Source organism: Micromonospora sp. A200 (genome assembly GCF_029893845.1).
In the GTDB taxonomy this organism is placed as follows: domain Bacteria; phylum Actinomycetota; class Actinomycetes; order Mycobacteriales; family Micromonosporaceae; genus Micromonospora; species Micromonospora purpureochromogenes.
Genome location: NZ_JARXXY010000007.1, coordinates 1 through 57,671 on the forward strand (window position 1 = coordinate 1; position 57,671 = coordinate 57,671).

Here is a 57,671-nt window from a genome sequence, read left to right on the forward strand (position 1 = left end):
TCAAGACCGCCACCCGCTACGACCAGACAACCGCCTGGTCACACCGAACCCAACCCGCCGCTGCTTGACATCCAAGCTCCTGGGATGTCTGACCCACCCCACCCCCCACCCCGCCGCCGCCCCGCCCACCCGGCCGACGCCGGGCGCTCTTTCCGAGAAAGAGTGCATATCGGGGCGGGAATAGCCACGCTTCTCTGAATCTGCGACGCGCGAAAGGCCGGGGGGCGAGGGGGCGGGGCGAGGGGGGCGTGTACCCGGTTGGCGGGCGGGGGTGCGGGGCGGGCACGATGGAGCGGCTATGACGCTCACTGCCGCGCTGCCTCGAAGCGCCGACCCCGACACCCTCTACGACGCGTTCGCCGGCTGGGCGAAGGAGCGCGGCCTCGACCTCTACCCCCACCAGGAGGAGGCGGTCATCGAGATCGTCTCCGGCGCGAACGTGATCATGAACACGCCGACCGGCTCCGGCAAGAGCCTGGTCGCGATCGCGGCGCACTTCGCCGCCCTGGCCGACAACCGGACCACCTTCTACACCGCGCCGATCAAGGCGCTGGTGTCGGAGAAGTTCTTCGCCCTCTGCGAGGTCTTCGGCGCGGAGAACGTCGGCATGCTCACCGGCGACGCCAGCGTCAACGCCGACGCCCCGATCATCTGCTGCACCGCCGAGATCCTGGCCAACCTCGCGCTGCGCGAGGGGTCCCGGGCGGACGTCGGCCAGGTGGTCATGGACGAGTTCCACTTCTACGCCGAGCCCGACCGGGGCTGGGCATGGCAGGTGCCGCTGATCGAGCTGCCGCAGGCGCAGTTCGTGCTGATGTCGGCCACGCTCGGCGACACCAGCCGGTTCGTCGACGACCTGACCCGGCGCACCGGGCGGTCCACCGCCGTCGTCCGCTCGGCCGAGCGACCGGTCCCGCTGCTCTTCTCGTACGCGATGACCCCGATGCACGAGACCCTGGAGGAGCTGCTGGAGACCAAGCAGGCCCCGGTCTACGTCGTGCACTTCACCCAGGCCGCCGCGCTGGAACGCGCCCAGGCGCTGATGAGCGTCAACGTCTGCACCCGGGCCGAGAAGGACATGATCGCCACCGCGATCGGCAACTTCCGGTTCACCTCCGGCTTCGGCAAGACCCTGTCCCGGCTGGTCCGGCACGGCATCGGCGTGCACCACGCCGGCATGCTGCCCAAGTACCGGCGGCTGGTGGAGACGCTGGCCCAGGCCGGACTGCTCAAGGTCATCTGCGGCACCGACACCCTGGGCGTCGGCATCAACGTGCCGATCCGCACCGTGCTCTTCACCGGCCTGTCGAAGTACGACGGGGTGCGTACCCGGCTGCTCAAGGCCCGCGAGTTCCACCAGATCGCCGGGCGGGCCGGGCGGGCCGGCTTCGACACCCTCGGCCGGGTGGTGGTGCAGGCCCCCGAGCACGTCATCGAGAACGAGAAGGCGCTGGCCAAGGCCGGCGACGACCCGAAGAAGCGGCGCAAGGTGGTCAAGAAGAAGCCGCCGGAGGGCTCGGTCGGCTGGGGGCAGCCCACCTTCGAGCGCCTGGTCGAGGCCGAGCCGGAGCCGCTGACCTCCAGCTTCCAGGTCAGCCACTCGATGCTGCTCAACGTCATCGGCCGGCCCGGCGACGCGTTCGCCTCGATGCGGCACCTGCTCACCGACAACCACGAGGACCGGGCCGCCCAGCGCCGGCACATCCGCCGGGCCATCGCCATCTACCGGGCGCTGCGCGCCGGCGGGGTGGTCGAACAGCTCGACGAGCCCGACGAGGCCGGCCGGCGGGTCCGCCTCACCGTCGACCTCCAGCTCGACTTCGCGCTCAACCAGCCGCTGTCGCCGCTCGCGCTCGCCGCGATCGAGCTGCTCGACGTCGAGTCCCCCTCGTACGCCCTCGACGTGCTCTCGGTCGTCGAGTCGATCCTCGACGACCCCCGGCAGGTGCTCTCCGCGCAACAGTTCAAGGCCCGCGGCGAGGCGGTGGCCGCGATGAAGGCCGAGGGCATCGAGTACGAGGCCCGCCTCGAACTGCTCGACGAGGTGACCTGGCCCAAGCCGCTCGCCGAGCTGCTGGAGGCCGCGTACGAGATGTACCGGCAGGGCCACCCCTGGGTCGCCGACCACCAGCTCTCCCCCAAGTCCATCGTCCGCGACATGTACGAACGGGCGATGACCTTCACCGAGTACGTGCAGTTCTACGGGCTGACCCGCTCGGAGGGCCTGGTGCTGCGCTACCTCGCCGACGCGTACAAGACGCTGCGGCAGACCGTGCCCGAGGACGCCAAGACCGAGGAGCTGGTCGACCTCATCGAGTGGCTGGGCGAGCTGGTCCGCCAGGTCGACTCCAGCCTGATCGACGAGTGGGAGCGGCTGCGCAACCCGTCCGACGTGGCGGAGCTGGCCTCGTCGCTGGCGGACAAGCCGCCGGCGGTCACCCGCAACGCCCGCGCCTTCCGGGTGCTGGTGCGCAACGCGCTGTTCCGCCGGGTCGAGCTGGCCGCGCTGCGCCGCTGGTACGACCTGGGCGAGCTGGACTCCGCATCGGGCTGGGACGCCGACGCGTGGGCCGAGGCGCTGGAGCCGTACTTCGAGTCGTACGACGCGATCGGGGTCGGCCCCGACGCGCGCGGGCCGGCACTGCTGATGATCGAGCAGGGCCGGGAGCGCTGGACGGTGCGGCAGATCTTCGACGACCCCGAGGGCGACCACGACTGGGGCATCAGCGCCGAGGTGGACCTCGCCGCCTCCGACGAGGCGGGCGCCGCGGTCGTCCGGATCACCGACGTCGGGCAGCTGTAGAAAAGAGTTTCGCGGGGCCGTCCGGAGTGTCCGGGCGGCCCCTTTCGTTCCCTGGGCGATGTCACCCCCGTCGATTAGAATGTATGTACTAATCGAGTTCCTGACCTGGGAGGACGCTCGTGACCGCGCCCACCTCCGCCGCCCCGCTCACCCCCTACGCCACGCTCCTCGGCTTCACCCGGTACGTCGACCGCACCGGGCCGACCAAGGCCACCTTCGTCGGTGGGCTGCGCAAGCAGCGGGCCAGCCGGCACGGGTTCAACCCGCACGGCCAGTTCGTCAAGGCCCTCAAGGCCGACATCGCCTTCCACACCGGCGGCACCCACCTCGCCGGCGTGGCCGACCTGGTCAAGCCCCGGTGGCGCCCGCTCTACCAGGCGCTCGTCCCCGGGGCGACGGCCTGGCTCGAGTCCCTCGGCGAGCCGGCCGGCATCGACCTGGCCCAGACCCGCGACGCGCTCGCCATGCTGGGCGACCTGCCCGTCAAGATCAACCCGCACTTCGGCGTCCGGTACGCCGACGGCCACGCCGAGGCCGTCCGGCTGCACTTCGACGAGGCCCCGCCGAGCGAGGAGGCGACCCTCGCCACGCTGCACCTGATGGCCCGGCACATGGACGCGGTGCTGCCGCACGCCGAGCCGGTCCTGGTCGACGTGCGGCGGGGCGAGGCCCACCGGATGCCCGACACGATCAAGCCCGAGCAGGTCGAGCAGTGGCTGGCCGGCGAGGCAGCAGCCTTCCGCGCCATCTGGTCCACCGCCGCCTGACCCGACCTCCCCGTCCGGGCCGATCACCGGTCCGGACGGGCGGTCGCCGTTATGGGGCCGCCACCCCGGGATCCGTGACGGGCGCGGGGATCAGCGAATGCGGTCGGCCCGGCGCAGCAGCCCCGCGGTGACGAGGCCGCCGACGAGAACCGCGACGGCGCCCACCGTCTGGCCGGTCTCCAGCGCCGCGCGGAACGCGTCGGAGACGACCTGCCGTTCGGTCTCCGACCGGGCGGCGGCCACGGCGGCGGGGAGCGATCCCGCGCCGGCCAGGGCGGGTGGCAGCAGCGCGGCGAACCGGGCGTTCAGCACGGCCCCCAGCACGGCGATGCCCAGGCTGCCGCCGACCTCGGTCATGGTGCCGTCCACGCCCGCGCCGACGCCGGCCTTGCGCGCCGGCACGGCGCTCATCACCGCCTCGACGATGGCCGGGTTGGCCAGCGCGCAGCCGGTGCCCATCAGCAGCAGCCCGCCGAGCAGCACGGGGTAGCCGTCCCCCGGTGCGTGCGTGACGACCGTGAGTCCGCCGGCCAGCAGCGCCATCCCGACGGCGATCGCCGCCGGCGACCCGAGCCGGCGGATGACCCGGGCGGCGACACCGGCGAGGTTGAGCACGACGATCGAGAGCGCGAAGGGCACCATCCGCAGTCCCGCCTCCCACGCCGAATAGCCGCGCACGAACTGGAGATGCTGGGTCAGCAGGAACAGTGCGCCGGTGGCGCCGAAGGTGATCAGGACGACCCCGCAGACCGCGCCGACGAACCGGCGTTCGGAGAACAGGCTCATGTCCAGCATCGGGGCCGGGATCCGCCGCTCCCACGCCACGAAGAGCACCAGCAGGAGCACGCCGGCACCGGCCGCGCCGAGCACCGCCGGCGCCGTCCACCCGTGCTCCGGCCCGGAGATGATCGCCCAGACCACCCCGGTCAGGCCGGCCGTGGAGAGCAGCACGCCGAGCAGGTCGAGGCGGCCGTCCACCGGATCACGGGACTCCGGCACCAGCGCCCCGGCGGCCAGCAGGCAGACCAGCACGATCGGGACGTTGACCAGGAAGATCGCGTTCCACGGCAGGTGGGCGAGGATGGCGCCACCGATCGGCGGCCCGGCCGCGAAGCCCAGCGCGCTGGTGGCCGCCCAGAGACCGATCGCCCGGGTCCGCTCGGCCCCGTCGAAGATCTGCATGGCGACTGCGAGGGTGGCGGTGACCAGGAGGGCGCCGCCGATTCCCATGCCGGCCCGGGCGGCGATGAGCTGACCGCTGGTTCCGGCGAGCCCGGCGGCCAGCGAGCCGGCGCCGAACAGGACCAGGCCGGCGAGCAGCATCCGCCGCCGCCCGTACCGGTCGGCGGCGCTGCCGGCGGTGAGCAGCAGGCCGCACTGCACCAGCGCGTACGCGTTGATCATCCATTGGACGTCGGCGGTGGTGGCGTCCAGTTCGCCGGTGAGCACCGGGATCGCCACGGTCAGCACGGTGTTGTCGAGGACCACGGTGACCTGGGCCAGGCAGAGCACGGCCAGGATCAGCCAGCGGTGCCGGACCGAGCCGGCCGGCCGGGTCCCCGCCGCCGGGATGCCGTCGCGTACCGCGCCGCGGGCGCTCATCGCGGCGAGGCGAAGCGGGCGAGCGGGTTGGCCAGGGTGCCGACGAACTGCAACGCGGCCGACGGGTCGGCGAGGTCGACCATCTGCCGGTTGTTGCGCAGTTGCAGCCGGTTCAGGCAGGACAGCGGGAACTCGGCGGTGAAGAGGTCGTGCCGGCGCAGCCGGTCGGCCAGGTGCGGGACGCTGCGCTGGTAGTCGGCGGCGCACTCGGCCACCGTGCGCCAGAACTCGTCCTCGGTCAGGACGCCCTCGGTGACCAGGATGGCGTTGAGGTGACGTAGGAAGCAGTCGAACACGTCGGTGAAGATCGACAGGATCTTCTCCTCGTCGGGGACCGCGACCCGGATGCGCCGCACCGCCGGTGGCAGGTCGGCCTCGGGGTCCATCACCGCGATCTCCTCGGCGATGTCCTTGAAGATCACCCGCTCCACCGCCCCGTCGTGCAGCACCAGGATCACGTTCTCCCCGTGTGGCATGAAGACCAGGTCGTGGGCGTAGAGGCTGTGCAGCAGGGGGACCAGGTAGGCGTCGAGGTAACGGCGCAGCCAGACCGTCGGCGCCAGCCCCGACTCCGCGACCAGCGCGCCGGCGACCGAGCGGCCGCCCCGGTCGACGTGCAGCAGGGACGCCATGGTCGCCAGCCGGCGGCCCGGCTCCAGCCCGGCCACCGGGCTCTCCCGCCAGAGCGCGGCCAGCATCTTCCGGTACGGGGAGTACCGGTCGGTCGCCGCCTCGTACTGCCGGTGGCGGTAGCCGATCGCGGCGCGCTCCCGGATGATCGTCAGCCGGCTGCGCCGGAACACGGGATCGGTGGCGACGAGGTCGGCCAGCCAGTCGTTGATCGCCGGAGTGTGCTCCATGTACGCGGCGGACAGCCCGCGCATGAAGCCCATGTTGAGCACCGACAGGGCGGTCTTGACGTAGTGCTTCTCCGGGTGGGTGACGTTGAAGAAGGTGCGGATGGACTGCTGGGCGAGGTACTCGTCGGGGCCCTCGCCGAGGCAGACCAGCTGCCGCCGGGCCACCTCGCCGGCGAAGGAGACGGAGAGCTTGTTCCACCACTGCCACGGATGCACCGGGAGGAGCAGGTAGTCGGCCGGGTCCAGGCCCAGCCCGGTGAGGGTACGGGCGAAGCCGGCGAGCGTGTCGTCGCCGAGTTCGGCGCGGACCAGGGTGTCGTAGTCCAGGTCGGTGGCGCAGCTGAAGGTGGTGTGGTCGCGGTGGGCGGCCAGCCAGATCAGCCGGACCGGCCGGGCGGCCTCCGGGGCGTACCGGTGGTACTCGTGCACCCCGAAACCGATCCGGCCGTTGTTGGCCACGAAGCAGGGGTGCCCCTCGGTCATCTGCGTCTCGACGTCCTGGAAGCCCGCCCGGGCCAGCTTGGTGGCATCCATCGCCGGCTTGCCGAGCTTGTACGCGGTGCCGGCCAGCGTCGAGGTGATCTCCTCAAGGTAGACCGGCAGGATCTCGTCGGTGAGGCCGAGCGCCCCGCGCAGGTCGAGGCAGAGGTCGACGGCGTCCACCGGCAGCTCGCGGTCACCGGAGTGCCGGCTGATGCTGGCCGCGTCGACCTGCCAGTGCCGCAGGGCGAGCAGCCGGGCGGTGAACCGGTACTCGACGGTGCCGTCGTCGCCGCGTACCCGGTAGCGGTCCGCGCCCAGCGGCTCGGGGGTGATCAGTCGTTCGTGGGCGAACTCCGCGAGGGCCTTGCGGACCAGCAGCCGGTTGGCCTCGGCCCAGTGCCCCGGGGTCAGGTGGTCCACGGATGCGAGCGGGTTCACGCGGGCAGGTCTCCTCGGGCGGCGGCCAGGAACTTCTCACGGGTGCAGACGCTGAGCAGGGCGTCCTTCTCGGGCTTGCGGATCGGGCCGACGACGGTGAAGCCCACGGCGGCGTTGAGCGCGTGCACGGCGTGGTTGCGCACGTCCGGTTCGACGACGACGCGGCGGACGGCCGGGTCGGCGAAGAGCCACGTCATGACCGTGGTGATCACGGCGCGGGTGAAGCCGTGCACGGGGGTGTCGGCGGGCGCGCAGAGGAAGTGCATGCCGACGTCGCCGTCGGCGGCGTCGTGCAGGCCGACGAGTTCGACGTGGGCCGGGTCGTACCGCTCGGCGAGGAACGCCGGCCGGCCGCGCCACGAGCCGAGGTACGCGTCGTGGTGCGGGTGCGCGGCGATCCGCCGGTACTCCTGCGCCACCCGGACCACGTCGGCGTCCTGCATCAGCCAGAACGCGGCCCTGGGGTGGGTGACCCAGCCGTGCAGCAGCGCGGCGTCGCCATCCGGATCGAGGGTACGCAGGGCGAACTCGCCGAGCCGTTCGTCGACCCGGCGGAACACCGTCATGCGGTCACCGCCACCGGCGCGCCGAACTCCTGGAAGGCGATGCGCTGCTCGATCGGGTAGTGCTCGCGCCCGGTCAGTTCCCGGATGATCCAGGAGTTGCGGTACGCGCCCATGCCGAGATCCGGCGAGGTGATGCTGTGCGCCTGGGTGCCGGCGTTCTGGAGGAAGACGCCCCGGCCGGTGTGGTCGACGGAGTAGTTGCGGGCGACGTCGAAGCGGCCGTGCGAGTCCCAGCGGAGCCGGTCGCGGATCGGCTCCAGGAAGTCGGGCACCCGGTAGTGGTAGCCGGTGGCCAGCACCAGCCCCTCGGTGGTGAGGGTGAAGTCGCGGCCCTGCTCGACGTTGCGCAGGCCGAGTGTGTACGTCCCGCTCGCCGGGTCGTGGGTGGCGGTGCTCAGCGCGGTGTTGGTCATCAGCCGGGTGGGCACCGGGCCGGCCACGCTGCGGGCGTAGAGCAGGTCGAAGATGTCGTTGACCAGGTCGGCGTTGATGCCCTTGAACAGGCCCTTCTGCTCGGCCTCCAGCCGGTACCGGGTCGCCTCGGGCAGGGCGTGGAAGTAGTCCACGTAGTCCGGCGAGGTCATCTCCAGGGTGAGCTTGGTGTACTCCAGCGGGAAGAACCGCGGCGAGCGGGTGACCCAGTTGAGCTGGTAGCCGTGGGCGCCGATGTCGGAGAGCAGGTCGTGGTAGATCTCGGCCGCGCTCTGCCCGCTGCCGACCACGGTGACGCTGCGCTTGGCCCGCAGCGCCGCCCGGTTCTCCAGGTACCGCGAGTTGTGGATCACGTCGCCGCCGAGGTCCCGGCAGGGGTCGGGTACGTGGGGCGGGGTGCCGGTGCCCAGCACCAGGTGCCGGGCCCGGTGGGTGACCCGCTCACCGGCCACCGTGGCGTGCACGACGTACCGCTTGTCGGCCGGGTCGTACTCGATCGAGGTGACCTCGTGGCCGAACCGGACGGTGGACAGCTTCGCCGCGGCCCACCGGCAGTAGTCGTTGTACTCGCTGCGCAGCGGGAAGAAGCTCTCCCGGATGTAGAACGGGTACAGCCGCCCGGACTCCTTCAGGTAGTTCAGGAACGAGTAGGGCGAGGTGGGGTCGGCCAGGGTGACCAGGTCGGCGAGAAACGGCGTCTGTAGGCGGGTGGACTCCAGCAGCATGCCGGGATGCCAGTTGAAGTCGTCGCGGGCCTCGAGGAAGAGGCCGTCGAGGTCGCCGATCGGCGCGGTCAGGCAGGCCAGGCCCAGGTTGTACGGGCCCAGCCCGACGGCGATGAAGTCGTGGGTCGACATGGGGTTCTCCAGGGCGGGACGGCCGGTCAGCGGATGGGGCAGGACAGCTCACCGGCCGTACGGGTACGCACGTACCAGCCGGCGTGTTCGGCGATCAGGTCGAGAACGTGGGCGATGTCGTCCACGCTGGTCTCGGGGTTGAGCAGGGTGAACTTCAGGTGGTGCGCGCCGTCCACGGTGGTGCCCGCGACGAGGGCGGCGCCGGACGCGGCCAGCGCCTCGCGGGCGTACAGGTTGGCCTCGTCGACGAGTGCCCGGCCGGGACCGTTCGGCAGGTAGCGGAAGACCACGGTGCTGAGCTGGGACCGGGTCACCACCTCGAAGCGGGGGTCCTCGGTGAGCAGTTGCCAGGCGGCGGCGGCCCGGTCGATCACCTCGTCGAAGAGCGCCCCGACCGCGTCCGGGCCCATGATGCGCAGGGTGAGCCAGAGCTTCAGGGCGTCGAAGCGGCGGGTGGTCTGGATGCTCTTGTCGACCTGGTTGGGGATGCGCTGCTCGACCGCCCGGGCGGGGTTGAGGTAGTCGGCGTGCCAGGTGGCGTGCCGCAGCACCCGGCGGTCGCGCACCAGCAGGGCGCTGGAGCTGACCGGCTGGAAGAAGGACTTGTGGTAGTCCACGGTCACCGAGTCGGCCCGCTCGATGCCGTCGAGCAGGTGCCGCCGGGTCGGCGAGACCAGCAGCCCGCAGCCGTACGCGGCGTCGACGTGCAGCAACACGCCGGCCGCCGCGCAGATGTCGGCGATCTGCGGCAGCGGGTCGATGGTGCCGAAGTCGGTGGTGCCGGCGGTCGCCACCACGGCCATCACCCGCAGCCCCTCCCCACGGCACCGGTCGATCTCCCGGGCCAGTTCGTCGGTGCGCATCCGGCGCTCGGCGTCGGTGCCGACCGTGACCACCGCGTCGACGCCGAGGCCGAGCAGCTTCGCCGCCTTCTGGACGCTGAAGTGGCCGGCCGCCGAGGTGAGGATCCGCAGCCGGGACAGCGACTCCGGGCGGGACGGCCGGGTGCCGCCCGAGGTTGCCACCCAGCCGACCGCCTCCTCCCGGGCCAGCAGCATCGCCTGGAGGTTCGACTGGGTCCCGCCGCTGGTGAAGACCCCGTCCGCAGCCGGGCCGAGCCCGACCCGGTCGACCGTCCAGTCGATCAGGCGGCGCTCGATCAGGGTGCCGCCGGCGCTCTGGTCCCAGGTGTCCAGCGAGGAGTTGACGGCGCTCAGCACCGCTTCGCCGAGCAGCGCCGGGATCACCACCGGGCAGTTCAGGTGCGCCAGGTAGCGCGGGTGGTGGAAGTACACCGCGTCGCGCAGGTAGACGTCCTGGAGTTCGTCGAGCGCCGCCCCGGTGTCGCCGAGCGGCCGGTCCAGGTCGATGCCGGCGATCCGGGGCGCGAGGTCCTGCGGGGTGACGCCGGTGAAGGGCCGGTCGGCGGCGGCGACCCGGTCGGCCACCCGGCCGATGCCGTCGGCCAGCACCCGCCGGTAGTCCGCGACGGTGCCGGCGGTGAACAGGTGGGCCCGGTCGGCGGCCACCGGGCCGGGGACGGCTCCGGTCGGGAGGGCCTGAACAGTTGCTCCGGGCAGACTCATGGCAGTCCTCAATGGTCGAAAGTGGACACGGCGGGCGGGCGGGCGACGGCGCGGCGTCCGCCAGCGGTCCCGAGTTGATCGAGTGAAGTTAGGTTACCCTAACCTAAGTTCGAGTCAACGCCGCACCGGCTCGGCGCGCCGCGGCTCGGCGATCGGCGGCCCATCCCCGGCGTCGGACGTGGACGCGGGCGCGAACCGGCGCTGGTGGGCGACGCCCACCGCGACTCCGAGCACCACCAGGACCACGCAGGCCCCCGCGACGGCGGGATAGCCCGCCCGGTCGGCGGCGGCCAACCCGACCGAGGCCGCCACGAACGAGCAGACCAGCCCGAACGAGGACAGGACGGTGAAGTCGGTGCCGCCGGTGCCAGGCCGGGAGTAGTCCATGTTGACCGTGTAGAGCACCACGTTGGCCACGGTGTACGCGGCCATGAAGCAGCACAGCGCGGCCACCGTCCCGCCCACCGGCGCCCGCCCGGTCAGCAGCGGCAGCAGCAGCGCCGTGGAGACCGCGAGGGACACCCCCGCGACGACGAGGACCGCCCCGCGGCCGAACCGGCCCACGCCGGCCCCGGCGAGCAGCCCGGCCACGACGGCGGGAGCGCTGGTCACCACGCCGGTCACCACCCCGATCCGCCCCAGGGACCAGCCGGCGTCCACCAGCGCCGGCGTGACCAGCGCGTACGCCGCGCCGGCGCCGGTGTAGACCAACGGCACGACCCCGAACGTCCACCACCGACACCCGGGCTGGGCGAACACCGACAGCAGCGCCCGGTACGCCTGCGCGGCGGAGCCCACCCGGTCGGCCCGGTCCGGTTCCCGGAACCGCCACACCACCAGCAGCCCCAGCGCGGTCAGCCCGGCCAGCAGCAGGATCGCCGGCCGCCAGCCGAACCGGTCGTAGACGACCACGCAGGCGCCGCCGCCGAGCAGGTTGCCGAGATAGCTGGCGGCGACCTGGACGCCGTTGCCAGCCCCCCGGGCGGGCGCCGACAACAGCCGGACGGCGACGGCGTCGACGGCGATGTCCTGGGTCGCGGAGAGGAACACGTACGCGGCGCAGATCGCCACGATCGGGCCGAGCTGCCCGGCGGGACGGTCGAACGGCAGCAGGGCGAGCAGGGACAGCACCAGGCCGGCCTGGAGCACCAGCAGCCAGGAGCGGTAGTGGCCCCGCCGGCGTGATCCGTACCGGTCGAGGATCGGCGCCCAGAGGAACTTGAGCGGCCAGACCAGGCCGACGAACTGCAGCAGCGCCAACGTGTCCAGCGAGGTGCCGCCGTCGCGCAGGATGGCGGTCAAGCCGACGGTGATGAAGCCGACTCCGAGGTACTGGGTGACGTAGAGCGAGGTCAGGGTGCCGAGGCGGCCGTTCACCGGGCGGTCCAGTAGCCGAGCGAGGTCACCTGGTGCCGGCCGGCGCCGAGGGTGCGCCGGACGTGCCGGGTGATGCTGCGCGTACTGGCCGCCTCGCAGGCGACCCAGTAGTGGGCGTCGGCGGCGGCGGGCAAGGCCGCGCAGACCGTCTCGACCAGGTGCCGCCCCTCGTCCCGGCGGGGCACCCAGGTGACCTCGTGTCCCGCCCGGGCGCGCGGCGTCAGGGCCTGCTCGCCCTCGTGCGCGTACTCCAGCCAGACCGTCGCCGGGATGTCGGCGGCGGTGTCGAGCAGGCTGTTCACCGCCGGCAGCGAGGCGGCGTCGCCGACCAGGTAGAGGTGCGCGGGCGCGGGGTCGGGCAGGTGGAAGGCGCTGCCCTGGACGGTGGCGTCGATGGTGTCGCCGACCTCGGCCGTGGTGGCCCAACGCGCGGCACACCCGTCGTGCAGGGCGAACTCCAGGTGGAAGCGCCCGGTGGCCGGGTCCGGGTCGACCAGCGTGTACGCGCGCTGGTGCGGTCGGCCGCCGTCGTCGAACCAGAGCCGGATCCACATGGTGGGGTGCACCCCGCACGACTCCAGCAGGCCCCCGCCGTCCATCAGCAGCCGCTGGTAGTGGCCGCCGACCGCCTCGGTGTCGAGCACCGTCAGCCGGAAGTCCCGGCCGCCCATGGCCTTGAGGACCAGGGCCTCCCAGTTGCGTTTCACGTGTCGCCCTCCAGTAAGGTTCGCCTTAGTTAGGGGAGGGTAACCTAAGTTGATATTCGATGAGCGGGCGGCTCGCCCCGATTCCGGAGCGGGCCGCGCGGTGACCGGCGTCTATCGCGACGCCCGCGGTGTGCCGCACCTGCGCGCCGGGTCCGTCGACGAAGTGGCCCGGTTGCAGGGCCGGGTGGCCGCGCTCGACCGGGCCTGGCAGATCGAGGTCGAACGGTGGCGCTCCGAGGGCCGGCTCGCCGCGCACGTCGGTCCCGACGCGCTGAGCTGGGACCGGTTCGCCCGGCGCGCCCGCCTCGACGACACCGCGCGGCGGTGCTTCCACCGCCTCTCCCCCACCACCCGGCGGTGGGTCACCGCCTATGTGGCGGGGGTCAACGACGGACTCGCCGAGGGCGCCGCCGGCGCCCCCGAGTTCGCGGCGGTCGGATGCGCGCCCGGCCGGTGGCAGCCGTGGTCCCCGTTAGGGGTCTTTCTCGTTCAGCACATCCTCTTCTCCACCTTCCCGAACAAGCTCTGGCACGCCCACGTCACCGCCACCCTCGGCGCGGCGGCGACCGGGCTGTTCGCCGTCGAGGGCCCGGGCGGCTCCGGCAGCAACGCCTGGGCGGTACCCGGCGACGCCGCCACCGGCCGGGCGCCGGTCATCGCCGGCGACCCGCACCGCCTCCTCGAACTGCCCGGCATCTACCAGCAGGTACGCCTGGCCTGCCCCGAGTTCGACGTGCTCGGCTTCGCCTTCCCCGGGGTGCCGGGGCTGCCCCACTTCGGCCACGCGGGCGAGGTGGCCTGGGCGGTCACCAACGCGATGGCCGACTACCAGGACCTCTACCGCGAGCAGCTGCGCACCGACGGCGACCGGGTGCTGGTCCGCGACGCCGACGGCTGGGTGCCCGCGCACCGCCACGTCGAGCGGATCGCCGTCCGCGGCGGCGACCCGGAGACCGTGGAGGTCGTCGAGACGCCGCGTGGTCCCGTGGTGGACCACGACCGGCGCACCGGCGAGGCGATCAGCCTGCGCACCCCGGCCCGGGTCGAGGCGGATCTCGGCTTCGAGGCGTTGCTGCCGCTGCTGCGCTCCCGCACCGTCGACGACGTCGCCGACGCGCTGCGCGCCTGGGTCGAACCGGTCAACAGCGTCCTCGTGGCGGACCGCAGCGGGGCCGTCCACCAACTGGTCGCCGGGCTGGTGCCCGACCGGGACGAACGCTGCCGGTCAGAACCGGTGCCCGGCTGGGAACCGCGGTACCGGTGGCGCGGCGGGTACGCCGAGACGAAGCCGGTCGGAGTCGAGGACATCGCGGTCTGCGCCAACGACCGCCGCCCCGACGTGGCCGACCTCGGCGCCGACTTCGCCCCGCCGCACCGCGCCGACCGGATCCGGGCCCTGCTGGCCGACGGCGTCGCGCCGGAAGACGTACACATGGACACCCGGCTCGCCGCGACGCCGCTGCGCGAACTGCTCCACCGGCTCGATCCGGACGACCTGGACCCGCTCGCCCGGGAGCTGCTGAACCGGCTCACCACCTGGGACGGGTCGATGCGGGCCGACAGCACCGACGCCGGCGCCTTCGCGGCCTGGCGTACCGCGTTGGCCCGCCGGCTGCACGAGCACCCGAGCCTGCGCCCGTTGCGCGCCCCTGGCGCGTACGACGAGCTGTTCACGCCGTGGACGGACCCGCTGTCGCGGATCGGCCACGCCCTCGACGGCGTCGTGGCCGGGCTGCACCGCCTCGGCGCCGACGTCGTGCCGGTGGCGGCCGCGGCGCTCGCGGACGTCGCCGCCGACGGGCCGCCGCCGGCCTGGGGGCGGCGGCACCTGCTGCATCCGGTGCACCTCGGGGTGGCCCCCGCCGTCGACGCCGCGGTGGCCGCCATGCGGGCCGCGACCGCGCTGGGCGGCGACGCCGACTGTGTGCTCGCCACCTCCAGCGTCCCCGGGGTCTCCGACGCCTGCTGGCGCGGACCGGTCGCCCGCTACGTGTGGGACCTCGGCGACCGCGCCCGCAGCCGCTGGATCGTCCCGTTCGGGGCGTCCGGACGCCCCGACGACCCGCACTTCGCCGACCAGCTTCCCCGGTGGGCGGCCGGCGAACTGGACCCGGTGGACACCGACTGGCGACACCTGACCCGAGAACCAGGAGACGAGAACTCGTGACGTACCAGCAGGACATTCCCGGCTTCGGCGAGCTGCGGCTCGTCGTGGTCGACCCGACCGCCCACGCCGAGCTGCTGCACGGCTGGGTCACCCAGCCGCGCGCGACGTTCTGGGGCATGAGCGGGTACACCGTGGACGAGGTGCGCGAGGTCTACGCGTTCATCGACGGGCTGGACACGCACCACGCGTACCTGATCATGCTCGACGGCGACCCGGTCGGCCTGTTCCAGACCTACCTGCCGGAGGCGGACCCGGTCGGCGAGCGATACCCGGTACGAGACGGCGACATCGGGATGCACCTGCTGCTCGCCCCCGGCCACCGGCCCCCGCGCGGCCTGACCACCGCCGTCGGCCCGGCACTGGCCCGCTTCCTGTTCCGCGACCCCAGCCGACAGCGCATCGTGGTGGAACCGGACGTCCGCAACCACCTCGCGCTGCGCCGCCTCGAACGCGAGGGCTTCACCTTCGACGAGGAGATCGAGATGCCCGACAAACGCGCCCAACTAGCCTTCCTCACCCGCTCCCGCTTCGAATCCGACCACCCCACCCCCTGAACCGCCCCCCAACCCCGAAGGGTGCCTATTCCACGTGGAATAGGCACCCTTTCTCGGTAAGTGCGCGCCGAGGTGGGCGCGGGGGGGGTCAGGCGGTGAGGTACTTGGCGAGGTCGTCGAGGATCTTGTTGGCGGCGCCGACGCCGATGCCGGTCATCCAGACCTCGTCGGAGACGACGTGCGCCTTGCCGGCCTTGACGGCCGAGAGGCCCTGCCAGAGCGAGCCGGCGGTGACCTTGGCCTGCTCGGCGGCGGCCTTCTCGCCGTACGCGGTCACGAAGATGACGTCACCGTCGACCTCGTTGATCCGCTCGGCGCTGACCAGGTCGAAGCGCTTGTCCTCCTTGCCCTCCAGGCGCTGCCGCTCGGGGCGGCCCAGCCCGGTGTCGCCGATGACGATTCCGGAGAACGAGTCGGGGCCGTACACCCGGATGTTGCCCGGGATGAAGCGCACGATGGAGACCTTGCGGGAGGAGGCGTCGCCCAGCTTCTCGCCGAACTCCTTGGCCCGCTTCTCGTACGCGGCGAGCAGGTCGCGGGCCTGCTGCTCCTTGCCGAGCGCCTTGCCGTCGAGGAGCAGGTTCTCCTTCCAGGTGATGCCGACCTTCTCAGTGAAGACGGTGGGCGCGATCGCGCTCAGCTCGTCGTAGAACTTCTCCTGCCGGAACTTGCTGCCCAGGATCAGGTCCGGCTTCAGCGCGGTGATCGCCTCCAGGTCGGGCTCGGTGAGCACCCCGACCGTCTTGATGCCGGCGAGCTTCTCCTCGCCGAAGTAGGTCGGCCAGCTCTTCGCCTCACCGGCGGTGGCGGCGCCGACCGGCGTGACGCCGAGCGACAGCGCATTGTCGATCTTGTCGGTGTCGAGCACCACCACGCGCTTCGGCTCGGCCGGGACCTTGGTGCTGCCCATGGCGTGGGTGATCTCCCGGGTCTCCCCGGTGGCGGTGCCGGCGACCGGGTCGCTCTCCCCGCAGGCGGTGAGGCCCACGCCGAGGGCGAGAGCCGCGGTGAGGGTGGCGGCGAGACGACGCATCAGAGTCCTTTCGAGGGGTACGTGCCGACGCGCGGGGTGTCCGCGTCGTCGACGGGAGTGCGGGCCGCCGGAGCGGTCGGGCCCACGGGATTCGAGCCGGCCGGGCCGGCAACGGAGGGCGTGCCGGCGGCCGGAGCCGGATCGGCGGGCAGCGGGGCGCCGGGCAGCGGGGCCAGCGACGGGCTGGTGAGACCGGGCACCACCAGCGGGGCGCCGGTGACCGGGCAGGGCACCACCACGCAGTCGAGCCCGAAGACGTCCCGGACCAGCTCCGCGGTGAGGATCTCCCGTGGCGGCCCGGCGGCGACCACGGACCCGGCCCGCATCGCCACGAGGTGGTCGGCGTAGCGGGCGGCCTGGTTGAGGTCGTGCAGCACGGCGACCACGGTGCGGCCCCGCTCGGCGCGCAGCCGGTGCAGCAGGTCCAGCACCTCGACCTGGTGGGCCAGGTCGAGGAAGGTGGTCGGCTCGTCCAGCAGCAGCGCCTCGGTGTCCTGGGCGAGGGTCATCGCGATCCAGACCCGCTGCCGCTGGCCACCGGAGAGGGTGTCCACCGGTCGGTCGGCCAGCCCGGCGACGTCCGCGAGCGCCATCGCCCGGTCCACCGCGACGGCGTCCTGCTCCGACCACTGCCGCCACCACCGCTGGTAGGGCTGCCGGCCCCGCCCGACCAGGTCGGCCACGGTGACGCCCTCCGGCACCAGCGGGCTCTGCGGCAGCACACCCAGCCGGCGGGCCACCTCCCGGGTGGGCAGGTCGCGGATGGCGGTGCCGTCCAGCAGCACCGCACCCCGGCGGGGCGTGAGCAGCCGGGCCATGGTGCGCAGCAGGGTGGACTTGCCGCAGGCGTTCGGCCCGACGATGACGGTGAACGCGTCGGCGGGCAGCTCCAGGTCGAGCCCGTCCAGCACGGTCCGTTCGTCGTAGCCGGCGACCAGGTCGCGGGTGGAGAGCATCGCGCCTCCTGTGCCAGGGGTGGACGTCACGACGACCGCCGACGGCCGCGGACCAGCAAAAACATCAGGTACGGCCCGCCGATCGCGGCGGTGAGCACGCCCGCCGGCAGTTGGGTGGGGGCGAACAGCCGCCGGCCGGCGAGGTCGGCCAGCACCAGCAGCAGGGCGCCGAGCAGCGCGGCGCACACCATCGGCGGCCGCTCGGCCCGGACCAGCCGGCGGGCCACCTGCGGGGCGACCAGGGCGACGAAGTCGACCGCGCCGACCTGGGCGGTGACGGTGGCCGCGACGACGACGCCGGTGGTGGCCAGGCCGATCCGGCGGGCCACCGGCCGCAGCCCGATCCCCCGGGCGGTGTCGTCGTCGAGGGCGGAGCCGTTGAGCGCCCAGCCGGCCCAGGCCAGCACCGGCAGCAGCACGGCCAGGGTGAGCGCGACCCAGACCGTCTCGGTCCAGCCCTTGCCGGCGAGGGTACCGATCAGCCAGATCTGCGCCCGGAGCCCGTCGATCGGGTCGGCGGAGAGCATGACCACCTCGGTCAGTGCCCGCAGGGCGAACGCGACGGCGACGCCGGCCAGCACGAACCGCTGCGCGGCCAGCCCGTGCCGGGCGCCGAGCGCGAGCAGCAGGACCGCGGCGGCCAGCCCGCCGACCAGGGCCGCCGGGGCGACCAGCACGGCCGCCGCACCGGTGGTGATCGCGACGGTGGCGGCCAGGCCGGCGCCCTGGGTGATGCCGATGACGTCGGGACTGGCCAGGGGATTGCGGGCGACACTCTGGATCAGCGTGCCGGCGATCCCGAAGGCCGCACCGGCCGTCGCGGCCAGCACGAGCCGGGGCAGCCGCAGGTCGAGCACCACCAGGTCGTACGGGGTGCCGGCGCCGGAGAGCGCGCGGAGCACGTCGGCCGGCGCGACGTACGGGGTGCCGAGGCAGAGGCTGAGCAGCGCGGCGAGGGCGAGCAGCACGGTCGAGGCGAGCGCGACGAGGACCGCGCGGCGGCGCACCTGGAGGCTGGCCGGCCCGACCCGCACCAGCGACCGGCCGGGCAGCCCGGCCAGGCCGGTCGGAGCGGCGGCGGCCGGGGCGACGGTCAGGTCGGGGGCGCTCACGCGGTCACCACCTTGGCGCGGCGGACCAGGTACGCCAGCAGCGGCGCGCCGATCAGCGCGGTGATGATCCCGGCCGGCACCTCACCGGGCGGGGCGATCAGCCGGCCGACGATGTCGGCGCCGAGCAGCAGGGTGGGGCCGAGCAGGGCGGAAACGCCCAGGGTCCAGCGGTGGTCGGCGCCGACCAGGGCGCGGGCCAGGTGCGGCACGGCGAGCCCGACGAAGGCGATCGGCCCGGCCGAGGCGACCGCGGCGCCGGTGAGCAGCACGGCGGCCGCGCCACCGCCGAGGCGTACCAGGCCGATCCGGTGGCCCAGCCCACGGGCGACGTCGTCGCCGAGGGCCAGCGCGTCGAGGCCCCGGGCGACCACCGCGGCCAGGGCCAGCCCGGCCAGGACGAACGGCAGCACCTGGGCGGCGACGCCGAGATCCCGCCCGGTCAGCCCGCCGACGACCCAGAACCGGTACTCCTCGAAGGTGCGCGCGTCGATGCTGAGCAGCGCGTACACCACGGAGGCGAGGCTGGCGTCGAGGGCCGCGCCGATCAGCGCGAGGGTGACCGGGCTGGCGCCCTCGCGGGTCCGGTTGGCGACGGCGAAGACCAGCAGGCCGGCGCCGAGCGCGCCGGCGATGCCGAACCAGACGTACCCGGCGAGGCTGACGACGCCGAGGACGGCGATCGCCAGCACGACGCCGAAGGAGGCGCCGGCGCTGATGCCGAGGATCCGCGGCTCGGCGAGCGGGTTGCGGGTGAGCGCCTGGAAGAGCACCCCGGCGACCGCGAGGGCGAGGCCGACGACCAGACCCAGGGCGGTACGCGGCATCCGCAGCTCGCGCACGATGGTGCTCGCCGTTCCCCCGTCCGGGGCGACCAGGGCGGCCCAGACCTGGCCCACGCCCAGCGGCCGGCTGCCGAGCGCGAGGCTGGCCAGGACGGCCAGGAGCAGCGCCAGCGCGGCCGCGACGGCGACGGCGGTGCGGCGGCCCCGCTGTCCGCCGGTGCGGCGGGCGGCGCCGACCGGACGTGCGGCGAGGGTGGTCACGATGCTCCCGAGCTGGAACTAAGGTACGCCTTACCTTAGCCGAGAGGCCGAGGGTGACCTAAGAGAGCAGTGTCGATAGTCCGTGGACCCGGGCAGACAGGAACCAACCGGGGAAAATCACCCCTACCCTGGGTCCATGCGATTCGACCAGCACACCCTCGTCCTCTTCAGCCGCCCGGCGGACGCGCCGGAGCTGCCCCGGGACGCGGCGGATCTGCTGCACGACACGCACCTGACCCACCAGGCGGGGCTGGTGGAGCAGGGACTCGTGCTCGCCGCCGGCCCGTTCGTGGACCCGGACGACCCGACCCTGCGCGGTCTCGCCGTGCTGCCGATCAGCCCGGACGAGGCCCGCGAGCTGTACGCCAACGACCCGGCGGTGCGCGCCGGCCAACTCGTGGTGCGGGTGGCGAGCTGGCTGGTGCCGGAGGGCAACGTGCGCTACGAGAGCGTCGGCGTGCCCCGCTCAATGCTGGAGGCCGCCGCCGGCGACTGACCCGCCGCCGAGAAGGGCGGAGACAGCGCCGGGAAGCGGGCCGCCGGGAGGGTCAGTCCTCGGAGGCCGGCCGGCTGCTCGGCACGGTGGGCATCGGCCACTGCCCGGTGCGCACCGCCATCGGCGCGTCGAGCTGGTGGTCGCCCCAGACGTACGTCTCGGGCAGCAGGTCGGCGACGGGCACCGGGCGCAGCGCGTCCATCGGCCCGACGATCACCTTGATCGACGGAAAGTAGTCCAGCAGCACCTGGCGGCACCGGCCGCAGGGCGGAATGACGCCCCGCCCCCGGTCACCCACCGCGACGATGGCCTCCAGCTCGCCGGCCCCCTGGGTGGCGGCGGCGCCGATCGCGACCACCTCGGCGCACGGGCCACCGGTGAAGTGGTAGACGTTGACGCCGGTGAAGACCCGGCCGTCGGCGGTCCGGGCCGCGGCGGCGACGGTGTGGTTGTCGCTGCGGCAGCGCAGCTTGGCGACCGCGGTCGCCGCCTGCACCAGCGCGCGGTCGGTGTCCAGCATCGTCATGTCGCCGCCCCCGGATCGGTGTCGCTCGGCGAAAACTCTAGCCCGGCCGGCCCGCCGCTCCGGGCAGCGACGCCGACCGGGTACGGCGGCTGACCGGAGGTAACCCGGGGGCGCTCCGGCGGCGGGCTGCCTATCCTTGGCGACGACATGCAGAATCCAGCCGTACCCGCCGAGGCCGTCACCGTTCGCGACCTGCACCGCCGCCTCTCCTCGCTGATGTTCCGCGACCAGCGCCGCCTGCAGCGGCGGCTGGACGGCGCACGCAAGCTGCGGGAGCCCGAGCGGCGCGACGGCGCGCTCGCCGAGATCGCCGTGGACGTGGCCCGCGCCGAGGCGCGGCTGGCGGACCGGCGGGCCGCCGTGCCGGTGATCACCTATCCGGCGCAGTTGCCGGTCAGCGAGCGCCGGGACGACATCGCCGCCGCGATCCGCGACCACCAGGTGGTGATCGTGGCCGGCGAGACCGGCTCCGGCAAGACCACCCAGCTGCCCAAGATCTGCCTGGAGCTGGGGCGCGGGGTGCACGGCCTGATCGGGCACACCCAGCCCCGGCGGCTGGCCGCCCGGACGGTCGCCGACCGGATCGCCGAGGAACTCGGCACCGAGCTGGGCGACGTTGTCGGCTACAAGGTGCGCTTCAGCGACCAGGTGAGCGACCGCAGCCTGGTCAAGCTGATGACCGACGGCATCCTGCTGGCCGAGTTGCAGACCGACCGGATGCTGCGCCAGTACGACACGTTGATCATCGACGAGGCGCACGAGCGCAGCCTCAACATCGACTTCATCCTCGGGTACCTCCGGCAGCTCCTGCCCCGCCGTCCCGACCTGAAGGTGGTCATCACCTCGGCGACCATCGAGACGGACCGGTTCGCCCGGCACTTCGCCGACGCCGACGGGGAGCCGGCCCCGATCGTCGAGGTCTCCGGGCGGACGTACCCGGTCGAGGTGCGCTACCGGCCGCTGGTCGAGGTGAGCGAGGCCGAGGAGGACGAGGGCGACGACGAGGAGAACGTCCGCGACCAGATCCAGGCGATCGGCGACGCGGTCGAGGAGCTGGCCGCCGAGGGACCCGGCGACATCCTGGTCTTCCTCTCCGGCGAGCGGGAGATCCGGGACACCGCCGACGCGCTGGGCAAGCTGGTGGAGAAGAAACGGTCGCTGCTCGGCACCGAGATCCTCCCCCTGTACGCCCGGCTGTCGACCGCCGAGCAGCACCGGGTCTTCGCCCCGCACCCCGGGCGGCGGGTGGTGCTGGCGACCAACGTCGCCGAGACGTCGCTGACCGTCCCCGGCATCAAGTACGTGGTGGACCCGGGCACGGCCCGCATCTCCCGCTACTCCAGCCGGCTCAAGGTGCAGCGGCTGCCCATCGAGCCGGTCTCGCAGGCCTCGGCCAACCAGCGCAAGGGTCGCTGCGGGCGTACCTCGGACGGCATCTGCATCCGGCTCTACGACGAGCCGGACTTCCTCTCCCGGCCGGAGTTCACCGACCCGGAGATCCTGCGCACCAACCTCGCCTCGGTCATCCTCCAGATGACCTCGATCGGGCTCGGCGACATCGCCGCGTTCCCGTTCATCGACCCACCGGACCGGCGCAACGTCACCGACGGCGTCAACCTGCTGCACGAGCTGGGCGCGCTCGACCCGACCGAGACCGACCCGGCGAAGCGGCTCACCCCGCTGGGCCGGCGGCTGGCCCAGCTACCGGTCGACCCCCGGCTGGCCCGGATGGTGCTGGAGGGCGAGCGCAACGGCTGCGCCACCGAGGTGATGGTGATCGCCGCCGCGCTCTCCATCCAGGACCCGCGCGAGCGGCCGGCGGAGAAGCAGGCGCAGGCCGACCAGGCGCACGCCCGGTTCGCCGACAAGGAGTCCGACTTCGTCGCGTTCCTCAACCTGTGGCGCTACCTGCGGGAGCAGCAGCGGGCGCTGTCGTCGAGCGCGTTCCGCCGGATGTGCAAGGCGGAATACCTGAACTACCTGCGGGTCCGCGAGTGGCAGGACATCGTCAGTCAGTTGCGCCAGGTGCTGCGTACCCCGGACCAGGGCGGCGGCGGGCGCGGCCGGCGCGGCACGACGGAGGTCCCGGAGGCCGGCGGCCGGCGCGGCCCGACCGCGGACCTGCCGGAGGAGATCGACACCCCGAAGGTGCACCAGTCGCTGCTCCCCGGCCTGCTGTCCCACGTCGGGCTCAAGGACGCGCAGAAGCACGAGTACCTGGGGGCGCGCGGTGCGAAGTTCGCGATCTTCCCCGGCTCGGCGCTGTTCCGGAAGCCACCGCGCTGGGTGATGGCCGCCGAGCTGGTGGAGACCTCCCGGCTCTGGGGCCGGGTCGCCGGGCGGGTCGAGCCGGAGTGGGTCGAGCCGCTGGCGCAGCACCTGGTCAAGCGCAGCTACAGCGAGCCGCACTGGGAGAAGAAGCAGGCCGCGGTGATGGCCTACGAGAAGGTCACCCTGTACGGCGTCCCGCTGGCCACCTCCCGCAAGGTCAACTTCGGCCGGATCGACCCGGCGCTGTCGCGGGAGCTGTTCATCCGGCACGCGCTGGTGGAGGGCGACTGGCAGACCCACCACCAGTTCTGGGGGGACAACCAGCGGCTGCTCACCGAGATCGAGGAGCTGGAGAACCGGGCCCGGCGGCGGGACATCCTGGTCGACGACGAGACGATCTTCCACTTCTACGACCAGCGCATCCCCGCCGACGTGGTCTCCGGCCGGCACTTCGACTCGTGGTGGAAGAAGACCCGGCGGGAGCAGCCGGAGCTGCTCACCTTCACCCGCGAGCTGCTCATCAACGCCGGTCGCGGCGGGGTGGACGAGGCCGACTACCCGGACGAGTGGCAGGCCGACGGGGTCGCCCTGCCGCTGACCTACACCTTCGACCCGGGCACCCCGACCGACGGCGTGACCGTGGACATCCCGCTGCCGCTGCTCAACCAGGTGCCGGCGGAGACCTTCGACTGGCAGGTGCCGGGGCTGCGCGAGGAACTGGTCGTCGCGCTGATCCGGTCGCTGCCCAAGGCGGTCCGGCGCAACTTCGTCCCGGTGCCGGACTACGCGCGGGCCGCGCTGGCGGCGATGCCCGCGGGCGAGGAGCCGCTGCTGGACGCGCTGACCCGGCAGCTGCGCCGGATGACCGGCGTCACCGTGCCGCGCGACGCCTGGGACGTCGACCGGCTGCCGGCCCACCTGCGGGTCAGCTTCCGGGTGCTCGACGAGGAGAACAAGCCGGTCGCCGAGGGCAAGGACCTGCCGACCCTGCAACGCCAGCTCCGCCAGGAGGTACGCCAGGTCGTGGCCGCCGCCGCGCCGGACGTGGCCCGCACCGGCCTTCGTGAGTGGAGCATCGACGATCTTCCTCGCACCATCGAGCAGGTCCGGGCCGGTTACGCGGTGACCGCGTACCCGGCGCTGGTCGACGAGGGCGCGACGGTAGGGGTGAAGGTGTTCGACTCCGAGGCCGAGCAGGCCGCGGCGCACTGGGCGGGCACCCGGCGACTGCTGCGGCTGACCGTGCCCTCGCCGGCCAAGTTCCTCCAGGGCCGGCTCTCCAACGAGGCGAAGCTGGCGCTCAGCCGCAACCCGCACGGCGGGGTGCAGGAGCTGATCTCCGACGCCGCCGGAGCCGCGATCGACAAGCTGATCGCCGACGCGGGCGGGCCGGCCTGGGACGCCGAGGGCTTCGCCGCGCTGCGCGAGCGGGTCCGCGCCGACCTGATCGACACGGTGGTCGACGTGATGGACCGGGTCCGCCGGGTCCTCGCCGCCGCGTACGCGGTGGAGCAGCGGCTCGGCGCGACCCGGAACCTGGCCGTGGTGGCCGCCCTGGCCGACATCCGCAACCAGCTCTCCGGGCTGGTGCACAAGGGGTTCATCACCGAGGCCGGGTACGCGCGCCTGCCCGACCTGCTGCGCTACCTGACCGCGATCGAGCGGCGCCTGGACCGGCTGCCGGGCAACCCGCAGCGGGACAAGCAGCAGCAGGACCGGATCGCGGTGGTGCAGAAGGAGTACGCCGACATGCTGGCCGCGCTGCCGCCGAGCCGGCGCAACTCGGCGGCGGTACGGCAGATCCGGTGGATGATCGAGGAGTTGCGGGTGAGCGTCTTCGCCCAGGCGCTCGGCACCCCGTACCCGGTGTCGGAGCAGCGGATCTACCGGGCGATGGACGACGCCGAGGGGCGCTGACCCGCGCCCCTCACGGCAGCACCCTGGCGGCGAGGTCGGCCCCGGCGGCGCGCAGCGCGGCCAGTTCGTGGTCGACGAGCCGCCCGTTGCGCTTGACGAACCGGCCGGCGACCAGCACGTCGGTCACATCGGCCGGCCCGGCCGTGGCCACCACCGCGCCGGCCAGCCGGCCCGGCTCGGGGCGGCCGACCAGGTGTTCCAGGCCGCGCAGCAGCACCACGTCGGCCTGCTTGCCCGGGGTCAGCGAGCCGGTCCGGTCGGCCAGTCCGATCGCGGCGGCGCCGTCGACGGTCGCGGCGCGGAGCAGGTCCCCGGCGGCCGGGGCGAGCGTGGTGTGGTCCCGTCCGACGTCCAGCGCGGCCCGGTGGTGACGGTCGCGCTCCAGCACCAGCGTCGCGCGCAGCTGGTCGAAGAGGCTGTGCCCGGCGGTGACGGCCACGTCGAGGCCGACGGCCGGCCGGGCGCCACGGGCGGCGAAGCGTCCGTACGCCGACGGCCCGTGCCCCATCATCGCCTCGACGCCGGGAGTCACGGTGATCCCGGCGCCGCTGTCCACCAGCAGTCCCACCTCGGCGTCGGTGACGGTGTTGCCGTGGACGAAGTGCAGGTCCGGCCCGAGCAGGCCGGCCCGGTGCAGGGCGGCGACGGCGCCGGCCCGACCGCCGTGGGCGCCGCAACCGACGTGCATCGAGGCGACCAGGCCCAGCTCCCGGGCGACAGCGATGTGCCGCGTGGTCTGCTCCATGGGCGCGTGCTCGTTGCTGAGCATGGCGACCGCCCCGGTGACCAGCCCGGTACGCGCGGCGAGGTCCACCAGGCCGGCACGCCGCTCCGGGTCGCCGTGCCCGTACACCGCGCGGGCCCCGGACTCCGCCAGACCGTCGACGGACGCGTCCGCGTGCTCGTCGCTCCGGGTGGCGTTGCAGTAGTCGAAGACGGTGGTGACGCCGGAGTGCAGCGCCTCGGCCGCGCCGAGCAGGGCGCTGAGCCGCAGATCCGACGGTTCCATCCGGGACGCCACGGTGCCGAGCAGCAGCGGCAGGTACGCCGACAGGCTGAGGTCGGCCCCGAACCCGACCAGCGCCGACTGCCAGAGGTGTCGGTGCGAGTCGACCAGGCCGGGCAGCACGACGTGTCCGCGGACGTCCTGGACGGTGGCGTCGGCCGGGTCGAGCCCGGGGCCGACGGCGACGATCCGGTCGCCGTCGATCAGCACGTCGGCGCGGGGCAGCTCGCCGAGTGCGTCGTCCATGGTCAGCAGGTGGCCGCCGCGCAGGAGCAGCTTGGGCATCGATTCCCCCTCATGTGAAAGCTTTTAGAAAAGCTTTCTCGAAAGCTATCAGGAGGGTTGTCTCCCCGGCAATTCCCGCGCGGGTCGCTATCCTCGCCAAGTGGGCAAGCCGGATCAGGGTCGGGACACCGTTGACGAGATTGTCGCGGCGTGGCAGCGGGAACTTCCCGCCGTCGCGACCCTGGAGCTGGAACTCACCAAACGCGCGACCCGGCTCGGCGCACTGCTGGCGGAGGCGGCGAACCGGGAGCTCGCCGAGGCGGGACTGACCAAGGCCGAGTACGAGGTCCTCGCCGCGCTCAGGGCGACCGGGGCGCCGTACCGCCTGCGCCCGACCGAGCTGGCGAGCCGACTGCTGCTCTCCTCGGGCGGAACCAGCAACCTGCTGCGCCGTCTCACCGACAGTGGACTGGTGGTACGGGAAGCCGACGCGCGCGACGCCCGCAGCTCGTGGGTGCGGCTCACCGACGCGGGGGTCACCACCGCCGAGACCGCCGTACGCGCGGCCACAACCGCCCAGCGCGAACTGCTCGCGGTCGTGCCGGAGAGCACCGGCCGGGTGGTCGCCGACCTGCTCCGCGAGGTCCTGATCGCGCTCGGCGACACACCCCGCGGCTAGAGCGGCTCCACCCCCGGCGGCAGCTCGTCGGTGGCGGTGGCGTCGTGGACGTACTCCAGCAGTATCCGGCGCAGCTCCCGACCGGCGTGGGTCGGCACCACGTCCCGGCGGCGGGCCACCGCGATGGTCCGCCGGACGCCCGGCGGGGCGAGCCGGGTGACCCGGACGCCGGCCCGGCGGGCGACCACGATGCCGGGCACCAGGGCGATGCCCAGCCCGGCCTCGACGAAGCTGAGCACGGCGTCCATCTCGCCGCCGTCGACCGAGATGCTCGGTTCGAAGCCGGCCTCCCGGCAGGCCTGGATGGTGGCGTCGCGCAGGTCGTAGCCCTCGCGGAACATCACCAGGGGCTGGTCACGCAGGTCGGTGATGCGCAGCTGACCGTTGTCCCGGGCGGCGGGCAGCGGGTCCACCGACGCGACGACGAGGCTCTCCCGCAGGATCGGGTCGACGCGCAGCCCCGGGTCGGCGCCCTGGGCCGGCATGATGATCAGCGCCAGGTCGAGGTCGCCGCGCAGCAGGTCACGGACCAGGTCCTGGGAGCCGCCCTCCTCCACCCGCAGGTCCACGGTGGGGTGGGCGTCGCGGAACCGGCGCAGCACCGGTGGGGCGAGCGAGGTGGCCAGGCTGGGGGTGGCGCCGAGGCGGACCCGGCCCCGGCGCAGGCCGACCAGCTCCTGCACCTCGCGGGTGGCGGTGTCGACGTCGGCGAGGATCCGCTTGGCCAACGGCAGCAGCACCTCGCCGGCAGCGGTGAGGGCGATGTTGCCCCTTACCCGTTCGAAGAGCGGGGCCCCCAGGTCGGTCTCCAGGGCGTGAATTTGCTTACTCAGTGAGGGCTGGGTTATGCCGACGAGGTCGGCGGCTTGGGTGAAATGTCGTACTTCTGCGACCGCCACGAAGTACTTGAGCTGATGGAGCTGCATATACATAGCTTATGGCTATCAAGACTGCGAGGTCGATGCATTGGACGACTGATCAAAGTCCTCCTAGCGTCGGTCGGGTGGTAATCACGAAAACTCGGTCGCCCATCCGCTCGAACGTCGGCCTGAAGGCCGTCATGGCGGTGACGGGCATCCTCCTGGTGCTCTTCCTCGTCGTCCACATGCTGGGGAACCTGAAGATCTTCACCGGCGAGACGTCGTTCGACCACTACGCGCACTGGCTGCGCGACATCGGCGCGCCGCTGCTGCCGCACACCTGGTACCTGTGGATCCAGCGGACCGTGCTCACGGTCGCGGTGGTCGCGCACATCGTGGCCGCCACCGTGCTGGCCCGCCGTGCCCGCGCCGCCCGCCCGGTGAAGTACGCCCACCGCAAGAAGATCCAGGGCAGCTACGCCGCGCGCACGATGCGCTGGGGTGGGGTGATCATCCTGCTCTTCGTGATCTACCACATCCTGGACCTGACCACCGGTCACCTGAACCCCCAGGGCGACGCCAGCAACCCGTACGGCAACGTGGTCGCGGACTTCGCGCCGGAGCGCTGGTACGTCACGCTCTTCTACACCCTGGCGATCGTCACCGTCGGTTTCCACCTGCGGCACGGCATCTTCAGCGCGCTGCGCAGCCTGGGCCAGCAGACCCCGAAGGGTGAGCGTCGCAACCGGGCGATCGCGCTGGTCGTCGCCGTCGGCCTCTGCGTCGGCTACCTGGTGGTCCCGTTCGCCGTACTCACCGGATTGGTGTCCTGACCATGGATCTCTTCATCGAGGGCGACCCGATCGCCGACACCAAGGCACCCGAGGGCCCCGTCGAGAAGCGCTGGGAGACCCGCCGCTTCGAGGCCAAGCTGGTCAACCCGGCGAACCGCCGGAAGATGACCGTGATCGTGGTGGGCACCGGCCTGGCCGGCGGCTCCGCCGCGGCGACGCTGGCCGAGCAGGGCTACCGGGTCAAGTCCTACTGCTACCAGGACAGCCCGCGCCGGGCCCACTCGATCGCCGCGCAGGGCGGCATCAACGCCGCCAAGAACTACCGCAACGACGGCGACTCGGTGCACCGGCTCTTCTACGACACCGTCAAGGGCGGCGACTTCCGCTCGCGGGAGTCGAACGTGCACCGGCTGGCCGAGGTCTCGGTCAACATCATCGACCAGTGCGTGGCGCAGGGCGTGCCGTTCGCCCGCGAGTACGGCGGCCTGCTCGACACCCGCTCCTTCGGTGGCGCCCAGGTGCAGCGGACCTTCTACGCGCGGGGCCAGACGGGCCAGCAGCTGCTGCTCGGGGCGTACCAGGCGCTGGAGCGGCAGATCGGCCTGGGCAACGTGGAGATGAACGCCCGGCACGAGATGCTGGAGCTGGTCGTCGTCGACGGCAAGGCCCGGGGCATCGTCGTCCGGGACCTGGTCACCGGCGAGATCAGCACCGAGATGGCCGACGCCGTCGTGCTCGCCTCCGGCGGCTACGGCAACGTCTTCTACCTCTCCACCAACGCCAAGGGCTGCAACGTCACCGCCACCTGGCGGGCGCACCGCAAGGGCGCGTACTTCGCCAACCCCTGCTACACGCAGATCCACCCGACCTGCATCCCGGTCTCCGGCGACCACCAGTCGAAGCTGACCCTGATGAGCGAGTCGCTGCGCAACGACGGCCGGGTCTGGGTGCCGAAGGCCAAGGGCGACGACCGCGCGCCGCGGGACATCCCCGAGGACGAGCGGGACTACTACCTGGAGCGGATCTACCCCTCCTTCGGCAACCTGGTCCCCCGCGACATCGCCTCCCGCGCCGCGAAGAACGTCTGCGACGAGGGCCGGGGCGTCGGCCCGACCAAGCTCGGCGTGTACCTCGACTTCGCCGACGCCATCAACCGGCTGGGCCGCAAGGCGATCGAGGCCAAGTACGGCAACCTCTTCGAGATGTACGAGCGGATCACCGGCGAGGACCCGTACGAGGTCCCGATGCGGATCTACCCCGCCGTGCACTACACGATGGGCGGCCTCTGGGTCGACTACGACCTCCAGTCGACCATCCCGGGTCTGTTCGTGATCGGTGAGGCGAACTTCTCCGACCACGGCGCGAACCGGCTCGGCGCCTCGGCGCTGATGCAGGGCCTGGCCGACGGCTACTTCGTGCTGCCCAGCACGATCGCCCACTACCTGGCCACCGGCCCGCTGGAGAACGTCGACGCCAGCCACCCCGAGGCGATCGCGGCCCGCCGCGACGTCGAGGACCGGATCACCCGGCTGCTGGCGGTCAACGGCGACCGGACCGTGGACTCGTTCCACCGGGAGCTGGGCCAGATCATGTGGGAGCACTGCGGCATGGAGCGCAGCGAGGCCGGGCTGCGCAAGGCCATCGACGAGATCCGCACGCTGCGGGACGAGTTCTGGCAGCGGGTGCGGGTGCCGGGCGACGGCGAGGGGCTCAACCAGTCGCTGGAGAAGGCCGGCCGGGTGGCCGACTTCTTCGAGCTGGCCGAGCTGATGTGCATCGACGCCCTGCACCGCGAGGAGTCCTGCGGCGGCCACTTCCGGGCCGAGCACCAGACCCCGGACGGCGAGGCGCAGCGCGACGACGACCGGTTCGCCTACGTGGCGGCCTGGGAGTACACCGGCACCGGTGAGCCGGTCGTGCTGCACAAGGAAGACCTGAAGTTCGAATACGTCCACCCGACGCAGCGGAGCTACAAGTGAACCTGACCCTGCGCATCTGGCGCCAGTCCGGCCCTGAGGACAAGGGTCGGATGGTGACCTACCAGGTCGACGACGTCTCCCCGGACATGTCGTTCCTGGAGATGCTCGACGTCCTCAACGAGCGGCTCATCCTCCAGGGCGAGGAGCCGGTCGCGTTCGACCACGACTGCCGCGAGGGCATCTGCGGCATGTGCGGTCTGATGATCAACGGCGACGCGCACGGGCCGCAGCGCGGCACCACCGCCTGCCAGCTGCACATGCGGCAGTTCTCCGACGGCGAGACGATCGACATCGAGCCGTGGCGGGCCCGCGCCTTCCCGGTCATCAAGGACCTGGTGGTCAACCGGAGCGCCTTCGACAAGATCATCGCCGCCGGCGGGTACATCACCGCCCCGACCGGCAGCGCCCCCGAGGCGCACTCCACGCCGGTGGCCAAGGCCAACGCGGACGCCGCCTTCGAGTCGGCCGCCTGCATCGGCTGCGGCGCCTGCGTGGCGGCCTGCCCCAACGGCTCCGGCATGCTCTTCACCGCCGCCAAGCTCACCCAGCTCTCGCTGCTGCCGCAGGGCCAGCCGGAGCGCTACACCCGGGTGATCGGCATGGTCGACGCGCACGACGAGGCCGGCTTCGGCGGCTGCACCAACGCCGGTGAGTGCACCGTGGTCTGCCCGAAGGGCATCCCGCTCAACACCATCGGCCGGCTCAACCGCGACTACCTGAAGGCCACCACCAAGGGCGCGGGCACCCCCGGCTCCTGACCGCCAGTTGCGCACCGACCGCCGCATCCCCCCCGGGGGTGCGGCGGTCGGCGTTTTCCCAGGGGTACGGCGGGAAAGCAGCGCCGGCGCCGGCCCGGGCGGCCCGCCCGGTTCAAGCCGCCCACTCGGGGTAGCAGTCCCATGGACGGCACCGAGAGGGGACGATCAGGCGTGAAGGCACTGACCTGGCACGGCAAGCGTGACGTCCGGGTGGAGGAGGTACCCGACCCGCGGATCGAGGAGCCCACCGACGCGATCGTCCGGATCACCTCCACCGCGATCTGCGGCTCCGACCTGCACCTGTACGAGGTGCTCGCGCCGTACCTGAAGCCCGGCGACGTCCTCGGGCACGAGCCGATGGGCATCGTCGAGGAGGTCGGCCCGGGCGTGACCCGGCTCAAGCCGGGCGACCGGGTCGTCATCCCGTTCAACATCTCCTGCGGTGACTGCTGGATGTGCCGGCGGCAGCTCTACGCCCAGTGCGAGACCACCCAGGTCACCTCTGAGGGCAAGGGCGCGGCGCTGTTCGGCTACACCTCGCTCTACGGCTCCGTCCCCGGCGGCCAGGCCGAGTACCTGCGGGTCCCGCACGCCCAGTTCGGCCCCGTCAAGATCCCGGAGACCGGCGCGGACGAGCACTACCTCTACCTCAGCGACATCCTGCCCACCGCCTGGCAGGCGGTGAAGTACGCCGACACCCCGCCCGGCGGCACCCTCGCCGTCTTCGGGCTGGGGCCGGTGGGCCAGTTCTGCGCCCGGATCGGCCGCCACCTGGGCGCCGACCGGGTGATCGGGCTCGACCTGGTGCCGGAGCGGCTGGAGATGGCCCGCCGGCACGGCATCGAGACCCTCGACGTCAGCGAGCTCGAGGACGTGCCGGCCACCCTGGCCGACCTGGTCGACGGGCGGGGCCCGGACGCGGTGATCGACGCGGTCGGCATGGAGGCGCACGGCGCCACCTCGGGCAAGCTGGCCCAGGCCGCCGCCGGGCTGCTGCCCGACAAGCTCGCCCAGGCCATGACCGACAAGGTCGGCGTCGACCGGCTCGTGGTGCTCAAGGCCGCGATCAAGGCGGTCCGCCGGGGCGGCACCGTCTCCATCTCCGGCGTCTACGGCGGCGAGGTGGACCCGCTGCCGCTGATGGAGATGTTCGACCGGGGCATCCAACTGCGGATGGGGCAGTGCCACGTGCGCCGCTGGACCGACGAGATCATGCCGCTGCTCTCCGGCGACGACGACCCGCTGGGCGTGGCGGACCTGCGTACCCACCGGGTGCCGCTGGCGCGGGCGCCGCAGGCGTACGAGATGTTCCAGAAGAAGCAGGACGGCTGCGTCAAGGTCGTGCTCGCACCGTGAGCCGGGTGGTGGTGGTCACCGGGGCGACCAGCGGCATCGGCCGCGCGGCCGCCCGGGAGTTCGCCGGGCGCGGGGACCGGCTGGTCCTCGCCGCCCGCTCCCCCGCCACCCTGACCGAGGTACGCCGCGAGTGCCGCGACGCCGGCGCCGAGGTGCGCGAGGTGCCCACCGACGTGACCGCCCCCGGCGCGCTCGACGCCCTGGCGGAGGCGGCGCTGCGGGAGTTCGGCCGGATCGACGTCTGGGTGCACACCGCGGCGGTGATGGCGTACGGGCGCTTCGAGGAGATCCCGGCGGAGGTCTTCGACCAGGTGGTGCGGACCGACCTGCTCGCCTCCGCCGGGGTGGCCCGGGTCGCGCTGCGGCAGTTCAAAGCCGCCGGCGGCGGCACCCTGATCCTCACCGGCTCGGTGCTCGGGCACATCACCGCGCCCTACATGAGCGGCTACGTCACCAGCAAGTGGGGCCTGCACGGCCTGGTCCGGACGTTGCAGCAGGAGTCGCGGGACCTGCCCGGGGTGCACGTCTGCCTGGTCACCCCCGGCAGCGTGGACACCCCGGTCTACCAGCAGGCCGCCAACTACCTGGGCCGGATGGGCCGGCCGCCGCTGCCGATCACCACCCCGCAACGGGTGGCCCGGGCGATCGTGGACTGCGCCGACCGGCCCCGCCGGGAGATCTCGGTGGGCCGGGTCAACCTGATCATGCGGGCCGGCTTCACCGTGCTGCCCGGCGTCTACGACGCGCTGGTGGGGCCGCTGATGCGCTGGGGCGGGCTGACCGACCGGCAGGTGTCGCCGCACGAGGGCGTGGTTTTTGCCCCCAACCCGGCCGGCGAGGCCGTCCGCGGCGGCTGGCTGCCCGACCTGCCGCGCCTGGCCCGCACGGTCGGCAACACCGCCACCTCAGCGGTCACCGCCGGCGCCGCCGCCCTCCGCCGCCTCCGCTGACCACTTCACCCCCCGTCCTCCCTCCTCCCCCCACCACCCCCCCACCCCACCTCCCCGCCGCGCCATCTTCTGGCCGCACTTTCCGAGAAAGCGTGGCTATGGCGCGCGGAATAGCCACGCCGTCTCTGAAAGTGCGCGGGTGCGGGGGCGTGCCGGGCGACGTGGGGACGGTTTCTTGGAAAGTGCGCGGGTGGGGGTGTGGGTGCGGCGGCGGTCCGGCGCGGGGGTGACGCGGTGGCTACCGTGTATTCGGGAGACGGCGGAGGGGACGTGGCGATGCGGGCACCAGCGGACCGGGAACTCGACCGGGCACTCGGCGGGCGGCTGTGGCGGATGACAGGGCTGGCCGCGGTGGCCGGGCTGGCCTGGGCGGCGCGGGACGTGCCGGCGGCGCTGGGCGGGCGGCTGACCGGGGCCCGGGCGGAACGGGCCGCCCGCTCCCCCCAGTTCCGCGACGGCACCTTCCACAACCGGGCCGCCACCCGGACGATGACCACCGGTGACCCGGGCCGGAACCTGGTCTGGGAGCTGATCTTCGGCAAGCAACGCCGGCGCCCCACCGCCCCGGTCCCGCTGCTGCCCCCGACGCCCCCGCCCGCGACCGACGTCGAACGCGAACTCAACATCGTCTGGTACGGCCACGCCTCCGCGCTGATCGAGATCGAGGGGCGGAAGGTCCTGATCGACCCGGTGTGGAGCGACCGCTGCTCCCCGTCCGCCGCGGTCGGGCCGAGGCGGCTGCACCAGCCCCCGGTACGCCTGGCGGACCTGCCCCCGGTCGACGCGATCCTGATCTCCCACGACCACTACGACCACCTCGACATGGCCACCGTGCAGGAGCTGACCCGGCGACAGTCCGCGCCGTTCCTGGTGCCGCTGGGGGTCGGCGCCCACCTCGACCGGTGGGGCGTGCCGGCGGAGCGGATCGTCGAGCTGGACTGGTCGGAGCGGCACCGGGTGGGTGGGCTCGAGATCATCGCCACCGCCGCCCAGCACTTCTCCGGCCGGGGGCTGCGCCGCGACGGCACCCTCTGGAGTTCCTGGGTGGTCGCCGGCGCGCACCGCAAGGTCTTCTACACCGGCGACTCCGGCTATTTCGACGGGTACGCCGAGATCGGCGCGGAGCACGGGCCGTTCGACGTGACCCTGATGCAGATCGGCGCGTACGACCGGGCGTGGCCGGCCATCCACATGTTCCCCGAGGAGGCCGTCTCGGCCCACCTCGACCTGCGCGGCGGGCTCTTCCTGCCGGTGCACTGGGCGACGTTCAACCTGGCCCTGCACGACTGGTCCGAGCCGGTGGACCGGCTCTGGGCCGAGGCGAAGGCGCGCGACGTGCGGCTGGCGGTGCCCCGCCCCGGCGAGCGGGTGGTGGTCGACGACCCGCCGCCGGTGGACGGCTGGTGGCAGGCGGTCGCCTGACGTACCCGCCGCCGGTGCCGGCCCGCCGGCCGTCACCCTGGCCGGGCGCTCAGAGGACGAAGGCGTCGGTCCAGAGGGCGCCGGAGCGGCCGGAGAGGGCGTCCAGCATGGCGACCGCCTGGCCGTCGGTGAGCTGGGCGACGAAGTCGACGATGGCCCGGCCGCGGGCCCGGCCGATCCGATCCGCCGTACGCGGGTGCAGTTCCGCCTCGGCCAGCTCGACCAGGTCGTGCAGCCGGCGCGGCAGCCGGGACTCCTCCTCCGGGTCGAGCAGCCACTCCCACAGCGCCTCGACCAGCGCGCCCAGCAGCCGGGCCTGGCCCCGCTGGTGCAGGGCCAGGTCGGGGCGGGCCAGCACGAACCGGTGGTGGACGAACTTGAGCACCTGCACCTCGTGCCACTGGGCCGGGGCGAGCAGCACGTGCCCGGAGCGCACCGACGGCCGGCGGACCACGGTGATCGCGTCCACGAAGCGAGCGGTCCAGCGGGCGGAGAAGCGGGCCACGTACTGCTCGGCCTCGATCGAGCCGTCGAAGGGCATGGCCAGCAGGCCCTCGACCAGTTCCTGGCGGACGTGCTCGACGGCGGCGGCGAACGCGTCGTCGTCGGCGATCCAGCCGTCCTTGCGGTGCAGCTGGCGGCGCAGCCGCTCGATCGCCGAGCCGGGCCGGCGCGCCGCGCCGGTCAGCGCCGCGTCGGTGACCGCGCGCAGGTGACCGCCCTCCCGCTGCCAGGCCATCAGCTCGGCGGCGACCGCCCCCTGCTGGAGCACCCCCACCCGGTAGAAGTCCTCCACGTCGTGGATCGCGTACGCGATGTCGTCGGCCGTGTCCATCACCGAGGCCTCGACGGTCTGCTGCCAGTCGGCGATCCGGCCGGCGAACGGCTCCCGGGCCTGCCGCAGGTCGGCCAGCTCGGTCCGGTACGCGCCGAACTTCGCCGACCCGCTCTCCGGGTCGTCGGGCGGGACGGCCGCGCCCCGGGGCGCCGGGGTGAGGTGCCGCGGGTGCGGGTCCGGATGGTCCAGCCGGGTCCACGGGTACTTCAGCAGGGCCGCGCGGACCGCGGCGGTGAGGTCGAGCCCGGTGGTGGCCGCGCCCCGGATCTCGGTGCTGGTGACGATCCGGTACGACTGCGCGTTGCCCTCGAAGCCGTCCGGCAGGCCGAGCCGCTGCCGGGCCAGCCGGTCCAGCACCCGCTCCCCCAGGTGCCCGAACGGCGGGTGGCCGAGGTCGTGGGCGAGCGCGGCGGCCTCGACCACGTCCGGGTCGAGGCCGCCGAGTTCGTCGAGGAGCCGACGGTGTGCCGGGTCGGCGGTGAGCCGCTCGGCGATCGCCCGGGCCACCTGGGCGACCTTGAGGCTGTGGGTGAGCCGGTTGTGCACCAGCAGGCCGGACCCACCCGGGCTGATCACCTGGGTGACGCCGTTGAGCCGGGCGAAGAACGGCGAGCCGACGATCCGGTCCCGGTCGGCCCGGAACGGGCTGGCGGCCAGGTCGCCGAGCGCCCGGGCGCTGCCGCCGAAGAGCCGGCGGGCCCGCGGATCCGCTGGTTGTTCCATGATCGCAACGCTAGCGCAGGCGCGTCGGGCGGGTATGGCGAGCGCCGTCGGGGGCGGGCGGCAGAATGCAGCACGGAACCCACAGCGAAGGCGGATCAAGATCGTGACCCAGTCAGTTCATCAGCGGATCGCCGACGAGCTCGGCGTCGCGGAGCGTCAGGTGCGGGCGGCCGTGGAGCTGCTCGACGGCGGCGCCACCGTGCCGTTCATCGCCCGCTACCGCAAGGAGGCCACCGGCCTGCTCGACGACGCGCAGCTGCGCACCCTCGAGGAGCGGCTGCGGTACCTGCGTGAGCTGGACGAGCGGCGGGCCGCCGTGCTGGAGTCGATCCGCGGCCAGGGCAAGCTCGACGAGGCCCTGGAAGCGCAGATCATGGCGGCCGACTCGAAGTCCCGCCTGGAGGACATCTACCTGCCGTACAAGCCCAAGCGGCGGACCAAGGCGCAGATCGCCCGCGAGGCCGGGCTGGAGCCGCTCGCCGACACCCTGCTCGCCGACCCCGCGCGGGACCCGCGCGAGACGGCGGCCGGCTTCGTCGACGCCGACCGGGGCGTGGCCGACGCCGCCGCCGCGCTGGAGGGCGCCCGGGCCATCCTGATCGAGCGCTTCGGCGAGGACGCCGACCTGATCGGCACCCTGCGCGAGCAGATGTGGTCGCGGGGCCGGCTGGTCTCCCGGGTACGCGACGGCCAGGAGGCCGCCGGCGCCAAGTTCGCCGACTACTTCGACTTCGCCGAGCCGTACCCCAGGCTGCCCTCGCACCGGATCCTGGCGATGTTCCGGGGCGAGAAGGAGGGCGTGCTCGACCTGACGATGGACCCGGAGGCCGAGGGCGACACCGACGCCGTGGTCACCGGCCCGACCCGGTACGAGGCGGCCATCGCCGGCCGGTTCGGGATCAGCGACCAGGGGCGACCCGCCGACAAGTGGCTCGCCGACACGGTGCGCTGGTCCTGGCGTACCCGGATCCTCATCCACCTCGGCGCGGACCTGCGGATGCGGCTGTGGCAGGCGGCGGAGGAGGAGGCCGTCCGGGTCTTCGCCACCAACCTGCGTGACCTGCTGCTCGCCGCGCCCGCCGGCACCCGCGCGACGATGGGCCTGGACCCGGGCCTGCGCACCGGCGTCAAGGTCGCGGTGGTCGACGCCACCGGCAAGGTGGTCGCCACCGACACCATCTACCCGCACGAGCCGCGCCGGCAGTGGGACGCCTCGATCGAGACCCTGGCGAAGCTCGCCGGGGCGCACGGCGTCGAGCTGGTCGCCATCGGCAACGGCACCGCCAGCCGGGAGACCGACAAGCTCGCCGGTGACCTGATCAAGCGGTACCCGCAGCTCAACCTCACCAAGGTGGTGGTCTCCGAGGCCGGCGCGTCGGTCTACTCCGCCTCCGCGTACGCCTCCCAGGAGCTGCCCGGGCTGGACGTGTCGCTGCGCGGCGCGGTCTCCATCGCCCGCCGTCTCCAGGATCCGCTCGCCGAGCTGGTCAAGATCGACCCGCGCTCGATCGGCGTCGGGCAGTACCAGCACGACCTGTCCGAGGTGAAGCTCTCCCGCTCGCTCGACGCGGTGGTCGAGGACTGCGTCAACGCGGTCGGGGTGGACGTCAACACCGCCTCGGCGCCGCTGCTGACCCGGGTCTCCGGCATCGGCGCCGGCCTGGCCGAGAACATCGTGCTGCACCGGGACGCCAACGGCCCGTTCCGGTCCCGGGCGGAGCTGAGGAAGGTGCCCCGGCTCGGCCCGAAGGCGTTCGAGCAGTGCGCCGGCTTCCTGCGCATCCCCGGCGGCGACGACCCGCTGGACTCCTCCAGCGTGCACCCGGAGGCGTACCCGGTGGTGCGGCGGATCCTCACCACCACGGGGCAGGACCTGCGCTCCCTGATCGGCAAGTCGGCGATCCTGCGGGGGCTGCGGGCCACCGACTTCGTCGACGAGACGTTCGGCCTGCCCACCGTCACCGACATCCTCACCGAGCTGGAGAAGCCGGGCCGCGACCCGCGGCCGGAGTTCCGCACCGCCACCTTCGCCGAGGGGGTGGAGAAGCTCAGCGACCTGACCCCGGGGATGCTGCTGGAGGGCGTGGTCACCAACGTCGCGGCGTTCGGCGCGTTCGTCGACGTCGGCGTCCACCAGGACGGCCTGGTGCACGTGTCGGCGATGTCCCACACCTTCGTCAAGGACCCGCGGGACGTGGTCAGGTCCGGCGACGTGGTCCGGGTCAAGGTGCTCGACGTGGACGTGCCCCGCAAGCGGATCTCGCTCACCCTCCGGCTGGACGAGGACGCCGCCGGCAGCGCCGGTCGCCCGTCGGCCTCGGCCGAGGGCGGGCGCCGGGAGCGTGGCGGGGCGCGCGGCGACCAGGGTGGGCGGACCGCTTCCGATACCCGCGGGCAGCGCGGGGGATCCGACGCGCGCGGCGGCTCCGAGCCGCGGGGCACTGACGGGCGTGGCGGCACCGGCGGCACCGGCGGACGTGGCGGCACCGGCGGACGTGGCGGCACCGGCGGACGTGGCGGCACCGGCGGACGTGGCGGCGGCGAAGGCGGGCAGCGCGGGGAGCGGGACGGCGGGCGCGGCGGGCCGCAGCAGCGGCAGGGCCGTGGCGGCTCTGCACCCGCCCCGGTGAACGACGCGATGGCCGAGGCGCTGCGGCGGGCCGGCCTGGCCTGACCCCGGCGGTATCGCGTGGTCCCGCCTGCGCGGCGATCACGCGATGCCGGTGCGCAGGGGGGCGATCACGCGATGCCGGTGGGCAGGGTCCGTTGTCTCCACCGGCGCCGCTCGGCGGTGCCTGCCTGGCACCTCCTTGGGCAGGCACCGCCGGCCAATGTGTGCGGCATGTCGACCGCGCGTGTCGGGCCGGGCCGGCGTGTGACTATCGAGCGATATGCCTGTGAGGCATATTTATGACTCACAGGCATATCGCTCACCACGGTCCATGCCGTGAACGACCTGACTCTGCGTAACGCGTCAGCCGAGAGTGGCGTGGCCCGACCAGCTGCGGCGGCGGTGGAACGGCCCACCGCCTGCCTCCCCCTCGCGGCTGGACGAGGCGGCAGGACCAACTGGGGCGACCAGGCAGGACCCCACCAGGCGACCAGGCAGCACCGGACCGGGAGCTGGGCGGGGCCGGACCGGGAGCTGCACGGGGCCGGACCGGGAGCTGGGCGGGGTCGGACCGGAGCTGGGCGGGGTCGGACCGGAGCTGGGCAGGACCGACCCGGTCGAGCACGCAGGGCGCGCCCGAGGCGGAGGCCCGGGGTGGTGGGCGTACCGTCGCGGCATGGGTGCGGACGACGGCCTGGAGTGGCGCGAGCGGCAGCGACGGGCGGTGCGGGCGCACGCGGAGGCCGCCGATCGGCAGCGGGCGGCCGAGCACGCGGAGGCCGCGGAACTGGTCGCCTGGTTCGCCGCCGAGGCGACCCGGCGCGGCCTGCGCACCACGCCGCTGGTCGCCCGCGGGCACGACGGTCGCGGTCGCTACCGGACCCGGCTGACCGGCTGGTACGTCGACCGGGCCGGAACCCGGGCGGTGGATACGGCGGGCCGGTTCCACCTGCTCAGCGTGCCGCCCAGCCTGCGCGGCCGGCTCTTCGGCGTCGACCCCGAGCCCGACCCGGCGCCGCTGGTGCTCGGCCGCGGCGGCCGGGACGGCGAGTCGATCCCGCTGCGGACGCTGCTCACCCGCCGACTGGAGGCTGGGGACGACTGGCGGTGACCCGGCCGGCGCGCCGGCCCACCCGCCACCACCACAGCTGCTGCACGGCGAGGGTGGCCAGCCCGGCGAGCACGATCGCGCAGATGTTGATCACGAGCTGGAGCGCCGACCCGGCCGCCTCGTGCCACACCCCGTACGCGGTGGCGACGGCGACGTTCGCGGCGGCCGGCACCGTGGTGACCGAGATCAGCACACCGACCAGCGAGCCGGACTTCTTCGCGGTGAGCGAGAGCATCCCGGCGATCCCGGCGAGGATGCCGACGACCCAGGAGAGCGCGTCGGGCCGCCAGATGAAGTCGGTCAGCGGCCGCTCGGCGAGCAGCATCTCCCGGTTGACCAGGTCGGCGGCGGTGAGCGCCCAGGTGCTCAGCACGGTGGCCACCATGGCGGCCAGGAAGCCCACCGTCAGCGCCTGCATCGAGCGGACGATGGTGCGGGGCTTGCGGCGCAGCAGCGCGACGCAGAGCGCGGCGAGGGGGCCGAACTCGGGGCCGACCACCATCGCGCCGACGATCAGGATCGGCTGGTCCAACAGCACGCCCACTCCGGCGATCATCGTGGCGACGATGATCAGGGCCAGGTACGTCCCGGTCAGTTCGGTCTGCTCGCCAGTCTTGGCGGCGATCTCGTCCCAGACGACCGCGTCCTCGCCGTGACCGGGGGCATCCCGGGCGGCCTGCTTCGCGGCCCGGGACAGGGTCAGCTCGACGTCGTCGGCGGAGATCCCGCCGTGCGCCTCGACCCCCAGCTCCTGCAACTGGTGCAGCACCCGGTCGGCGCTCTCCCGGACCACGTCGCAGAGGACCAGGTCGCCGGGGGGCTGCCGGGCCGCGCCGGGGATCACGGCCAGGTGCGCCACCCCCGGGTTGTCGGCGAGCAGGTCGGCCACCTGGGACGACCGGTCGGCCGGCGCGATGATCCTCAAGTGCAGCAAGAATCGCTCCCCTCGAGGCACGAACCACCGGGCGCGGCCCGGAGAACCCTACCGCCGCCGGGGCCCGTCGCCACGGCGCACCTTCGGGATGTCGGCCCTCCCGGTCCACGCCGGACGGGCAACGGTCCGGCGCCGCTCGCCCCGCACGGGAGCGGCGGACGGCCGAACTCCGACGAGACGGCGAGACGGCGCAAGAGTGCGAAAACCGGACGAACGTGCGTTTATGGGATATAACCCCTAACGGCAACGCTAACCGGATTTCTAGCGCAGGACGGGACAATGACCCAGACACGAAGCAGGCCGAAGGCCGCACCACGGGCATCCTTCCGGGGCGACATCGAGGGACTGCGCGCCCTGGCGGTCCTGCTGGTACTGGTCGGCCACGCCGGTAGCCAGTTCATCCCCGGCGGCTTCGTCGGCGTGGACGTCTTCTTTGTGATCTCAGGCTTCCTGATCACCGGCCTGCTCGTCGAGGAACTCGACCGCACCGGACGGATCTCGCTGGTGGGCTTCTACGCCCGACGGGCGAAGCGGCTGCTGCCCGCCGCCGGCCTGGTGCTCGTGGTCACCCTGCTGCTCACGTACCTGTTCCTGCCGAAGGTCCGCTTCTCCAACATCGCGTGGGACGTGGTGAGCAGCGCGCTGTACGTGATGAACTGGCGGCTCGCCGAGCAGTCGGTGGACTACATGTTCGTCGACCAGGCACCCAGCGTCCTGCAGCACTACTGGTCGCTCAGCGTCGAGGAGCAGTTCTACCTGATCTGGCCGCTGCTGCTGCTCGGGTTGGCCGTTCTCGGTGGCCGGCGACGGCTACGCCGCGGGGTGCTGATGGTCGGGTTCGCCGTGGTGGCCCTGCCGTCCTTCGCCTGGTCGGTATACCTGACGTCGGCAGATCGGGCACCGGCGTACTTCGTGACCACCACCCGGATCTGGGAGCTCGCCCTGGGCGGCGCGGTGGCCATCGTCGGTGCCCGACTGCATCGCACCCCCCGTCCGCTCGCCGTCGTGCTCGCCTGGTCCGGGTTGGTCACCGTGGTCGCCTCGGCCTTCCTGCTGGACTCCGCGTCGGCCTTCCCCGGGTACGTCGCCCTGCTGCCCACCGCCGGCACAGCGGTGGTGATCGCCTTCGCGGTGGCCGCCGGGCGGGCCGGGCCGGCCGGGCTGCTCAGCCTGCCACCGATGCGCGGCGTCGGCGCGCTGTCGTATTCGCTCTACCTGTGGCACTGGCCGCTGCTGATCGTCGCCGACTACCGGTTCGGCGAGCTGAGCGCGTCCGCGCGTCTGGCGGTGGTCGCGCTCTCCGCGGTGCCGGCGGTCCTCACCTACCATTTCGTCGAGAACCCCATCCGCCGATCGCAGGCGTTGCACTGGCAGCCGGCGCAGGCGCTGGGCATCGGCGCCCTCTCCACCGCCACGGCGGTGATCGCCGGCCTGCTCTTCCAGCTGACCGTCTGGTCGCCGGCCCGACCGCCGCTGTCCACGTCCGCGGTGCCGCCACTGGGCGGCAGCAGCGCGTCGGCGGGCGCCCCCGCCCCGGCCGGGCCGCCGGGAGCCGCCGTCCTGAGCAAGTCGCCCCGGGGTGACCAGGCCGGGAGACCGGTCGACCGGGTCGACTCGATCACCCCCGACCCGCTGGTCGCCGCGAAGGACGTCCCGGCGACGACCCGCACCAACTGTCACGTCCAGCAGAACAGCAGCGAGCCACTGACCTGTGTGTACGGGGTCAAGGACGCCTCCTACACCGTCATGCTCGCCGGCGACTCGCACGCCGCGCAGTGGCTGCCGGCGCTGGAGGCGGTCGCGGTGCAGCGGAAGTGGCGGGTGGTGACGCACACCAAGTCCTCGTGCCCGTTCCTGGCGATGGAGGTGGCGCTGGACGGCCGGCCGTACACCAGTTGCACAGAGTGGAACCAGCGGGTCCGCGACCAGCTGCGCGCCGACCCGCCCGACCTGCTGCTGGTGGGCAACTCCCATTACCTGACAGTGCGCGACGGCGAGTTGGTGACCCGGGACGCGCACGACATCCTGGCCGACGGGCTACGGAACACCTGGCGGGAGATGACCGGGATCGGAGTGCCGGTGGTGGTGCTCCGGGACCCGCCGTACCACCGTCAGGACCCGGTCGAGTGCGTCTCCGCCAACCCGGAGCGGCTCACCCGGTGCGCACCGCCGCGTGACGAGGTGCTGGCTGCCGGGGGTGGCATCGCCCAGGAGCGGGCCGCCAAGGGACAGTCGGGGGTCCACCTGGTCGACCTCAACGACGCGATCTGTCCCACCGACCGCTGCGCGGCGGTCATCGGCGGCGTACTGGTCTACCGGGACACCAACCACCTCACCGCCACCTACGCCCAGACGCTCGCGCCCCGGCTCGACAGCGCCCTGGCCGCCGTACGAACACCCGGAAGCTGACCGCATCGACCCCTGTCCCCGCGCCAGTTGTGGCGCGGGGACAGGGGTCGAGCCCGCCACAGGGGTGGGTGAGCAGGGCGGAGTGATCCGCCGCGACCGCGGTCAGTCGGCCGGGCCGCCGGCCTCCGCCCCGACCGGGGCCGCCGCGATGCCGTAGCAGTTCATCCGCCGCCCCTCCTGGGTGGTCCAGGTGCCCCGCAGGGTCCACCCGGCCCGTTGGTAGAAGGCGTTGACGCACTCGTTGTCATCCGCGTCGGTGGTCAGGTGCGCCGAGCTCACTCCGCGTAGCCGGACCGCCTCCCACCAGGCGTCGAGGAGCCGACGGCCGTGCCCGCCGTGCGCCGCGGCCGGGTCGACGCAGATGGAGCTGAGCAGTGCTCCGCGCGTCTCGACCGGCACCTCGCCGCGGTAGGCCACCCCGCGCAGCAGCCGCAGTGCCACCGCGGGACGGCGGACGACGGCCGGCAGGCTCGCCAGCGCCAGCCGGGCGCCCCGCTGGCGAAGCAGTCGGCGGAAGAACAGCTCCGGGGCGACCGTGCCGACCACCACCCCGACCAGCCGACCGTCGGGGTCGCGGGTGACGACCGTGACAGCGTCGGGATCACGAACGAAGCCGGCGTAGAACTCCCGTAGGAACGGCTCGCCGAGACTGGTGAGAAAGAACCGTTCGAAGGCCCGCGCGTGCAGCGCCGCAGCCGTACGAACGTCCTCGGCCCGCAGGACGTCCACCGCCCCGACGATGCCCCGGCTCACCGGGCACCTGCCGCGACGGCCCGCAGCGCGTCCTCCACCCGCCGTACGCCGGAGGCCAGCGAGTACTCGCGGTCGTAGTACTCGCGCCCGGCCCGGCCGAGCAGTTCCAACTTCTCCCGCCCGAGCTGGCACACCTCCCGGATGGCATCGGCGATCGAGTACGGATCACTGGGCCGGGCGGTGAGCCCCGCCCCGCTGGCCATGGCCACCGCCGCCGCGTCGCCCTCGGCGACGACCAGCATCGCCCGCCCGGCGGCGAGGATGGCCTGAACCTTGCTCGGCATGGTGTACGCCGACATGCCGCCTGGCCGAAGGCTGACCACGTGGACGTCCCCGGCCCGCATCAGCGCCGGCATCTCGTCGGCCGGCAGCCGGCCGAGAAAACGCACGTTGCGCAGATCCCGCTCGGCGGCCTGCCGGCGCAGCCGCTCCTCGCAGACCCCGGAGCCGGCCAGCAAGCAGACCAGCCGCGGGTCGTCGACCAGGGCGACGGCGTCGAGCAGGGCGTCGAGCCCCTGCGCCTGCCCCATCGAGCCGGCGTAGACGAGCACCACCTGGTCGTCGCGGAGGCCCAGTTCGGCCCGGAGGTCCCGGTCGCCCGTGGTGGCAGCCGTCTCGTCGGCCCACATCGGAATGTGCACGAGCTTGCGCTCCGGCACTCCCCGCCGGGCCAACAGCTCGCCCACCCCCGGGGAGATGTACGCGATCCGGTCCGCGCACCGGTACATCGCCGCGCACCAGCCCCCCATGCCGCGGGCCAGCAGCGTTCCGGTGCCCCCCGGATCGACGAAGCCGCTGGCGTACGCGCTGTCGGGCCAGAGGTCCAGTACGTGCAGCACCACCGGGACCCGATGGACGTAACGGGCGTACCACATCGACAGCGAGACGGTGATGGGAGAGTTGCTCACCCACAGCGCGTCCAGGCCGCGCAGCGCGCCGGCGCCCAACGTGAGCGCCGAGGCAGCGAAGGACCCGTAGTTCGCCAGACGGCGCAGCGCCGAACGGTCGTGGCTCGGGTAGAGGGCGACCCGGCGGATCCGCACGCCGTCGCCGTCGACCTCGTCCCGACGGGGACGGATCCGGTAGCCCGGGACGACCCGGCCGGTCGGGTAGTTCGGGAAGCCGGTCAGGACCTGGACCTCGTGGCCCCGGCGGGCCAGCGCCCGGGCGAGGGCGCCGGGCAGCGCTGCCGGCCCCGGTTCGGGGTCGTACCACTGGGTCAGCAGGCCAACCCGCATTCGGAACCTCCCGAGCAATATTCGCAAAAGTCTAAATAGTCACCATTAGGGACAAAGACAGTTTAACCTCCGGCAAGGGAAAACCGGTCGCCAGGTGGCAAAGAGGAGTTCTGGGTGGAAAACAGCACGCTTCCCTTCGCGTTGCCCGACATCGGCGAGGACGAGATCGCCGCGGTCACCGCTGCGCTCCGCTCCGGCTGGGTCTCCAGCGGGCCGGTGGTGCCGCGTTTCGAGCAACGCTTCGCGGAGGCGTGTGGTCACGGGGTCACCGCCGTCGCGTTGAGCTCGGCAACTGCCGGCCTGCATCTCGCCCTGGAGGCGCTCGGGGTCGGGCCCGGCATGGAGGTGCTGGTGCCGACCTGGACCTTCACCGCGACAGCGGAGGTCGTCGTGCACCTCGGCGCCGAACCGGTGCTCGTCGACGTGGATCCGCTGACCCTGCACATCGATCTCGCCGACGCGGCGGACAAGGTCACCCCGCGCACCGTCGCGGTGCTGCCGGTGCACTTCGCCGGCCAGCTGGTGTCGCCGTCGCGGCTGCGCGCCTTCGCCGAGTCCCACCGGCTCGCCGTGGTCGAGGACGCCGCCCACTCCTTCCCCGCCGCCGCGGAGGGCGTCGGCGTGGGCTCCGGCACCAGCGCCGCAACGATCTTCAGCTTCTACGCGACCAAGACCATCACCACCGGCGAGGGCGGCATGCTCGTCACCCGGGACGCCGACCTGGCGCGACGGGTCCGGGTGATGCGCCTGCACGGGTTCGACCGGGACGGCTTCGACCGCTACCGCAGCGAGCGACCCGCCTGGCGGTACGACGTCGTCGCGGCGGGCTACAAGTGCAACCTGACGGACCCGGCCGCCGCCCTCGGCCTGGTGCAGCTCGACCGCGCCGAGGCGATGCGGGCACGGCGGGCCGAGATCGCCGACCGCTACCGGCGGGCCTTCGTCGAGCTTCCCCTCGACCTCCCCCCGCCGGCCCCCGCCGGCGCCGTGCACGCCTGGCACCTGTACGTGGTCCGACTGCGCACCGATGCCCGGGTCGACCGCGACGCGTTCGTCGCCGAGATGTCCCACCTCGGCGTCGGGTGCAGCGTGCACTTCATCCCGCTCCACCAGCACACCTACTGGCGGCAGCGGTGCCAGCTGACCGACGCGATGTTCCCGGTGGCCAGCGCGGAGTTCGAGCGGGTGGTGAGCCTGCCGCTCTTCTCCGCGATGACCGAAGAGCAGGTCGACCGGGTCATCACCTCCGTCCACAAGGTGCTCGCATGATCAAGCGTTGCTTCGACATCGCCGTCGCCGCGGTGGCCCTGATCCTCTGCGCGCCGGTACTGGCGGCGGTGGCCGTCGCCATCCGGCTCGACGACGGCGGTCCGGTGCTGTTCCGGCAGGAACGCGCCGGTCGCCGGGGCCGCAGCTTCCGAATCCACAAGTTCCGCACCATGCGGGTCGCCCCCGGCTCGGCCGTCACCTCCGACACCGACGACCGGATCACCCGGGTCGGCCGCTTCCTACGGGCCAGCAAGCTCGACGAGCTGCCCCAGCTGTACGACGTCCTGGTGGGCCACATGAGCCTGGTCGGTCCACGACCCGAGGTACGCCGGTACGTGGACTGCTGGCCACCCATCGCGCGGTGGCGCATCCTGTCGGTGCGGCCCGGCATCACCGACCCCGCGTCGATCGCCTACCGCAACGAGTCCGCGGAACTCGCCCGGGCGCCGCAGCCCGAGGACTACTACCTGTCCGTGGTGCTGCCCCGGAAGGTCGAGATGTACGTGCGCTACGTCGAGACCCGCAGCTTCCTCGGCGACCTGCTGATCCTCGCCCGTACCGTGCAGGCCGTCATCGGTCGCTGACCGGCACGCCGCGTACCGAAAGGGGGCCGGGACCGCCGCGCGGTCCCGGCCCCCGACGGTGTTCTCAGCGGCGGATGCCCGCCCAGCCGTGGTGCCGGCGGACGGTGGAGAGGATGAAGTCGACCACCCGGCGGGAGGTGTCCGGGACCTGGTAGTCGGCCGGGCAGGGCACCCCGTCCGTGGCGACCTGCTCGGTCACCACCCGGATCGCCTCCACCACTCCCGCCGGGTCGAGGCCGGTCATCACGATCCCGCCGGCGTCCAGCGCCTCCGGCCGCTCGATCGACTCCCGGAGGGTCACCGCGGGGAAGCCCAGGATCGCCGCCTCCTCGCTGATCGTGCCGCTGTCCGACAGGGTGCAGCCGGCTTGGCTCTCCAGGTGCACGTAGTCGAAGAGCCCGAACGGTTCGTGGAAGGTGATCCCGTCGAGGGCCAGGGCGTCCGAGGCAAGGGCCTCCATCCGCTTGCGGGTACGCGGATGGGTGGAGACCAGAACGGGCAGCTTCCAGGCGTCGTGCACGGCCCGGAGGCAGTCCAGCAGCCGGCCCAGCCGGTCCGGCCGGTCGACGTTCTCCTCCCGGTGGGCGCTGACCACGAAGAACTCCCCGGGCGCGAGCCCGAGCTGGTCCAGGATGGTCGACCGTTCGATGTCCGCCCGGTAGTGCAGCAGCACCTCCCGCATGGGCGAGCCGGTGTGCAGGATCCGCCGCGGGTGCAGGCCCTCGGCCAGCAGGTTGCGGCGGGCGTGCTCGGTGTAGACGAGGTTGAAGTCGGCGACGTGGTCCACCAGCCGCCGGTTGGTCTCCTCGGGCACGTTGAGGTCGAAGCACCGGTTGCCGGCCTCCATGTGGTAGACCGGCACCCGCATCCGGCGGGCCATCAGCGCGGCGATGCAGCTGTTGGTGTCGCCGAGCACCAGCAGCGCGTCGGGGCGCAGCTCGGCGATCGTCTCCTCGATGCCGATCAGCACCCCGCCGAGCACCCGGCCGAGCGACGAGGTGTCCACCCGCAGGAACCGGTCCGGCTGACGCAGCCGCAGCTCGGTGAAGAACACGTCGGACAGGGACCGGTCCCAGTTCTGGCCGGTATGGACCAGGGTGTGCTCCACGGTCCGGTCCAGCCGGTCCAGCACCCGGGACAATCGGATGATCTCGGGACGGGTGCCGACGACGGTCATCACGTGGGTCATGCCTGGCCCTCTCTCACGCCGGCACCTCCGCCGGCTCTACCGCCGGCTCTGCCATGGTCAGCTCCACCGGCTCCGGCCAGGTGTCCGGCCGGGCGGGGTCGAAGATCTCGTTGGTCCAGAAGAGGGTGAACAGCTCGTCCGAGCCGGTGTTCACGATGTTGTGCGCCCACATGGTGGGCATGTCCACCACCACCGGCTCGGCACCGCTGACCGGGAACCGGACGACGTCGTCGTCGCCGACCCGGCGCAGCCGGATCTCGGCAGTTCCGCGCAGGACGCAGAAGCGCTCCACCTTGGCCAGGTGGAAGTGCTCTCCCCGGGTGACGCCGGGGCGGCTGGTGGAGCAGAAGGTCTGCCCGCCGCCGCCGTGCACCTTGACCGTCTCCACCAGTTCCCCGCGCGGGTCGGCCCGGCGGGTCACCGGCAGCGGGTAGTGCGCCGGGAAGCAGTGCGACCGGTAGGTGTTGAACAGCCGGACCGCGTGCCGGTCCGACAACGCGGGGATCTCCCCGCTGCGATAGGAGGTCGCGAAGCCGGTGAGCCGGTCCGCCAGTTCCCGGATCCCGACGCGCAGGCCGGGCATGGCGCTGTCCCACGGGCCGCCGTCCGGGGCACCCATCAGCCGCGCCGCGGCATCGGTGACGTGCACCAGGGTCACCTCGCGGTCCTCGTGCACCTCGGGCGACCGCTGCTCGGCGAGCAGCCGGCAGAAGGTGGCGACCACCGAGTTGTAGTACGGCCGGCCGTGCTCGCCGTACAGGTTCGGCAGCTTCACGTCGATCAGGTCGGGTCGGGCCACGGCCAGGGTGGCGGCGGCGACGGCCTTCGCATCGCCGTACGCGGTGCCGTTGCCGGACTGCACCGAGTTGGCGAAGACCACCGCGCCGGGCGGGGTGGGGCAGCGTCGCAGCCCACGAGCCAGGGCGGCAGCCAACTCCACGTTGCCGCCGGCCACCTCCAGCGGGTCGCCCCGGTTGACCCCGGCCAGGTGGAGCACCCGGTCCACGCCGTCGAGCTTCGCCGCCACGGTGGCCGCGTCCATCAGGTCGGCGCCGCTGAGCAGGACCGGGTCCGGCCAGCCGAGGGCCCGGGCCAGCACCCGGACGTGCCAGCCCAGGAAGCCCCGACCGCCGGTGAGCGCCAGCCTCAACACGCCAGTACCGGGTCGCGCAGCGCCAGCTCCGCCCGGACCTCCGGCAAGGTGCGCAACAAGTCTTTGATCTCAGGTACGCCGAGGCGCGGAGCGTTCGCCGAGTTGAAGTCCTCGGCCGGGTTCGCCCGCAGCTCACCCTCGGACGTGTAGAGCGCGTAGTTCAGGTCCCGCGCGTCGACCGGCACCCGGAAGAAGTCGCCGAAGTCCTTCGCCCTGGCCAGTTCCTCGCGGCTGGCCAGCGTCTCGTCCTGCTTCTCGCCGTGCCGAACCCCGATGATGTCCAGCTTCGCCGGCACGTCGAAGAGCTGGCAGACCGCCTCGGCCAGGTCGCCGACCGTGCAGGCGGCCGCCTTGCGGACGAAGATGTCGCCGGGTCGGGCGTGCCGGAAGGCGTGCTCCACCAGCTCGACCGACTCGTCGAGGGACATCAGGAAGCGGGTCATGCCCGGATCCGTCACCGTCGGTGCCCGACCCGCCTTGATCTGGTCGATGAAGAGCGGGATGACCGACCCGCGCGAGTACATGACGTTGCCGTACCGCACGCACGAGACGATGGTGTCGCTGCGGGGGTTGTTGCGGGCGTGGGCCTGGGCCAACTTCTCCATGAGCGCCTTCGACATGCCCATCGCGTTGACCGGACCGACGGCCTTGTCGGTGCTGAGCAGCACCACCGACCGGACGCCGTTGCGCTCGGCGGCCTCGATCACGTTCCCGCTGCCGACGACGTTGGTCCGCACCGCCTCGAGCGGGAAGAACTCGCACGACGGCACCTGCTTGAGTGCCGCGGCGTGGAAGACGTGGTCCACGTCCCGACCGGCACCCGACACGGAGTCCAGGTCGCGTACGTCGCCGACGTAGTACCGGACCCGGTCGTCACCGACGACCCGGCGCATGGCGTCCTGTTTGGCCTCGTCACGGCTCAGCACCCGGACCTCCTCGACGTCCCGGTCGAGCAGTCTTCGCACCATGGTCTGACCGAACGATCCTGTGCCGCCGGTGATCAGGACCCGGCTGCCGGCAAGCGCAGCGCTCACTCGTGCTCCTTTGTCAGTGACAGTTCTGATGCAGACAACGAGTGAGTTACGCCCCAAGGTGCGATTAACGGCGCAATTCGGACATCAAGGGCGCGCCGGTATGACCACCCGGAAGGCCCGCCGGCGGGCGGTGCCACCACGCGACGAGGACGACCAGCACGAGGAGCACCAGCAGCCGGCAGCCCGTCCTGCTCACGTAGGTCGAGGTGCCCACCCACATCAGATCGACCATGCCGACGACGACGAGGATGCCGGCCGTGTAGGCCAGCAGCTGCCGTGGCGTGGTGACGGGCCGCGACGCCACCCGGTCCACCGCCCGATCGATCCAGCGCAGCGCCAGTCCGGTGACCGGGACCATCAGCAGCAGACCGACCAGGCCGAAGTTGATCAGCCACTCCCCCGGGGAGAGCGCCGCGTGGGTATGGCCGGTGCCCACCATTTCCGGGGAGAGGATGGGCACCAGGGCGGCGCCGAGGCCGTCCGGCTTCCCGGGCCACACCGCACGCGGCACCAAGGTCACCGCCGCCGCCCAGAAGGTCTCCCCCCACGCCCTGGCCAGCGCGCCCATCGCGTCCAGGTCCAGCAGCCTGGTGAAGTCGCGGAACGGCGTCACGACCGACCCCAGACCGTCGGCATCCCGTTCGTCGGCGCCGGTGGCCGCTCTGATCTGGCCGAGCAGGAAAACGGTGGGCGCCGCCACGGCGACCAACCAGAGCTTCACGTGCCGGCGGCCACGGCCCCGGTTCGCCAGGATCACCGCCAGGGCGAAGCCGAGGGAACCGAGGACGATCCGTCCGAAGTCATTGAAGAGATAGGCGTAGTAGAGCGCGAAGCCCGCCATCGGCACCAGGCCGTAGATCAGGCGGCGCCGACGGCGCCGGCCCGGCAGCAGGCCGAGGCCCAGCAGGACGACACCCACGAACCCGGTCGAGTCGATGAGCAGGTGGTGGTACCGGCTGGGGAACACCAGGGTGAGCACCACGCCGAGGACCAGCAGGGTGAGCCCCCACCGCAGCGCCCACCGGCTCAGCTCGGGGTCCGCGCGCACCGGCTCGCTCTCCGGACGCCGACGTATCCGGCTCCAGAAGAGCAGCCAGGTCGATACATGGAGGAAGTAGCACAGCGACAGGGCCTGCAGGATCGGCACCTGGGACGCGCCAGCTCCGGCCTTGATCTCGGTGTACAGCGCGGCGAAGCCGACGAAGAGGGCAAAGCTGAAGTTGTACACGCCGACTGCGGTGATTCGCGCCCCACCGTCGCAGTAGAAGACCCAGAGCCCGAAGAGCAGAGCCAGGGCACCGAGCAGCAGCGTCGTCGAGTGTCGCGGATCGGCGGTGATGCCGAGGGATTCGACGCCCAGCGCCGCGATCCCGGCCGCCAGCCAGCCGAGGCCGACCGGAAGATCCCAGCTGAACGCGCCCTTGGCGGCCGCCACTGTCGCGGGTTGCACCGGGCCCGGCGCGCGGGCGGCCGAGCGCTGACCCGACCACCCGGTCGGTGGGCCCCACCGGTTGACCTGCTGGCGCTCCTGCACTGACATCCCGTTCCCCCGGTGGCGTCCACGTGCGGGGTCGACAGGCGCACCCCGCAGGTGGAAGCGAGGCATCGGGCCCGGGGCGGCGACGACCGTCCGGGTTGCAGGGTCGAAGTCCCCGTACCATCTGAAACCGACACCAGGGCCAACGCTACGCCGACAACTTGGTTACGCTCCGCCACCAACGCCGTCACCGGAGCCGCGGCAAGGTCGTTTGTCCGGGCATGCCACTCAGCCACCCGACCAGCCTCACCGGTTGCCACCGATCGGCGTGGTCGTGAGCGAAGGACAGGACGGGGCAGTTCGACGGGCGACCGGCCGAGCGGAGTCCGCTCCCCTGTCGGTGCTCATGACGTACAACTTCTTCGAGCCCGGGTTCCGCGCCGGCGGACCCATCCGCTCGATCGCCCGGCTGGTCGACTCCTGCTCCGAGCAGGTCTTCGTCACGCTGGTGACCGGCGACCGGGACCTCGGCGAGCCCACGCCCTACCCCGGCCTCTCCGGCGCCTGGATCGACCGGGGGCGGGCGCGCGTGTTCTACCTCGACCCCCGGCGTCCCCGCCACTGGTGGACGCTCTGGCGCACGGTACGGGCACGCCGCTTCGACCTCCTGTACGTCAACAGCCTCTGGTCCACCTACTCTCTGGTCCCCATCCTCGCGGCCCGGCTCGGACTGCTCCGGGTTCCCCGGGTGATGATCGCCCCCCGGGGGGAGTTCTCCCCGGCGGCGCTGGCCCTCGGCGCGCGGCGCAAGCGGATCTTCCTGCGGTGGTGGATCCACGTGCTGCGCAGAGGTCGCGTGGAGTGGCACGCGGGCAGCCAGTTGGAGGCCGACGCGATCCACCGGGTGCTGCCATGGGCGGACGTGACGGTCCGCGCGAACCAGGCCGGGCTGCCCGCGGAGCCCATCCCCCCGGGCGCCTCGGGCGGCGAGGCACGGCTGGTCTTCGTGGGGCGGATCAGCCCGATGAAGAACGTGGACCTGCTCCTGACCGCTCTCGCCCTGACCAGCACACCGATCCGCCTCGACCTCTTCGGCCCGGCCGAGGACCCGGTCTACTGGAGCCGCTGCCAGCAGCTCATCGACGCACTGCCGCCGACGGTCCGGTGCACGTACCACGGCCCGCTCGCGCCGGACCTGGTGCGCGGGACGTTCGCCGGCTACGACGCCTTCGCGATGCCCACCAGGGGGGAGAACTTCGGGCACGTCATCGCCGAGAGCCTCTCCGCGTCCTGCCCGGTCGTCTGCTCGGACCGCACCCCCTGGAGCGGGGTCCTCCACGACGGCGGCGGGGTGGTGCTGAGCGACCTCACCGCCCCGGCCCTCGCCGCCGAGCTGGAACGGATCGCCCGACTCAGTCCCGAGCAGCGACTGCGGGCGCGGCGGGCCGCCGGGGAGGCGTACCGGCGCTGGGCCGCCGACCGCGACGACTCGAACATCCTCGACCAGGTCCGCGGCCGGCTCCAGGGCGCAGGCGATCCGCTGCGACCGTCCAGGAAGCCGGCACGTGCACATGCGCCCGCGGCACCCCGCAACTGACACCTCGGCAACACCTCCGCGACCGGCCACCGACGACGAGAACGGGGCACCCTCCCCCCGCGTGGACGGCGCCGCGAAGGGCTCGGGTGTGCGGGGACAGACGATCCTCGCGGCGCTGGCGAGCCTGCTGAGCGGTGTGCTGAACGCCGGCATCCTGGCGATCTGCTCGCGTGGCGGCCAGACCGACGAACTGGCCGCGTACGCCGTCATGACCGCCGCCCTGACCTGGGTGTCGGTCCTGGCGACCGGCGGGACGGCCATGCTCTACGCCTCCGGTGACGAACGGGAGTGCGCGGCGATCCGCAGCCAACGGGTGCTGGTGGTGTCCCCGCTGCTGATCGTGAGCGCGGTGGCCGTCTCGCTGTTCTACATCGACCGCGGCTACGGCACGGCCGCCCTGGCCGCGGCAGCGTTGGGCACCATCGGCAACAACTTCACCCAGCTGCAGTTCAGCGACCTGTACCGACAGTTCCGCTTCGTCGCGGCATCGGTGGTGATGGTCGGCAGCCGGCTCGTCGGCGTGGCGATGGTGCTGGTCGGGGTTCCGCTGACGGTCGCGCTGGCCGGTGCCACCGCCCTGCAGCTGGTCACCGCCGAGGCGCTGGTGTGTCGGGATGCGGCGATGCGACGCGGGCGGTGGCGTGGCTTCAGCCTCCGGTCGGCGGCGGCGGCTTTCCGGATGAACGGCCACCTGCTGTCGTGCAGCCTGGCGGAGGTGTTCACCGGACGGTCGGGTGGAATCGTGCTGTCCATGGTGGCGAGTCCACACGTGGTCGGCAGCTACGCCGCGGTGAACGGGGTGTACCAGGCGCTGGCTGCGGTGGTCTACCAGGGCCTACGCGTGCCGATGGCGGTCCGGGTGCGTCGCCGGCACGGGCTGGGCGCGCACGGTTCGGTGCGCGAGAGCGAGGTGATGGTCGTCGTCGTCGCAGCCCTCACCGGGGCGGCCGGCTGGATGCTCGCCCCTTGGCTGAGCACTGCGGTGCTGGGCCTCACCGTGCCGGCGACGGACACGGCGCTGGGGCTCTTCCTGCTCGCCCTGCCGTTCCTCACGGTCAACCGGGCGATCGGTCTCGCCCGCCTCGGTGACGGCGACTACCCCGCGGGCGCTCGACTGGCACTGCTGACCGCCGGCCTGGCCGGCCTCGCTCTGCTGGTCCAGGCACCCCGGATCGGTCCGGTCGGGGCCGCGGTCGCCACGCTCGCCGGCGAGGCGCTGACGACAGTTGTCGTCGGGGGTTTCCTCGGCTACCTGGCGCTCCGGTCGCGCAGGCGTCGACGGTTGCCGGAGCCGAGCCGGTCGGCAGCGCGTCCGGCGGAGCGGGCTTCCGGTGTGACCTCACGCTCGTAGTTCCCCGCACACCTGACGCCGCCTGGCCACGGGCCCTTCCTCCCGTCGGCTCGGGCGACGTCAGGACACGAACAACGAGTGCTTGCCCGCCCGGGTCTTGGCCTGCTGGTCGACCTGGGCGAAGGTGATCGACCGGGGATCGAGATCGGGGTGGTCGCGGCCGAGCTCCTGAACGAAGAACGCGGCGACGTCGTCGAGGTCGAGCGGGCGGTCCGCCTCGACGTGGATCCGCAGGGCGTCCGGCCGTTCCTGTCGGAACTGCACCCCGACGATGCCCGGGTAGGACTTGAGAATGTGCACGGGCAGGATCGCGGACAGGTCGAGGATGCCCTGCGCCGAACCGACCTGGACGAAGTCCTGACGCCGGCCGAGGATCGCGTGGAAGGCGAGAGCGTTGCCGTCCCGGATGTCACTCGCCTCCACTCGGTCGCCGATGGCGTAGTTGACCAGGGGAAAGAGCCGGTGGGTCAGGGTCGTCACGTGCAATTCGCCGTCGTCGTGCGCCAGGCAGACGTAACTGTCCCAGAGTACCCGGACGTTGCGGGTGCGCTGATGGGACATCGCCAGCACGCCGGTTTCCGCGGAGCCGTACTCGATCACGGCGGGGGCGCGGAACACGCGCTCGATCAGGGCGATGTCCGCGTCGCTCGCGGTCTCCGCGCAGAGGATCACGGCCCGGAGGCGGTTCTTGTCTTCTAGCTCGAGCCCGTTGCGCTCGACGTAGCGGGCCAGCCTGAACACCGCCGACGTGTAGCCCGCCAGGGAGACCGGGTCCCGCCGACGGAAGGCCAGGTAATGCCGGCGCAGGGACGGTTCGCTGAGGTCGTAGGCGTTGAGCCGGGTGATCCGCATGCCCCCGTCGGCGAGGCGACGCTTCAGGTGGGCGACCCGCCCCCGCCAACCGCTGCCGAACAGGTGGGAGTGTCCCCACAGGAGCACATTCGGATCCATGGGGGCGACGCCCGACCAGTGCCGCCCGAGGTACGCATTGACCCAGCCCTCGTCCAGTTCACCCGGCCCACGCGGGTAGCGGGTGGGCTGCCCGGTGCTGCCGCCGGTGGTGTAGGAGTCGGTGATCCGGCCGTCCTGGAAGATCTCCGCACTGCGGGCGATCAGCGTTTCCTTCTCCAAGGGCGGGAAGTAGCGCAGGTCGCTCGGGCGGTCGATCCGCGCCGGGAGGTCGTGCTCGCGCTGCCAGGACTGGTAGAAGGGCACCTCCGCGAGGCAGTAGGCCCAGACGTCATTGAAGCGGCGCACCTGGAGGTCCTCGATCTCCTCCCGGGACGGCCAGGCGTCGTACTGGGCGATCTTGCGGTCCAGGCGCCGATGACGGTCGGCGAGGACAGTGCCCCGCAGCAGCGACGAGAGCATCAGGTGGCCCCCCTTCCAAGTGACGATGAACCCAACGATGTGCTGACCGGCGCGTTACGCATTGATCGCGCAGCGCTCCATCTACGCATTGACATCAGTCGCGAACTCCCACCAGGCTTGCGCACACAAGTCCTTCCACCAGGAGGCGCGATGAGGCGCACACGGTTAGCGATCGCAAGCGTGTTCACTCTGGTCGGCGCTCTGGCGCTGACCGCACCGGCGAGCGCGCGGCCACCGTCCGATCCGGGCGGCCGCGACAGCTTGGAGGTGTACGTCGGCACGCTGGACCCGCAACAGCTGGAGAAGCTGCGCGCGTCCGGTGTCGACCTCGGCCACGACCACCGCGGCACCGACGCGAATGGAACCACCCGGGTCGAGACGGTGCTCAGCAAGCGGGAGGCGGCCCGCCTCGCCGACCAGGGCGTACGGCTGGACGTCAAGAAGGTCCGGGGCAAGGACGCCTCCCAGGCGCTGCGCGAGCAGGCGGCGGCCGGCTGGGACGCGTTCCGGTCGTACAGCGAGCCGGGCGGCATCCGCGACGAGCTCACCGCGACCGTGGCGCGCTTCCCGAAGCTGGCGAAGCTGGAGACCATCGGCCGGAGCGTCCAGGGCAAGCCGATCCTGGCGGTGAAGGTCACGAAGAACGCGCGGACCGTGCCGGACGGGCGACGCCCGGCGGTGCTCTACGGCAGCGCCCAGCACGCCCGCGAGTGGATCACCCCGGAGATGACCCGCCGCCTGCTGCACCACGTGCTGGACAGCTACGGCACCGACCCGGAGATCACCCGGTTGGTGGACCGCACCGAGCTGTGGTTCCTGCCGGTGGCCAACCCGGACGGCTACGACCACACCTTCACCCCGGGCAACCGGTTGTGGCGCAAGAACCTGCGCGACAACGACGGCAACGGCCAGGTCACCACCGCCGACGGCGTCGACCTCAACCGCAACTTCAGCTACAAGTGGGGGTACGACGACGAGGGCTCCTCGCCGGAGCCGAACAGCGACACCTACCGCGGCCCGGCCCCCAACTCCGAGCCGGAGACGAAGGCGCTCGACACGCTCTTCAAGCGGGTGGGCTTCGAGTTCTTCGTCAACTACCACTCGGCGGCCCAGCTGCTGCTCTACGGCGTCGGCTGGCAGGTCAGCACCCCGACGCCGGACGATGTCATCTACCAGGCGATGGTCGGCGACGACGCGCACCCGGCGGTGCCCGGCTACGACCCGGACATCTCCGCCGAGCTGTACACCACCAACGGGGACACCGACAGCCACGCCACGGTCCGCTACGGCACGCTCGGCTTCACCCCGGAGATGTCCACCTGCCAGTCAGCGGCCGCCTCCGACCCGGACGACCAGTGGCGGCCGGAGGACTGCATCAGCGGGTTCATCTTCCCCGACGACGAGAAGCTGATCTCCGCCGAGGTGGCGAAGAACCTGCCGTTCGCGC

Annotated in this window: 44 protein-coding genes (1 of these 44 running past the window's edge); 21 read left to right on the forward strand and 23 right to left on the reverse strand. The window is 72.7% G+C overall.

Annotation, left to right across the window (positions count from 1 at the left end; genetic code table 11):
• Positions 1-298: 298 nt before the first annotated feature.
• Together M2302_RS08875 and M2302_RS08880 are read left to right on the forward strand one after the other, a co-directional pair.
• Positions 299-2,803, forward strand: coding sequence for a DEAD/DEAH box helicase (locus M2302_RS08875; RefSeq protein WP_280837430.1), 2,505 nt, complete (start codon positions 299-301; stop codon positions 2,801-2,803).
• A 119-nt stretch (positions 2,804-2,922) separates the two neighbouring features.
• The gene (locus M2302_RS08880; protein WP_280837431.1) at positions 2,923-3,570 is read left to right on the forward strand and encodes a hypothetical protein; all 648 of its coding nucleotides are present in this window, start codon (positions 2,923-2,925) and stop codon (positions 3,568-3,570) included.
• Positions 3,571-3,660: 90 nt separating this feature from the next.
• Here M2302_RS08880 and M2302_RS08885 read toward each other — a convergent pair whose 3' ends face one another.
• The 7 genes from M2302_RS08885 to M2302_RS08915 form a co-directional block, all read right to left on the reverse strand.
• Positions 3,661-5,172, reverse strand: a complete 1,512-nt coding sequence (locus M2302_RS08885) for an MFS transporter (RefSeq protein WP_280837432.1) — start codon at positions 5,170-5,172, stop codon at positions 3,661-3,663.
• Positions 5,169-6,953: an IucA/IucC family siderophore biosynthesis protein gene (locus M2302_RS08890; protein ID WP_280837433.1), complete on the reverse strand. Its 1,785-nt coding sequence runs from the start codon at positions 6,951-6,953 to the stop codon at positions 5,169-5,171. Before M2302_RS08890 ends, M2302_RS08885 begins: the two co-directional genes overlap by 4 nt.
• Positions 6,950-7,519, reverse strand: a complete 570-nt coding sequence (locus M2302_RS08895; protein ID WP_280837434.1) for a GNAT family N-acetyltransferase — start codon at positions 7,517-7,519, stop codon at positions 6,950-6,952. Before M2302_RS08895 ends, M2302_RS08890 begins: the two co-directional genes overlap by 4 nt.
• Positions 7,516-8,808, reverse strand: a complete 1,293-nt coding sequence (locus tag M2302_RS08900) for a lysine N(6)-hydroxylase/L-ornithine N(5)-oxygenase family protein (protein ID WP_280837435.1) — start codon at positions 8,806-8,808, stop codon at positions 7,516-7,518. Before M2302_RS08900 ends, M2302_RS08895 begins: the two co-directional genes overlap by 4 nt.
• Positions 8,809-8,834: 26 nt before the next feature.
• Positions 8,835-10,394, reverse strand: coding sequence for an aspartate aminotransferase family protein (locus M2302_RS08905; RefSeq protein WP_280837436.1), 1,560 nt, complete (start codon positions 10,392-10,394; stop codon positions 8,835-8,837).
• 114 nt (positions 10,395-10,508) lie between these two features.
• A complete protein-coding gene (locus tag M2302_RS08910) occupies positions 10,509-11,771 on the reverse strand; it encodes an MFS transporter (protein ID WP_280837437.1) in 1,263 nt (420 codons plus the stop codon).
• On the reverse strand, positions 11,768-12,478 hold the full coding sequence (locus M2302_RS08915) for a siderophore-interacting protein (protein WP_280837438.1): 711 nt from the start codon (positions 12,476-12,478) through the stop codon (positions 11,768-11,770). The genes M2302_RS08910 and M2302_RS08915 overlap by 4 nt, the downstream gene beginning before the upstream one ends.
• A gap of 100 nt (positions 12,479-12,578) precedes the next feature.
• Between M2302_RS08915 and M2302_RS08920 the strand changes: the two genes are divergently transcribed.
• The gene (locus tag M2302_RS08920) at positions 12,579-14,645 is read left to right on the forward strand and encodes a penicillin acylase family protein (RefSeq protein WP_280837439.1); all 2,067 of its coding nucleotides are present in this window, start codon (positions 12,579-12,581) and stop codon (positions 14,643-14,645) included.
• Positions 14,642-15,199, forward strand: coding sequence for a GNAT family N-acetyltransferase (locus tag M2302_RS08925; RefSeq protein WP_280837440.1), 558 nt, complete (start codon positions 14,642-14,644; stop codon positions 15,197-15,199). The genes M2302_RS08920 and M2302_RS08925 overlap by 4 nt, the downstream gene beginning before the upstream one ends.
• A gap of 88 nt (positions 15,200-15,287) precedes the next feature.
• On the opposite strand, the gene M2302_RS08930 is transcribed toward M2302_RS08925, so the two are convergent.
• From M2302_RS08930 to M2302_RS08945, 4 genes are read right to left on the reverse strand one after another with little or no spacing between them, the layout of a single operon-like run.
• The gene (locus M2302_RS08930; protein WP_280837441.1) at positions 15,288-16,232 is read right to left on the reverse strand and encodes an iron-siderophore ABC transporter substrate-binding protein; all 945 of its coding nucleotides are present in this window, start codon (positions 16,230-16,232) and stop codon (positions 15,288-15,290) included.
• The gene (locus tag M2302_RS08935) at positions 16,232-17,188 is read right to left on the reverse strand and encodes an ABC transporter ATP-binding protein (protein ID WP_280837442.1); all 957 of its coding nucleotides are present in this window, start codon (positions 17,186-17,188) and stop codon (positions 16,232-16,234) included. Before M2302_RS08935 ends, M2302_RS08930 begins: the two co-directional genes overlap by 1 nt.
• A 26-nt stretch (positions 17,189-17,214) precedes the next feature.
• A complete protein-coding gene (locus M2302_RS08940; protein WP_280837443.1) occupies positions 17,215-18,300 on the reverse strand; it encodes an iron ABC transporter permease in 1,086 nt (361 codons plus the stop codon).
• Positions 18,297-19,343, reverse strand: coding sequence for an iron ABC transporter permease (locus tag M2302_RS08945; RefSeq protein ID WP_280837444.1), 1,047 nt, complete (start codon positions 19,341-19,343; stop codon positions 18,297-18,299). The genes M2302_RS08940 and M2302_RS08945 overlap by 4 nt, the downstream gene beginning before the upstream one ends.
• Positions 19,344-19,479: 136 nt before the next feature.
• Between M2302_RS08945 and M2302_RS08950 the strand changes: the two genes are divergently transcribed.
• The gene (locus M2302_RS08950; protein ID WP_210775175.1) at positions 19,480-19,839 is read left to right on the forward strand and encodes a YciI family protein; all 360 of its coding nucleotides are present in this window, start codon (positions 19,480-19,482) and stop codon (positions 19,837-19,839) included.
• Positions 19,840-19,891: 52 nt separating this feature from the next.
• Here M2302_RS08950 and M2302_RS08955 read toward each other — a convergent pair whose 3' ends face one another.
• Complete coding sequence (locus tag M2302_RS08955; RefSeq protein ID WP_154938401.1) at positions 19,892-20,365, reverse strand: cytidine deaminase; 474 nt, start codon at positions 20,363-20,365, stop codon at positions 19,892-19,894.
• A gap of 147 nt (positions 20,366-20,512) precedes the next feature.
• Between M2302_RS08955 and hrpA the strand changes: the two genes are divergently transcribed.
• Positions 20,513-24,553: an ATP-dependent RNA helicase HrpA gene (hrpA, locus tag M2302_RS08960; RefSeq protein WP_280837445.1), complete on the forward strand. Its 4,041-nt coding sequence runs from the start codon at positions 20,513-20,515 to the stop codon at positions 24,551-24,553.
• A 10-nt stretch (positions 24,554-24,563) separates the two neighbouring features.
• Here the strand turns inward: hrpA and M2302_RS08965 are convergent, their stop codons facing one another.
• Positions 24,564-25,844 carry an amidohydrolase family protein gene (locus M2302_RS08965; protein WP_280837446.1) on the reverse strand — a complete coding sequence of 427 codons (1,281 nt, stop codon included), beginning with the start codon at positions 25,842-25,844 and terminating at the stop codon, positions 24,564-24,566.
• Between the two features lie 100 nt (positions 25,845-25,944).
• Between M2302_RS08965 and M2302_RS08970 the strand changes: the two genes are divergently transcribed.
• A complete protein-coding gene (locus tag M2302_RS08970) occupies positions 25,945-26,463 on the forward strand; it encodes a MarR family transcriptional regulator (RefSeq protein WP_280837447.1) in 519 nt (172 codons plus the stop codon).
• On the opposite strand, the gene M2302_RS08975 is transcribed toward M2302_RS08970, so the two are convergent.
• Positions 26,460-27,395, reverse strand: coding sequence for a LysR family transcriptional regulator (locus M2302_RS08975; RefSeq protein ID WP_280837448.1), 936 nt, complete (start codon positions 27,393-27,395; stop codon positions 26,460-26,462). The two genes, M2302_RS08970 and M2302_RS08975, sit on opposite strands and share 4 nt — an antisense overlap.
• Positions 27,396-27,523: 128 nt before the next feature.
• Between M2302_RS08975 and M2302_RS08980 the strand changes: the two genes are divergently transcribed.
• From M2302_RS08980 to M2302_RS09005, 6 genes are all read left to right on the forward strand, one after another.
• A complete protein-coding gene (locus tag M2302_RS08980) occupies positions 27,524-28,156 on the forward strand; it encodes a succinate dehydrogenase cytochrome b subunit (protein WP_280837449.1) in 633 nt (210 codons plus the stop codon).
• A gap of 2 nt (positions 28,157-28,158) precedes the next feature.
• Positions 28,159-30,096: a fumarate reductase/succinate dehydrogenase flavoprotein subunit gene (locus M2302_RS08985; RefSeq protein ID WP_280837450.1), complete on the forward strand. Its 1,938-nt coding sequence runs from the start codon at positions 28,159-28,161 to the stop codon at positions 30,094-30,096.
• On the forward strand, positions 30,093-30,854 hold the full coding sequence (locus tag M2302_RS08990) for a succinate dehydrogenase/fumarate reductase iron-sulfur subunit (RefSeq protein WP_154938411.1): 762 nt from the start codon (positions 30,093-30,095) through the stop codon (positions 30,852-30,854). The genes M2302_RS08985 and M2302_RS08990 overlap by 4 nt, the downstream gene beginning before the upstream one ends.
• Before the next feature lie 171 nt (positions 30,855-31,025).
• The gene (locus M2302_RS08995) at positions 31,026-32,210 is read left to right on the forward strand and encodes a zinc-dependent alcohol dehydrogenase (protein ID WP_280837451.1); all 1,185 of its coding nucleotides are present in this window, start codon (positions 31,026-31,028) and stop codon (positions 32,208-32,210) included.
• On the forward strand, positions 32,207-33,160 hold the full coding sequence (locus M2302_RS09000; protein WP_280837452.1) for an SDR family NAD(P)-dependent oxidoreductase: 954 nt from the start codon (positions 32,207-32,209) through the stop codon (positions 33,158-33,160). The genes M2302_RS08995 and M2302_RS09000 overlap by 4 nt, the downstream gene beginning before the upstream one ends.
• A 276-nt stretch (positions 33,161-33,436) precedes the next feature.
• The gene (locus tag M2302_RS09005; RefSeq protein WP_280837453.1) at positions 33,437-34,582 is read left to right on the forward strand and encodes an MBL fold metallo-hydrolase; all 1,146 of its coding nucleotides are present in this window, start codon (positions 33,437-33,439) and stop codon (positions 34,580-34,582) included.
• 49 nt (positions 34,583-34,631) lie between these two features.
• Here the strand turns inward: M2302_RS09005 and dgt are convergent, their stop codons facing one another.
• On the reverse strand, positions 34,632-36,143 hold the full coding sequence (gene dgt / locus M2302_RS09010) for a dGTP triphosphohydrolase (protein ID WP_280837454.1): 1,512 nt from the start codon (positions 36,141-36,143) through the stop codon (positions 34,632-34,634).
• A gap of 103 nt (positions 36,144-36,246) precedes the next feature.
• On the opposite strand from dgt, the gene M2302_RS09015 reads away from it, so the two are divergent.
• Complete coding sequence (locus M2302_RS09015) at positions 36,247-38,817, forward strand: Tex family protein (protein ID WP_280837455.1); 2,571 nt, start codon at positions 36,247-36,249, stop codon at positions 38,815-38,817.
• Between the two features lie 613 nt (positions 38,818-39,430).
• The gene (locus tag M2302_RS09020; RefSeq protein ID WP_280837456.1) at positions 39,431-39,865 is read left to right on the forward strand and encodes a hypothetical protein; all 435 of its coding nucleotides are present in this window, start codon (positions 39,431-39,433) and stop codon (positions 39,863-39,865) included.
• Here M2302_RS09020 and M2302_RS09025 read toward each other — a convergent pair.
• Complete coding sequence (locus M2302_RS09025; protein WP_280837457.1) at positions 39,828-40,799, reverse strand: DUF389 domain-containing protein; 972 nt, start codon at positions 40,797-40,799, stop codon at positions 39,828-39,830. The two genes, M2302_RS09020 and M2302_RS09025, sit on opposite strands and share 38 nt — an antisense overlap.
• Positions 40,800-41,078: 279 nt before the next feature.
• Between M2302_RS09025 and M2302_RS09030 the strand changes: the two genes are divergently transcribed.
• A complete protein-coding gene (locus M2302_RS09030) occupies positions 41,079-43,208 on the forward strand; it encodes an acyltransferase family protein (protein WP_280837458.1) in 2,130 nt (709 codons plus the stop codon).
• Between the two features lie 102 nt (positions 43,209-43,310).
• On the opposite strand, the gene M2302_RS09035 is transcribed toward M2302_RS09030, so the two are convergent.
• Both M2302_RS09035 and M2302_RS09040 read right to left on the reverse strand, forming a co-directional pair.
• Positions 43,311-43,961 (reverse strand): GNAT family N-acetyltransferase, encoded by a 651-nt coding sequence (locus tag M2302_RS09035; RefSeq protein WP_280837459.1) that lies wholly within the window; start codon positions 43,959-43,961, stop codon positions 43,311-43,313.
• Positions 43,958-45,199: a glycosyltransferase family 4 protein gene (locus tag M2302_RS09040; protein ID WP_280837460.1), complete on the reverse strand. Its 1,242-nt coding sequence runs from the start codon at positions 45,197-45,199 to the stop codon at positions 43,958-43,960. Before M2302_RS09040 ends, M2302_RS09035 begins: the two co-directional genes overlap by 4 nt.
• 114 nt (positions 45,200-45,313) lie before the next feature.
• Here M2302_RS09040 and M2302_RS09045 point away from each other — a divergent pair, with 114 nt between their 5' ends.
• Both M2302_RS09045 and M2302_RS09050 read left to right on the forward strand, forming a co-directional pair.
• Positions 45,314-46,468, forward strand: coding sequence for a DegT/DnrJ/EryC1/StrS aminotransferase family protein (locus tag M2302_RS09045; RefSeq protein ID WP_280837461.1), 1,155 nt, complete (start codon positions 45,314-45,316; stop codon positions 46,466-46,468).
• Positions 46,465-47,052 (forward strand): sugar transferase, encoded by a 588-nt coding sequence (locus M2302_RS09050; protein WP_280837462.1) that lies wholly within the window; start codon positions 46,465-46,467, stop codon positions 47,050-47,052. Before M2302_RS09045 ends, M2302_RS09050 begins: the two co-directional genes overlap by 4 nt.
• A gap of 64 nt (positions 47,053-47,116) precedes the next feature.
• On the opposite strand, the gene wecB is transcribed toward M2302_RS09050, so the two are convergent.
• The 4 genes from wecB to M2302_RS09070 form a co-directional block, all read right to left on the reverse strand.
• Positions 47,117-48,241 carry a UDP-N-acetylglucosamine 2-epimerase (non-hydrolyzing) gene (gene wecB / locus M2302_RS09055; protein ID WP_280837463.1) on the reverse strand — a complete coding sequence of 375 codons (1,125 nt, stop codon included), beginning with the start codon at positions 48,239-48,241 and terminating at the stop codon, positions 47,117-47,119.
• 13 nt (positions 48,242-48,254) lie between these two features.
• Positions 48,255-49,394 (reverse strand): capsular biosynthesis protein, encoded by a 1,140-nt coding sequence (locus M2302_RS09060; RefSeq protein WP_280837464.1) that lies wholly within the window; start codon positions 49,392-49,394, stop codon positions 48,255-48,257.
• Positions 49,388-50,428: a polysaccharide biosynthesis protein gene (locus M2302_RS09065; RefSeq protein ID WP_210775155.1), complete on the reverse strand. Its 1,041-nt coding sequence runs from the start codon at positions 50,426-50,428 to the stop codon at positions 49,388-49,390. The genes M2302_RS09060 and M2302_RS09065 overlap by 7 nt, the downstream gene beginning before the upstream one ends.
• Positions 50,429-50,492: 64 nt before the next feature.
• Positions 50,493-51,968, reverse strand: a complete 1,476-nt coding sequence (locus tag M2302_RS09070) for a hypothetical protein (protein ID WP_280837465.1) — start codon at positions 51,966-51,968, stop codon at positions 50,493-50,495.
• A 343-nt stretch (positions 51,969-52,311) separates the two neighbouring features.
• Here M2302_RS09070 and M2302_RS09075 point away from each other — a divergent pair, with 343 nt between their 5' ends.
• Entirely contained in the window at positions 52,312-53,502 is a 1,191-nt protein-coding gene (locus M2302_RS09075; protein WP_280837466.1) for a glycosyltransferase, read from the forward strand.
• Positions 53,503-53,563: 61 nt separating this feature from the next.
• The gene (locus tag M2302_RS09080; RefSeq protein WP_280837467.1) at positions 53,564-54,853 is read left to right on the forward strand and encodes a hypothetical protein; all 1,290 of its coding nucleotides are present in this window, start codon (positions 53,564-53,566) and stop codon (positions 54,851-54,853) included.
• A 60-nt stretch (positions 54,854-54,913) separates the two neighbouring features.
• On the opposite strand, the gene M2302_RS09085 is transcribed toward M2302_RS09080, so the two are convergent.
• Entirely contained in the window at positions 54,914-56,224 is a 1,311-nt protein-coding gene (locus M2302_RS09085; protein WP_280837468.1) for a hypothetical protein, read from the reverse strand.
• Between the two features lie 150 nt (positions 56,225-56,374).
• Between M2302_RS09085 and M2302_RS09090 the strand changes: the two genes are divergently transcribed.
• Positions 56,375-57,671, forward strand: partial view of a M14 family metallopeptidase gene (locus M2302_RS09090; RefSeq protein ID WP_280837469.1) — the beginning only. The gene runs 1,820 nt beyond the window's last position; 1,297 of the gene's 3,117 nt are visible here — the first part of the coding sequence; the start codon lies at positions 56,375-56,377; its stop codon lies off the right edge, out of view.

What these genes read in the sequence shown, in the direction of transcription:
- M2302_RS08895 (WP_280837434.1), bottom strand. Translation starts at nt 7,519, where the DNA reads ATGACGGTGTTCCGCCGGGTCGACGAACGGCTCGGCGAGTTCGCCCTG.
- M2302_RS09070 (WP_280837465.1), bottom strand. Translation starts at nt 51,968, where the DNA reads ATGTCAGTGCAGGAGCGCCAGCAGGTCAACCGGTGGGGCCCACCGACC.
- M2302_RS08930 (WP_280837441.1), bottom strand. Translation starts at nt 16,232, where the DNA reads ATGCGTCGTCTCGCCGCCACCCTCACCGCGGCTCTCGCCCTCGGCGTG.
- M2302_RS08935 (WP_280837442.1), bottom strand. Translation starts at nt 17,188, where the DNA reads ATGCTCTCCACCCGCGACCTGGTCGCCGGCTACGACGAACGGACCGTG.
- M2302_RS08975 (WP_280837448.1), bottom strand. Translation starts at nt 27,395, where the DNA reads ATGTATATGCAGCTCCATCAGCTCAAGTACTTCGTGGCGGTCGCAGAA.
- M2302_RS09020 (WP_280837456.1), top strand. Translation starts at nt 39,431, where the DNA reads ATGGGTGCGGACGACGGCCTGGAGTGGCGCGAGCGGCAGCGACGGGCG.
- M2302_RS08985 (WP_280837450.1), top strand. Translation starts at nt 28,159, where the DNA reads ATGGATCTCTTCATCGAGGGCGACCCGATCGCCGACACCAAGGCACCC.
- dgt (WP_280837454.1), bottom strand. Translation starts at nt 36,143, where the DNA reads ATGGAACAACCAGCGGATCCGCGGGCCCGCCGGCTCTTCGGCGGCAGC.
- M2302_RS09005 (WP_280837453.1), top strand. Translation starts at nt 33,437, where the DNA reads ATGCGGGCACCAGCGGACCGGGAACTCGACCGGGCACTCGGCGGGCGG.
- M2302_RS08905 (WP_280837436.1), bottom strand. Translation starts at nt 10,394, where the DNA reads ATGAGTCTGCCCGGAGCAACTGTTCAGGCCCTCCCGACCGGAGCCGTC.
- hrpA (WP_280837445.1), top strand. Translation starts at nt 20,513, where the DNA reads ATGCAGAATCCAGCCGTACCCGCCGAGGCCGTCACCGTTCGCGACCTG.
- M2302_RS08875 (WP_280837430.1), top strand. Translation starts at nt 299, where the DNA reads ATGACGCTCACTGCCGCGCTGCCTCGAAGCGCCGACCCCGACACCCTC.
- M2302_RS08955 (WP_154938401.1), bottom strand. Translation starts at nt 20,365, where the DNA reads ATGACGATGCTGGACACCGACCGCGCGCTGGTGCAGGCGGCGACCGCG.
- M2302_RS09085 (WP_280837468.1), bottom strand. Translation starts at nt 56,224, where the DNA reads ATGCTCTCGTCGCTGCTGCGGGGCACTGTCCTCGCCGACCGTCATCGG.
- M2302_RS09040 (WP_280837460.1), bottom strand. Translation starts at nt 45,199, where the DNA reads ATGCGGGTTGGCCTGCTGACCCAGTGGTACGACCCCGAACCGGGGCCG.
- wecB (WP_280837463.1), bottom strand. Translation starts at nt 48,241, where the DNA reads ATGACCCACGTGATGACCGTCGTCGGCACCCGTCCCGAGATCATCCGA.
- M2302_RS08965 (WP_280837446.1), bottom strand. Translation starts at nt 25,844, where the DNA reads ATGCCCAAGCTGCTCCTGCGCGGCGGCCACCTGCTGACCATGGACGAC.
- M2302_RS08980 (WP_280837449.1), top strand. Translation starts at nt 27,524, where the DNA reads ATGGCGGTGACGGGCATCCTCCTGGTGCTCTTCCTCGTCGTCCACATG.
- M2302_RS08950 (WP_210775175.1), top strand. Translation starts at nt 19,480, where the DNA reads ATGCGATTCGACCAGCACACCCTCGTCCTCTTCAGCCGCCCGGCGGAC.
- M2302_RS09075 (WP_280837466.1), top strand. Translation starts at nt 52,312, where the DNA reads ATGACGTACAACTTCTTCGAGCCCGGGTTCCGCGCCGGCGGACCCATC.
- M2302_RS09050 (WP_280837462.1), top strand. Translation starts at nt 46,465, where the DNA reads ATGATCAAGCGTTGCTTCGACATCGCCGTCGCCGCGGTGGCCCTGATC.
- M2302_RS08885 (WP_280837432.1), bottom strand. Translation starts at nt 5,172, where the DNA reads ATGAGCGCCCGCGGCGCGGTACGCGACGGCATCCCGGCGGCGGGGACC.
- M2302_RS09030 (WP_280837458.1), top strand. Translation starts at nt 41,079, where the DNA reads ATGACCCAGACACGAAGCAGGCCGAAGGCCGCACCACGGGCATCCTTC.
- M2302_RS08900 (WP_280837435.1), bottom strand. Translation starts at nt 8,808, where the DNA reads ATGTCGACCCACGACTTCATCGCCGTCGGGCTGGGCCCGTACAACCTG.